Source organism: Chryseobacterium edaphi (assembly GCF_025628985.1).
In the GTDB taxonomy this organism is placed as follows: domain Bacteria; phylum Bacteroidota; class Bacteroidia; order Flavobacteriales; family Weeksellaceae; genus Chryseobacterium; species Chryseobacterium edaphi.
The window spans coordinates 288,358-346,028 of the sequence record NZ_JAOTEM010000004.1 but is presented as its reverse complement, the minus strand read 5'-3'; the positions used below and the strand labels follow the sequence as shown (position 1 = coordinate 346,028).

The following is a 57,671-nucleotide window of genomic DNA, read 5'->3' as shown; positions in this document are numbered from 1 at the left end:
TGGACACCTTGTGGATAAACTAAATTTTAATGTAAAAATCGAAATTTCAGAAATCCTTTCACAACCACTTTCATTTACACAAGCCGATTTATTCAAAAATCATATTCCTACATTATCTGCCGTATTCCGAAATAAATTTAATAAAATTCCGGAAGAATTGTCGATATCTCCCTCTGGTGATTTTATTATATGGTCTTTCTTAGGACAATTCGGTGATTTCTATTTGATGAACGAAAAAATGGCAGTTTATAGAGAGCATCAAGGTGGTACATGGTCAGGGGTTAGTTTAGTGAAAAAAATTAAAAATAGTGTCATTACCAGACAATTAGCATTAAGTTTTGTAAAAGATAATAGAGAAACAATCATTTTCAATGCTAAACTTAGCAAATCAGGTGCTTACCAAAGCCTTAAAAATTATGATATTGTAAATTTCTTATTTTTTACTAAACAATATCTTAAAAATGTCTTTCAAATCAAAACTATTATATGATCTTAAGCATAGTTGTTCCTGTATACAATGTTTGTCAATATATAGAGAAATGTTTGGATAGTATTTTATTACAAAATGCAGAAGTTTCTAAATTTGAGATAGTAATTGTCAATGATGGTTCTACAGATAATTCATTAGAATTATGCAAAAGGTATGAGCGGTTATATACCAATGTATTTGTTATTGATCAAAAAAATAAAGGTTTATCTGAAGCCAGAAATATTGGGCTTGAAGCATCGAAAGGTCAATATGTATGGTTTGTAGATTCAGATGATTATATAGCAATTGGTAGTCTAAATTTAATCTTACAGTCGATTGAGAAATCAAAAAAGGATGTTATTGTTATAGGATTGGGAGAATTTAAGGAAGAAAAATTAATCAAAAGCTTTATTCCTTCAAAAATTGAAAATGGAATTGAACTTTTAAAAGATTCTAATTTTTTTGTAGGAGCCGTAGTGTATATCATGAATATTGAATTCTTATCTATTAATCATTTGAGATTTTACAAAGGTATTTTTCATGAAGATGAAGAATTTGTAAATAGAATGTTATATTTAGCGAAAAATATTGTAAGTTTAAGTGAGTTGATTTATTGTGTGAATTTTAGGGAGGGATCCATCACCAGATCAAGTAATCCTAAAAAAAGTTTTGATATGCTAATCGTGATTGGAGAACTTTATGATTTTTCGCAATCAAAAGAAGATAAAACTATTTTCTTTAATAGAATTGGGTTGCTGTTTAATAATGCTCTGTACAATCTTAGAAATTCTGAAGAAATAGATAAAAAAACATTTAACCTCGAATATTCGAAAAGATTTCCTTTCATAAAAAAGTGCTTATTAAAGAGTGATCGGTTGGTTTACAAAGTTGAAGGTCTTTTGCTTTACGTTCCTACCCTAAAACCTACATTTATTTACAATTTCTTATCTATTTTCAAGTGAGATTATTTTTAATTTTTTTTCTATTTTTAATTACTTTAATTTCATATAATGATTTATTGTTATCTGCAAATATATTACTATGGCTATTTATTATTTTTTTAGCGTATAACATTATAAAAGATAAATATGTTTCATTAGCATCCATATTTATTTTCGGGTTTGTTTACATTTATTTCAAAGAAATTCTAAACAATACAGACGACTTAATAATAGATTGGGGAAGAGAGAATGTAGAAACGGCATTTCATACAGTGCTTTTTTCAACAATTACTTTTTTGGCGGGATATTACACTCACGAAGTTATTTTTTGTAAGGGACATGTTAAAGAATCTGAGAATCAAGAATTTCTATTCATAAAAAAGAGGAAGTCATTTTTCGCTTTTAATATTTTTTTAACTTATCTAATATTTTTTGGAAATATTGTTTTAATTATAAAAGGTTTTACTCAAGGACGACAGAATGCCTTTGAATATGGTCTATTTTCATCTTTCAGTTATTCTGTTGGAGTAATTTGTATTATTAATTATAAATATTATTTTAGGCAGTTTTATGGGAAAGATAATTACCCAAAAGTTATATTGTATTCGTTACCTATCTTCATCTTATATCTAGGTAGTGGTACAAGGTTTTTGCTATTGTTTGGATTAATTGCATTAATAAATTCGTCACTTTTTAATCTGAAACTAAAAAAAATTGTAAGTTTAGGAATTGTTTTGCTTTTAATAGGGGTAATAGGAAATTTCTTCTTACAGTACCGTAATGTTGGTATAGCATCCGGTACAAAAACCGAGTCTACTTCGTCTGATGAAGATTCTTCATTTAACCAAAAAGTAGTAAGCAACTTTACCGAAGAAGGCGTATTTAGAAATGCTGCAATGATTACTGACTATACTCAAAAAAATGATTACACCTATGGAAAAAGTTTTTCATTCATATTCTATTTTTGGGTTCCAAGAGTAATTTGGCAATCAAAGCCAACTCAAATCGATTATTGGCTGATAAGAGAATATACTGATGAGTATGATGACAGTGGGCATTCTACTGCATCAGGTTTTTTAGGGGAAATATACATGGATTTTGGAACGTATATGACTATTATGATATTTTTTTTTATTGGAATTTTGCTATCGAAACTCAATGAAAAACTTCTCACTACAAAGATAAAATCTTATTTTATACTAATTGTTTCAAGTTCTGTGATTGCTTGGCTATTTTTTGCGATAAGATCTGTGCTAACATCTTCTATGATGATGATCTCTACGATTTTGTTCGCTTTTATTTTCTCAAAATTATTTAAGAAATGGAAATTAATAAAATAATTATAACAAATCTTCCCGCTTTCTATAAAATTAATCTCTTCAATAAAATTTCTGAATGCGAAAAAATATTTGTAGTGTTTACAGGAAAAACAGCGGAAGTGAGAAATGAAGATTTTTTTAAAAAAGATTTGATAAAATTTGATTATATTGATCTAAGTGGAAGATCATCAAGTATTAAATATCTATTACTTTTAAAATTACTCATTACAGCAAATTATAAAGAATTAGTAATAGGAGGTTGGGATGAACCACTGTTGTATATTGCCGCATTTTTTAGCCCTAAAAAGAAAAATTCTGTAATTGTGGAATCTAGTATCTATGAATCCCAAACCCAAGGTTTGAAAGCGGAAATCAAGAAATTTTTTTTAAAGAGACAAAATTGCGCCTATGCATCTGGGAAATCACAGATACAGTTGTTAAAAGCATTAGGATTTAACGGTGCAATAAAGAAAACAAAAGGGGTGGGTATCTTTAATTATGTTAATCAGCCTGTATATGAGGGTAGAAAAAATGTTAAAGACTTTTTATATGTTGGCAGGCTATCTGAGGAAAAAAACCTGTCTTTATTAATGCGGGTTTTTTCGCAACTTGCAGATTTTAATTTACATATTATAGGATTTGGTCCGCTAGAAAAACATTTGAAGTCCACAGCACCTAAAAATGTTAAATTTTATGGATCTATTGATAATAATAAACTCCATATATACTATACAAATTTTGACGTTTTACTATTACCATCTAAATCGGAACCTTGGGGTTTAGTTGTTGAAGAGGCGCTAAATAATGGAATGCCTGTAATAGCAAGTAATAAAGTAGGATGCGTAGATGAGGTTTTAGTAGACGGATATAATGGATTAGTGTTTACTCTAGATGATAATAGTGATGATAACCTCCGGAATACTATTTTACAAATTGCTGATATAATTACATATAATAAATTCAGACACAATATTTCTGATATGGATTTTTCAAAAATTTCGGATGAGCAGGTAAAAATTTATACTAGATGATACTCATTATAGACAATTCTAATCTATTTGCGGGAGGTGGTTTACAGGTTGCAGCCTCATTTCTGAGAGATTTAAAAAACATGAATCTCACAGATGATTTTCATGTCATACAATCTGTGAATTGTGCAGGTATGATTGGAAAAGAAGTTTTTCCGAATAATTTTACATTTTACAATTTGGAAAAATCAGAAGAAAAATCAAAGGCAAAAAGGATTAAAAGCGTTAAAAAAGTAGAAGATACTGTAAAACCAGATTGTATTTTCACTCTTTTTGGACCTTCCTACCATAAAAGCAAATTTCCGAAATTGGTAGGTTTTGCGATTCCTTTTATCATCTATCCTGAATCACCATTTTTTAAGAAAATTTCCTTTAAAGAGAAACTATATTATAAATTACTGACAGTGATCAAAACCTACAGTTTTAAAAAATATTCCGACGGATTGATCTTTGAAACTGAAAATGCCAGAAAAATATTTACAGAAAGGGAACATTTCGAGAAAGATAGTTTTACAGTAGGGAATACACTTAATGAAATTTTCTTAAAACCGGATCAGTGGGCTGACTTTGAAAATATATCCTTAAGTTCGTTAAATATTTTATTTTTAACGGCAAACTATCCGCACAAGAATATGATGATACTTCCCGAAGTTATCAGAATTCTAAAAGATAAATTTGGTCTCAAAGATTTTAAATTTTTGATTACGCTAAATAAAGAAGATCTAAATTTCCCGGAATTGTGCAATGGAAATATAGAATACTTAGGAAAGGTAGGTTTAGAAAAAATACCATCATTATATAAACAGTCAGATATTGTTTTTATACCAACATTATTAGAGGTTTTTTCAGCGACGTATTTAGAAGCTATGTTGATGAAAAAACCAGTAATTGCGTCAGATTTAGGATTTTCTCGTGATATTTGCAGAGATTCTGCTTATTTTTGTGAACCTATAAATCCGGAGTCTTACGCGGCAGGTATTTTTAAGTTAATTAATGACGAAAGTCTTAGAAATGATTTGGTAAATAAAGGAATCGAAAATTTAAAACGTTTCGGTACAAGTATGGACAGAACAAATAGTTACCTCAATATTATTAAAAAACTGATTAAAGATCATGAAAATTAAAAATAAAACACTCTTAATAACAGGCGGTACCGGTTCTTTCGGAACAGCAGTTCTAAACAGATTTTTACACACAGACCACTTCAAAGAAATCCGTATTTTTTCTCGTGATGAGAAAAAGCAGGATGACATGCGTAATCTTTATAAAAACGATAAAATTAAATATTATATTGGTGATGTAAGAGATTTTTCAAGTGTTGAGCCGGCTACAAGAGGAGTAGATTATATCTTTCATGCAGCAGCGTTAAAACAGGTTCCTTCTTGTGAATTTTTCCCGATGCAGGCTGTGAAAACCAATGTTGAAGGAACACAGAATGTCATTCGTGCTGCTACTGCAAATAAAGTACAAAAAGTTATTTGTCTGTCAACCGATAAAGCTGCATATCCGATTAATGCAATGGGAATATCCAAGGCAATGATGGAAAAAGTAGCTGTTGCAGAATCCAGAAATACTACTGATACAGTGGTTTGTCTTACCCGTTATGGAAATGTAATGGCTTCAAGAGGCTCAGTGATTCCATTGTTTTTAAATCAGATTCAAAAAGGTGAGCCTATTACGATTACCGATCCGAATATGTCACGTTTCTTTATGTCTTTAGAAGATGCAGTTGATTTGGTGTTATTTGCATTCGAACATGCAAACCCTGGAGATTTATTTGTAAACAAAGCTCCGGCAGGAAGTATTGGTGATTTGGCAAAAGCATTAATTGAACTTACAGGTAAAGAAGTTCCTGTAAAAGTAATCGGAACCCGTCACGGAGAGAAATTATACGAAACGCTTTGTACCCGTGAAGAAATGGCAAAAGCCGAAGATATGGGAGATTTCTACAGAGTACCTGCAGACAACCGAGATTTGAACTATGCACAGTATTTCTCTGAAGGAGAGGAAGAAGTTGCCCAAATTGAAGATTATCATTCTCACAATACAAAGCAAGAAGGTGTTGAAGGTCTGAAAAAGTTGATTTCTACATTGCCGCTGATTCGAAAGGAAGTTTTTGGAGAAGATGTGATGCAATATCCATATTAATAATTTTTGTAATTGTCATTTCTTGCTATGATTTTTGAAGGAAAACGTCACGAAGATGAAAGAGGGATCATTACTTATAATAATGATTTTGATGCTTCGAAGATCAAAAGAATCTACACTATTGAAAATCATTCAACAGATTTTATTCGTGGTTGGCAAGGTCATAAAGTAGAGCAGCGATGGTTTGCGTGTTTGAAAGGAAGCTTTGAAATTTCTGTTATTGTAGTAGATAATTTTACAAATCCTTCCAAAGAATTAACACAGAAGAAATATCTTTTAAAAGATGATGTACTAACTTACCTTCACATTCCGTCTGGCTGTATTACTGCAATTCAGGCGAAACAGGAGGGAAGTAAATTGCTGGTTTTAGCTGATTATGATTTGGGAGAAATCAATGATGAATACAGATACAGTTTAGATTATTTTAATAATATATAAGCAGAATCTTTTTAACTAATTGGTGTTTTCCATTAGTTCTAGGTTTGCTAAAAGCATTTTAAAAAATGAAAAAAATCGGAATTACCGGTCAGAATGGTTTTGTCGGAAGACATTTATACAATACTTTGGGCTTGTTTCCTGAAGAATTTGAACGTATTGATTTTAAAAAAGAATATTTTGAAGATCAAAACGAGTTAGATCAATTTGTAAAGCAATGCGATGTAATTGTGCATCTTGCAGCAATGAACCGTCACGAAAGCGAACAATTTATCTACGAAACCAATGTTGGTTTAGCTCAGAAGCTTGTAGATTCTTTAAAAAGAACCGATTCAAAAGCTCACGTAATGATTTCTTCTTCCACTCAGGAAGAAAGAGATAATCTTTATGGAAAATCAAAAAAAGAAGGTAGAGAAGCTTTGGCAAATTGGGCTACCGAAAACGGTGGGAAAATAACAGGTTTGATCATTCCAAATGTTTTTGGAGCTTTTGGAAAACCATTTTACAATTCTTTCGTTGCTACATTTTGCTATCAGTTAACACACGGAGAAACGCCGACAATTGCTATAGACGGTGATGTAAAATTAATATATGTTCAGGAATTGGTTGATATTATCATTTCTGAAATTAGAGAAGAAAATAGCAAACCGGAATTTTATATTGACGCCACCTCAACTAATAAAGTTTCTGAGGTTTTAGCATTATTAAATGATTATAAAACGAAATATTTTGACGGCGGAGAAATTCCTCTGATCAATAATTCTTTTGAGCATAATTTATTTAACACATATCGATCATATATTGATCATAAAACACATTATCCGGTAAAATTTACGCAACATACAGATCCTCGCGGAGCTTTTGTTGAAGTGATCAGACTTGGAATTGGCGGACAATGCTCTTTTTCAACTACAGTTCCTAATATCACAAGAGGAAATCATTATCACACAAGAAAAATTGAGCGCTTTGCTGTAATTAAAGGAAAAGCTTTGATTCAATTAAGAAAAATTGATACAGATGAGGTTTTAGATTTTTATCTTGACGGAAACGAGCCTGCTTATGTAGATATGCCGATTTGGTACACTCACAACATCAAAAACATTGGAGAAGAAGAATTATATACGATTTTCTGGATCAATGAAGCATTTAATCCTGAGAATTCGGATACCTATTTTCTTGAAGTGTAATTGATAATTAAAATTTAACTATAAAAAGCTGAAAGCAAGTGTTAAAAAACAAATGCAAACAGCAAAAGCTATATAATGAAAAAACTAAAAGTAATGACGGTTGTGGGAACACGACCTGAAATCATAAGATTATCAAGAGTATTAGATGCATTGGATGCCTCTGAAGCAGTTGAACACATCATAGTGCATACAGGACAAAACTACGATTACGAACTAAATCAGATTTTCTTTGAAGATTTGGGACTTCGTAAACCTGATTATTTTTTAGAAGCTGCAGGAAAAACAGCTACAGAAACAGTAGGGAATATTTTAATTAAAATTGATCCGCTGTTGGAAGAATTAAAGCCTGATGCATTTTTGGTTTTAGGAGATACAAACTCATGTTTATGTGCTATTCCTGCTAAGAAAAGACATATTCCTATTTTCCATATGGAAGCAGGAAACAGATGTTTTGACCAAAGAGTTCCTGAAGAAACGAACCGTAAGATTGTAGATCATACTTCAGATATTAATTTAACGTATTCTGATATTGCAAGAGAATATCTTTTAAGAGAAGGGCTTCCTGCAGATCGTATTATTAAGACAGGTTCTCCGATGTTTGAGGTCTTAAATCATTATTTACCTCAAATCGATACTTCAAACGTTCTCGAAAAGCTGAATCTTGAAGATGGAAAATTCTTTGTGGTTTCATCTCACCGTGAAGAAAACATTAATTCTGAGAAAAATTTCAGAGGTTTGATGGATTCTTTGAATGCAATCGCAGAAAAATATCAATATCCAATTATTGTTTCTACTCATCCGCGTACGAAAAATATGATTGATAAAATGCAGATGGAAATGCGTCCTGAAATTCAGTTTTTGAAACCTTTAGGCTTTCATGATTACAACGCTTTGCAAAAAAGAGCATACGCGGTTTTATCAGATTCCGGAACAATTTCTGAAGAATCTTCTATACTGAATTTCAGAGCTTTAAATATTCGTCAGGCACACGAAAGACCGGAAGCTATGGAAGAAGCAAGCGTAATGATGGTTGGCTTGTCTCCGGAAAGAATTTTGCAGGGTTTGACGCAGGTTTTACAGCAAAAAGTAGGAACTGAAAGAAATTTTAGACCTGTTTCAGATTATTCAATGCCGAATGTTTCTGAAAAAGTGGTGAGAATTATTATTTCTTATACAGATTATATTAAAAGGACTGTTTGGTCAGAGGAAATTTAAGATAGAATGAATATTATTTTTTTGACCTTAGTTGAAATTAACTCCATAGAAGATCGTGGAATTTATCAGGACTTATTACGAAAATTTCGTAATGAAGGACATGATGTTACCATTGTAACGCCAATGGAAAGGAGGAGAGGAGTTTCTACCAATTTCAAAGAAAAAGAAGGAGTGTCAATTCTTCAGGTAAAAACATTCAATATTCAGAAAACAAATATCATTGAGAAAGGAATTGGTACTCTTGCTATAGAATACCAGTATCTTTCGGCGATTAAAAAATACACCTCCGATAAAAAGTTTGATTTGGTATTATATTCTACACCTCCGATTACATTTGCAAAGGTAATTGAGTTTGTAAAAAAAAGAGATCATGCAAAATCTTATCTTTTACTGAAAGATATTTTTCCGCAAAATGCTGTGGATATGAATATGCTTAAAGATGGTGGTTTTTTACATAAACAGTTTGTAAGAAAAGAAAAGAAATTATATCAGATTTCAGATACAATTGGCTGCATGTCAGAAGCTAATGTTGATTTTGTATTAAAACATAATCCTGAAATCAATAAGAGCAAAGTTGAAGTAAATCCGAATACGATTGAACCCGTTATTTTTAATTATTCTGACGGACAAAAAAAATCTATTAGGAAAAAATATCAGATTCCAACAGACAAAAAAGTTTTTGTTTACGGAGGGAATTTAGGAAAACCGCAAGGTCTAGATTTTTTATTGGAAACCATTCAGACAACAAAATTTGATAATATATTTTTCCTGATCGTAGGTGACGGAACTGAATTTCCTAAAATTCAGGAATGGTTTAATAATAAGAAACCCGGTAATGCAAAACTTCTTCAACGTTTACCGAAAGAAGATTATGACAAATTGTTAGCAGCGTGTGACGTAGGTTTAATATTTTTGGATAAAAATTTTCTAATCCCTAATTTCCCATCTAGATTATTATCATATTTAGAAATGAAAATACCCGTACTTGCCGCCACTGATTCAAATACAGATATTGGAGATATTATAGAAAAAGCAAATTGCGGATATAAAGTTATTGCAGGAAATCAAAATGAAATGCAAATGAAATTGGATGCGTTGCTTAAAAGTGATTTACGGATATTAGGAGATAATGCAGAAAAATTGTTGCAGAATGAGTATTTGGTAGATAGATCTTATAATCTGATTATTGAAAAAATATAAAGATGTATAAAAATTATATAAAAAGACTACTTGATTTCACTGTTGCATTTTTTGCACTATTGATCTTAAGTCCGGTTTTTATTATTGCAACAATCGGTTTGTATTTTGCAAACGATGGTAAGCCTTTCTTTTTTCAGGCACGTCCGGGATTAAAAGAGAAAATCTTTAAAATCATCAAATTTAAAACAATGAATGATAAAAAAGATTCCAATGGAGATCTTCTTCCTGATTCTGAAAGACTCACATCAATAGGAGCTTTTGTAAGAAAAACATCTTTGGATGAATTACCACAATTGATAAATGTACTAAAAGGTGATATGTCCTTGATTGGACCGCGACCTTTATTGCCACAATATTTATCATTATACAGCGAAGAGCAGAAGCGTCGCCATAATGTTCGTCCGGGAATTACAGGTTGGGCACAGGTAAACGGTAGAAATGCAATTTCCTGGTCTAGGAAGTTTGAGTTAGATGTTTGGTACGTCAATCATTTATCATTAACTTTGGACTTGGAAATTTTCTTTAAAACAATAAAAAAAGTATTTGTGAGAGAGGGAATTTCTGCCGATGGTCAGGCTACAACAGAAGCATTTAATGGCTATAATTAAACTTAATGGGAGCATTACTAAAACATATAGAATATATCTTTCCTGACACAGGTTATACAAATGATGACCTTTCAAAACAATTTCCTGATTATGACTTTAGTAAATTTGATACTAAGGTAGGAATCAAAAAAAGATATTGGGTAGATGACAATGAGACAGCTTTAGATTTGGCTGAAAAGGCATGCTTAAAACTTTTTCAGAACTTTGATAGAGATAATGTAGATTTTATAATTTATTGTACTCAAAGTCCTGAATATATATTACCAACTACAGCTTGCATTTTGCAACAGAGACTTGCTATAGATACCTCAGTTGGGGCCTTTGATTTTAATTTAGGATGTAGCGGTTATATTTATGGTCTGAGTATGGCGAAGGGTTTGGTGGAGACAAAACAGGCAAAAAATGTTTTGCTGGTGACTGCGGAAACTTATTCAAAGTATCTTAATTCAGATGACAAATCAAATAGAGGAATTTTTGGTGATGCAGCCACAGCTACGATAGTATCCTTTGATGAAGAGAATAATAATATTCAAAATTTTTTGTTTGGAACAGATGGTCAGGGATTTGATAAACTGATTATTAAAAACGGAGCAAGTAAAAATAAAATTGAACCCATTTCACAATTAAAAGAATATGGGTCAGGTAATCAATATACAGATAATGAATTGTACATGGATGGCCCAGAAATTTTTAACTTTACAAGTGCTGTTATACCGAAATTCACTTTAAATTTGTTGCAAAAGAATGGTTTAGAAATTGATGACTGCAATTTGTTTGTCTTCCATCAGGCAAATCATTTTATGCTCGATTTTTTGAGGAAGAAAATAAAAGCATCAAAAGAAAGATTTTACATTGATCTGGAAGATGGAGGAAATACAGTATCATGTACCATACCGATTGCTCTAAAAAGATGGAGTGAGAAATATTCGGGTGAATTTCCAGTGAAAAATATAGCTTTAGTTGGATTTGGTGTGGGATTGTCATGGGGAGGTACAGTTATTAGTGTTGATAGAAAATTGTAATGAAAGATTTATATTTAATTGGAGCAGGAGGTTTTTCTACAGAAATTTTGCATTTGGTAGAAATTATTCAAAAAGAAAAAAAACAGTGGAATCAAGTTTTTTTCATCGACGATAATCCTCGATTTCAAAATACCGAACTTCGTGGGGTGAAAATTCTTGCAGGATTAGATTTTCTTATCAATATTAATTCTGAAATAGATATTGTAATTACTATTAATAATGTTAAAACGAGAGAACTTATAATTAATAAATTGAAAGAAAATAGTAAGATGTCTTTTCCAAATTTATTTTCTCCTTACGCTATAGTTGATTCTGAGTACCTGAAGATAGGAGAAGGTAATATCATCATGCACTATGTAATTCTTTCCACCCACTTAGAAATTGGTAATTTTAATATATTTAATTCTTACACAGGAATCGGTCATGATTGTAAAATTGGTGATGTAAATAGTTTTGGTCCCAGAGTTGCGATTTCAGGAGCTGTAACAATCGGTCGTATGAATGATTTTGGAGTCAATTCCACTGTTTTACAAAACAAAAATATTGGAAACAATAATAATATATGGATGAATACAAGTATTATGCGAAATTTAAAAGACGGCAATACATACTTCGGAATCCCGGCTAAAAAAATCAACTTATGATTAAAAATATCAATTATACAGATGAAAATGTGCTTCAACAAGAACAAGACACCATTTTTCATAAAAGTTGGTTTTTTGTTGGACTTTCAGATAAACTGCAGAATAAGAATGATTATATCACATACAGATGTGGCTCTGTTTCCTTATTTGTTCAGAATTTTGGAGAGGAGCTAAAATGCTTTTCTAATATTTGTCTTCACAGATTTAATAATATTCATACTGGAAATGAAGGGAATGGTCATTTAATTTGTTCGTATCACAATTGGGTCTACGACGATAGTGGAAGTCCTATGGTTAGATCCGCATGTTTAAAGGAAGAATTAGCATCTTGTAGCAGACCTAAATTAGAACAATATGAAGTAGCAATTTGTGGGAAGTTTATTTTTGTGAAAGTAAATAAAGAAGATCTTACTTCTTTAGATAAACATTTGGGATCTTTTTATGATAAATTGATCGAATTATCATCATTTTTTGATGACATTATCAATAATGAAACATTAGTTCTTGATCACAAGGCCAATTGGAAATTATTGGTAGAAAATGTGTTAGAATGTTATCATTGCAGTAGCGTTCATAAAGAAACATTAGTTCCCATTGGAATCGGAGGCAAAAAACCTGAAAATCATTACTGCGAGAGTGGTCACGATAAAGTTGATTATCCTATCAGAACTACTGCTCTACAGACAGAGAGAGAGGCGAAACTGTCTTTTTTAACTAAAACGCAGTACTCACATAAATCTTTGCAACATTGGTATATATTTCCAAATTTATTCATTTCAAGCACAGCTGGGAATTTATTTTATATTGGAAAGCTATCTCCCGAAAGATCGGATTACACAAAATTATATGCGGAATTTGTAAAACCCAAATATACAGAGCTTACCAAAAAGGAAGGAATGCTACTTAATGCTTACGCGCAGGCTTCCTTAGATTCTTCAACAAGAGTTATTTTTGAAGATAGAGCAATTTTGGAAGATATCCAGAAAAATTTAAGTATTATTCCCGAGCAAAAACAAATATTCGGTGAAGAGGAATTCAGAATTGAATCTTTTCACAAAAATATAAACAATATTATTAACTATAAATAAAATACAATGGAACAGTTTTTAGAAAACTTCTACGAATTATTAGAAGAAACGGATAGAGCAGCAATTACTCCTGATACAGAATTTAAAAATCTGGATGAATGGAATTCAATGACAGCTTTAATGCTAATCGCAATGTTTGACGAACAATATGAGGCTAAATTGAATGGAGATAGCATTAATAATGCTAATACTCTTTCAGATTTATTTCAATTGACCCAAAAATAGGATTATGGCATTATTCTCAATTGAAAATGTTCGAATCGCCGGAGTTGTCTCCGCAGTCCCTACCCAAATTTTTAACAATCTGGAGAACGACTTGTTTTCAACACGAGAGGAAGCAGAAAAGTTTATTTCTGTTACAGGAATTGCTGAGAAAAGACATGTTGACAGTGATACTTGTACTTCAGATCTATGCATAAAAGCTGCAAATAATCTTTTACGAAAGTTAAATTGGCAGAAAGAGGATATTGATGTTTTGATTATGGTGACTCAAACTCCTGATTTCCCTGTACCAAATACATCAATTATCGTTCAAGATAAATTAGGACTTCCAAAAAGTACAATTTGTTTCGATGTGCCTCTTGGATGTAGTGGCTATGTTTACGGGTTATCTATCTTATCAAATTTTATTCAGAATGGGCAACTCAAAAAAGGACTTCTTCTGGTGGGAGATACTTTGAGTAAGCAATGCTCTCCATTAGATAAAGCTACTTATCCATTATTTGGCGATGCAGGATCTGCTACAGCTTTAGAATATTCTGTAGGTGGTAAAATGGACTTTAACCTGTGGTCAGACGGAAGTGGCTTCGGAGATATTATTGTGCCGGAAGGAGGCTATAGAAAACCTTTTACTGAAGAGTCTTTAGTTTTAAAAGAAGATAAGGAAGGAAATAAGCGTTCGGGCATTAATACTTATATGAATGGAACTAATGTTTTTTCTTTCGGAATTGGAACAGTAACTCAGGAATTGAAAAAATTTATTGAACATTTTCAAGTTGATAAAGAGCAAGTAAAATATTTTTATTTCCATCAGGCAAACCGTTTCATGAACGATATGATCCGAAAAAAAATAAAGCTTACAACAGAACAAGTGCCTTATTCTTTGGATAAATATGGTAATACAAGTTCTGCAACAATTCCTATGACAATGACAACACAAAATACAAATCTTGAAAAAACCGAAGTTGTAATGTGTGGTTTTGGTGTTGGGTTAAGTATCGGTATAGTAAGAATGAACTTTGATAAAGGAATAATAAACGATTTAATTGAATATTAATGAATGCATTTTCACTCGAAAATAAGACCGTATTAGTTACTGGTGCTACTTCTGGAATAGGCTTTGAAGTTTGTAAACAAATCTTTAATGCAGGAGGGAACTTTATCGGTTTAGGAAGAAAAACAGATCAATTAGATCAGTTTATTAATGAAAATGATATTAAGGATTCGTCTTCAAAATTTCTGGATGTTACTCAACTTGAGACAATTCCGCAGCTTGTAGAATCTTTAGATGTAAAAATTGATGGTTTTGTACATTCTGCAGGAATTGTAGAAAATAATCCTATTCAGTTTTTCAATGAAGAATTATACAACAAAATCAGAACGGTAAATCTAGATTCTGCTTTGGTTTTTATTTCTCATTTACTAAAAAAGAAAAAATTCAATAAACCAGCATCTATTGTTTTTGTTAGTTCAATATCAGGACTTTACGGAATGAAAGGGAATGGTTTGTACGGAATTACAAAAGCAGCATTAGGAATTATGGCAAAAACATATGCTAATGAATTGGCTTTCAAGAAGATAAGAGTGAATACAGTTGCTCCGGGAATGGTAAATACTCAGATTACTTTGGATGCAAGCAGCTTTTTATCTGAGGAAGTAATTAACGAAGACAAGAAAAAATATCCTCTAGGTTATGGCGAGCCGGAAGATGTTGCCTTGCCAATTGTTTTCCTTTTATCGGAAGCTAGTAAATGGATTACAGGTCAGGATCTTATCCTCGATGGAGGTAGAACTGCAATTATATAATTTAAAAAGCCTTACAATTTTAATTTTGTAAGGCTTTTTATTTTTAAATATTTGTTTATTAATTAAATAATATCATAATTAAGCTCGATTACATCTGAGACAGGATAAGATTGGCAAACGACAATTTTACCTTCTTCAATTTCAGCATCCGAAAGAACTTCGTTTTTTACAATATTTACCTCTCCTTTTGTCAGCACACACAAGCAAGTACTGCAAATTGCATTTTGGCAAGAATAAGGAATATCAAAACCTGCATCTACAATAGAATCCAACAGCAATGTATTTTTGTCTACTATAACGGTTTTTTCTTCACCATCTAAAATGAGTTTAACGATAGTTTTACCTGCGTTTTCAGAAGAAACGGCTTTATTTTGTAGTAATGTCTGTGGTGAAAAGAAAAGCTCGTGTAAAATATTTTCTTTCTTAATACTTTGAGATAAAAAAGTTTCTGTTGTGTTTTTTATTAAATCTTCAGGACCACAGACGTAAAACTTTTCAATCGTTGAGAAATCATAATTTTGAAGCGTTTCAAGAATAACTTTTTGATTTATTCTCCCAAAATGAGAACCCTTGATATCTTCTTGAGTGAAAAATTTAATAACTTTAAATCTATCTCCAAAATCTTCCGTTAATTTTGCAATTTCTTTATTAAATATCGTCTGTTCTTCATTTTTATTCCCATAAAATAGTAAGATTTGATCATTACTGAAGGAAAGAACCGATTGAATAATTGAAAAGATAGGGGTTATTCCACTTCCGGCAGCGATTGCAACAAATGTTTTTAATTTTTCATTTGTCGGTTCATAGCAAAAATTACCTTCCGGTTCAGAAACCTCCAATACATCTCCTGCTTTTAAATTTTCCTCAACATATTTCGAGAAAATTCCGTTTGGAACAGATTTAACAATGATTTGAAATGTTCCATTATTTATTGGAGCAGAAGAGATCGAATAGCACCTTCGTATTTCTTTACCATCAATATTGCACCTAATTGTAATGAATTGACCCGCCTTAAAAGTAAATAGATTTCCTAAGTTTGATGGAATATCAAATGATAATGAATAAGCTTTGGAAGTCTCTTTAGAAATTTCTTTTACAATTAAAGAATAGAATTTCTGCATTTTTGGATGTAAATAAATAATTATGTACAAATTTACAAAAATCCTTATAACTTTATTCGAGATATATTAAATTTGCGAAATAATTGAAATAATGAATACAAAAATATGGCTTTCTTCACCGCACATGGGTGGAACTGAACTTAAATATGTAAACGAAGCATTCGATGCAAACTGGGTGGCTCCATTAGGACCGAATGTAGACGGTTTCGAAAAAGATTTGGAAACATTTTTAAATGCTGATGTAAAAGTGGGAGCGCTTTCTGCAGGTACAGCAGCTTTACATTTGGCTCTTATTCAATGTGGAGTAGAACATGGTGATGAGGTAATCTGCCAATCGATGACATTCTCTGCATCTGCAAATCCAATTGCTTATTGTGGAGCAATCCCGGTTTTCATAGACTCGGAAAAAGATACCTGGAATATGTGTCCGGTTGCTTTAGAAGAAGCAATCCTGGATAGAACTTCAAAAGGTAAAAAGCCAAAAGCAATTATCGTTGTTCATTTATACGGAATGCCTGCTAAAATGGATGAAATTACTGCTGTCGCAGAAAAACATGAAATTCCTGTTATCGAAGATGCAGCAGAAGCCTTAGGCTCAACTTATAAAAACAAAGCTTGCGGAACATTCGGACGTTTCGGGATTTTATCATTTAACGGAAATAAAATTATCACAACTTCAGGTGGTGGTGCGTTAGTTTGCCATAATCAGGAAGATAAAGATAAAGCCGTGTTTTTGTCTACACAAGCGAGAGATAATGCTCCTCATTATCAGCATTCTCATATTGGTTACAATTATCGTATGAGTAATATTGTTGCAGGAATTGGTCGTGGACAGATGGAAGTTTTAAATGAAAGAGTTGAAGCCCGTAGAAAAATGCATGATTTTTACATGGAAATTTTCAGAGATGTTGACGGAGTTGAAGTGTTTTCAGAACCAACAGAGGATTATTATTCTAATCATTGGTTATCTGCAATTGTAATTGATGAAAATAAAACAGGCAAATCAAGAGAAGATTTACGTTTAGCCTTTCTTGAAGACAACATAGAGTCACGCCCTTTATGGAAGCCAATGCATTTGCAACCAGTATTTTCTGAAGCTCCATATTACGGGACAAAAGTGGCGGAGAAATTATTTGATGATGGTTTGTGTTTACCTTCAGGATCTAATCTTTCAGATGAAGACAGATCTAGAATTGAAATAGTCATTAAAACGTTTTTTCAAAGTAATAATTTGTTTTAATTAAATTTAATATACATTTATAACTGCTTGCTTATCATTAAGTAAACAGTTATTTATTTCAATCGCAACCTTTATATACATAAACTTCAAATTGACAATCAGCAACTTTCCTTATCTTTGCAGCTCAATAATTCATAAGTGAAAAAATATCCTTGGTGGAAAGCATTGATGGACTACGGATTAAGTTTCGTAGCCGTTATTTTTTTACTCCCAGTTTTTTTTATTTTAATGATAGTTTCTTCTTTTGACACGGGTTTTCCTGGTATTTTCAGACAGGAAAGAATAGGAATAGGTGGTCGTATTTTTATCATTTATAAATTCAGGACATATCATCCGGAAAATTCAACAAAATCAAAAATAGGATGTTGGATGAGAAAATCTAAACTTGATGAGCTTCCACAGCTTTTTAATGTTTTGAAAGGTGATATGTCATTGGTAGGACCAAGACCAGATATTTCCGGATACTATGATGAGTTGAAAGGTGAAGACCGTTTGGTTTTGCAACTGAAGCCTGGACTAACGAGCGAAGCAGGAATCAAATTCAGAAATGAAGAAGAACTTTTAAGTAAGCAAGAAAACACACTACAATATAATGATGAAATTCTCTTTCCGGAGAAAGTAAAAATGAATCTTAATTATTATCATCAGCTTTCTTTTATAAAAGATGCACAGATTTTGCTTAAGACATTTTCGGTTTTAATAAAATAGGACCGTTCTAAATATATGAAATATAAAATGCAGTTGTTTTCTAAAATGACGTTTTTCACGGCTACCGCTATTTTTATGAAAATGAATGCCCAATCAGAGATAAAAGTCAATGCAGCTTTTCTCCCTTTGGGAATGATTAATATCGCAGCAGAAAAATCTTTAAGTAATAATTTTTCTTTACAAGCCGAAGGTTTTATATCACCTTGGAAGTCCTTTGTTGGCAAAAATCTTCAAATATACATGGGAACATTAGAAGGAAGATATTATTTTAAAGAAGTAATGAAGGGTTGGTATGTCGGTGCTTATGGAAGTATTGCAGCTTATAATCTACAAAAATGGAATTATTTAAAAGCTGAAACAGTGTTAAATGAAGATGGAACTCCTCAATTTTCTTCTGACGGAAGCGTACGCGTGACAGAAAGGTATCAAAAAGGATTAGCAATTGTAATTGGAGTAAGTGGAGGTTACCATTTTACAATCAATGAGAAGATCGGTTTAGATGTTTATGCAGGTATAGGGACCAGTCAGTCTATATATAGAGGGTATTTTAAAGATAATAATGAACGCTACGACGCTGCAGCAAAGTGGAACAAAAGTGGTGAAATTATTCCTACGAGAGGAGGAGTAATGCTAACTTATACGATAAATTAGTCATTATTAACTTTCTTTCTCAAAATCGTATTCCTGACAATGAATTTTCAGTGATTACTAAAAAACCAAGAAATATTAAGAATAACATTAGCAGTTTATAAATAATAGATATATTTGCAAAGTTTAAATAAATATTAAAAATAAATCATAATTTTCAAAATATAGTCCAACAAATGGATAAAAAAAATAATAAAGAAATTGATATTAAAGAGATTATAACACCCTATTTGAAAAAATGGAAATATTTTGTGGGAATGGTTTTCCTAATGCTGATTTTAGCGGTTTATTATATCAAATCTACTCCTCAAATTTTTAAAGCTCAAACTTCTGTTTTAATTAAAGATGCAAAAAAGATTTCTCCTGGTGGTGGGGATGTGGGTATGCTTCAGAGTTTAGGTGGCTTGAGTGGAATGGGAACCAATAGCATTGAAAATGAAATAGGCGTTTTTGAATCTAAATCTATTGTAGAAGATGTTGTCAGAGAACATAATTTTCAAACTCCGATATATGCTAAACAGACATTAAAGAGTTTAGAACTTTATGGAACAACAAGTCCTTATATAATTAATGTTATTCAGGAGAAAAACGTTGATGATTTACCTAAAAAACCAATTTTTATCAAATCAAAGAATAATCAAGTTACATTATCCTCTGAAGAATGGAATAAAGAAATTTCAACTGCTTTTGATAAAACGATAAATTTACCTTTTGCGATGATAATGATTCGTAAAAACCCCGAATTTAAAGCTCCGAAAAAAACTGAGATATCAGAAATATATTTTAATTTTAGTGATTTTGAAAGTGCTGTGAATCAATTTCAAGATGCGTTGAAAGTTGATTTGCTGGATAAAGATGGTACGATAATCAGCCTTTCTGTAGATTTTCAAAATAAAGCCAAAGCAAAAGATTTTCTTAACAGTTTGGTAAGGCAGTATAATGTTTATGCTATCAATGATAAAAATATTGAATCTAAAAGAACTAAGGATTTTGTAGATAATAGAATTACTTTGATCTCTAAAGAGTTAGGGGATGTTGAAACTCAGAAAGAGGGATTCAAATCAAGTAATAGCATCGTAGATTTACGTACGGAAGCAGGTATGAATCTTCAGTTGAAAGAACAAAGTAAAGCTGCAATACTAGAAATAGGAACTCAGTTGGAAATTACAAAGATGTTACAAAATACACTGAGCCGAAAAGGAACTGGTGATGTTTTACCCCTAAATATTGGTTTGGAAAACGAGGCAGCTGGAAATGCAATCCAACAATATAATGCACTTGTTTTACAGCGAAATAAGTATTTGCAGGATGCAACTCCAGATAACCCGCTTGTAAGAACTGCCAATAATCAGATCGAAGAAATAAAATCTTCGCTCACACAATCTTTACAGAGAAATGTAACTTCTCTAGAACTGGCAAAAAGAAAAGTTGAAAGCCAGTTGGGAAGTTCTCAACAAATGATTGGTAAGATACCTGCACAGGAGAAACTTTTTAGAAGTATTGAAAGACAGCAGCAAATAAAGGAAAACCTTTATTTATTACTTCTACAGAAAAGAGAAGAAGCGGCTATCAGCATGGAAATTGTTTCTGAAAAAGCAAGAGTGATAGATAAAGCATTTGTATTTAAAAAACCGGTTGCTCCACAGAAACTCCTTGTTTTACTTATTGCTATTGTAATAGGTATACTTATACCATTTGTATATTTTTACTTAAAAACGATTCTAAACAGCAAATTAATTGATAAGCAAGATCTCGAAAAGCTAACATCTGTTCCTTTATTGGCAGAAATCCCCCGAATATCAAGTAAAGAAAGCGATTTGGTAAGATTGAATGATGTTACTCCATTAGCAGAATCGTTCAGGATTTTGGTTACTAATATGAATTTCATGATATCCAAAAAGGATAAAGCTAATGTGATTTTTATAACTTCTACTGTAAAAGGAGAAGGGAAAACATTTGTTTCTGTGAATCTCGCTTTGGCTTTAGCATCATTACAGAAAAAAGTTTTGGTTATAGGATCAGATATTAGAAATCCACAATTGCAAAGATATAATCCTTCAATGAAAGACTCAAAAGGTCTTACTGAATATCTATATGGGGATATAGAGAATATAAATGAGATAATCCACCCAAGTGAAATTAATCCAAATTGTGATTTTATATATTCGGGTAGCATTCCTCCAAATCCAGCAGATCTTTTACAAAACGGTAAATATGCAGTATTATTAGAATCATTAAAAAATAAATACCAATACATCATATTGGATACAGCACCATTAATGTTAGTGACTGATTCATTCCTGATTTCAGGATTTGCAGATGCAACGATTTATGTAACCAGATCTGAAGTAACAGAAAAAGATTTTATTGCATTTGCGAATAAGAACGTAGAATCTCAAAAAATCAAAAATGTAGGATTTATACTTAATGATGTTCACAAAACAAATTTTGGATATGGAAATAAATATGGTTACGGTTATAAGGTTGAGGAAAAAAGATGGTTTGATAAAGTAAAAAGGTGGCATTAAGCTGATAATATGTCAAAATATTATCTTTTAATAAAGAGCACAAATCATTAATGAAAAACAAAAAGACAATTACAAATGTTCTGACTTCTGGAGGGCAAGTTGCGCTGATAGGAATAATGTACTATTTTCTATATAGATTTTTACTAGAAAAATTAGGAGTAAAATTATTAGGAGTTTGGTCAGTTGTTATGTCGGCTTCTTCCATTGCAAATATTGCAGATCTAGGTATTGCTACCTCAATGGTACGGTTTGTGAGTTTGTATGAGCATAAAAATAATCTGAAAAGAATTCCTCAGTTAATTTTTACTGGTGTAGTATTAAACATGTTAATATTTATTCCTATTTGTTTAATTATATGGCCAATTGCATATTTGATTTTGGGAAATATTGTAGAAGAAAACTATGTGACTACTGCTCGCCAATTATTGCCGTTTTCTCTCCTTTGTGTTTTACTAAATTCATTAGCGGGTGTATATGGTTCACTCTTGGACGGATTTAGAAAAAACTATATTCGGAATTCCATTTTTTCATTCTCATCATTATTATTTCTCTTTTTTACAATATTGAGTGTTAAAAAGTATGGTATCATTGGAGTAATATGGTCACAAGTATTTCAATCTTCACTCACTCTTATATTATGCATTATATTTGCAACAAGATTAGTGAAATTTAATCCTTTTAAATGGAATTGGAACAAAGTCATATTTAAAGAAATATTCAGCTATGGAATTCAATTTCAATTAACATCTATCACAGGAATTTTAAATGAACCTGTAACCAAAATGCTAATGTCAAAATTTGGAGGTTTAGCATTTACCGGATACTATGAAATGGCCAGCAAATTAGTGATGCAGATTCGTGGTGTAATTGTAAGTGCCAATCAAAGTTTAATGCCACTTATGGTAAAAGAAAGTGTTGCAACAGAAAATAAGAAAAAGTTTTCGGTTTTGAGTTTAAGTTTTGCAAGTGTTTTTTTTATCTCGCTCCTATCTCTATCATTTTTAAACATTTTGTCGCCGATAGTTTCAAAAGTTTGGATCGGACATGATGAGCCAATTTTTATCAACGTATTGTTAGTGGTATCTGTCTGCATGTTTATAAATTTGCTGTCCGCACCAACTTATTTTGCTTTACTTTCATTTAATAAACTGAATCCTATTATTATCTCTCAATTAATTATGGCTATTATCAATATTGCTTTGGGATATTTTTTAGGAAGTATTTTAGGAGGATACGGAATTGTCTTTACATGGATGATTGTGGTGATAGTTGGGTCTTGGTATTTAATTAAATCTTTAGATTTCAGAAATACAGCGCAGTTATTTTTTAAAATCAAGATAGAAACATTATCCTTTGTAGTATTGAATATTTTGTTCGTCTTATTGTGTAGAATTTTTCCAGATTATATATATGTTTTCTTGTTTTTGAATATGTTATCTTCAGGATTAATATTTTTTCTCATCCTGACAAAAAATAAGTATCTACAATAATAATTTAACTCTGATTGCTATGAGACTCTGCACAATTATTATTTTATATCATCCAGATAAAGAGACTTTATTAAAATCTTTACCTGTATTTAATACAGATACTGAAGCAATTATTGTTTGGCGAAATTCATTTATTTCAGATGAATGTCAAAAAATCATAAACAACTTTAATAAAATAATTATTGCAGGAGACTGCAAAAACGTAGGTATAGCAACTGCTATAAACCAGTCAATTATCATTGCTGAAAAAAATGGTTACAGTCATATATTAACGATGGATCAGGACAGTTATTTTGATGAAGGAATGCTTCAAAAATATAAAACTAAAATTGTTGAAAATGAATCAGATAATATAGGTGTCTATGGAATAAATCCCTTGCAGTCAGGTAAATCTCTTTATCCTGTCAGTTCAGAGATATTAGATGTTTCAGACACCATTACATCAGGATCAGTTTTTAAAATTTCAAATTTTTCTAAAACAAATTGTTTTAGAGATGATTTGTTTATTGATGCGGTAGATTATGAATACTGCTACAGAATAAAAAAATTAAATAACTTAAAAACAATTGTTTTTTCGGATGTTTTGCTAAATCATGTAGTTGGATATATTCAAAAGACAAAATTTGGCTTCTCAATTAATAATTATTCACCATTCAGAACATATTTTATTATTCGCAATCAATTGAAGATTTGGAAAATGTATCCTACTCTATTCTCTACACAGTATAAAATTACATTTTTAAAAGACCATTTGATTTTTAGGATCATAAAAATAATTATAGCTGAAAATGAAAAAGCAATCAAATTAAAAGCAATATTTATAGGGTTCTTTCATTTTTTAGTTGGGAGATCAGGTTTTTATGATGTTAATTCTAAAAGTAAGTAATCAATGAGTACGAAATCAATTTTTACAATTTGTGCCAAAAATTATCTTGCACAGGCGCTTACACTTAAAGCATCTGTTTTAAAACACAATCCAGATGTCGAGATATTTATATTTCTTGCTGACGAAAAATCAGACGAAATATCTGATCTGAATATTGTAACGTTAGATGACAGCTGGATACAAGATTGGCGTAATATGGCTTTTAAATACAATGTTATAGAGTTCTCAACATCTATAAAACCATTTTGTTTCAACAAATTATTTAACGAAGGGTATGAGAAGATTATTTATCTTGATCCGGATATTTTTGTCACAGACAGTCTCTCCAGTATCTTTGATTCTTTAGATAAACATTCAATGGTGATTACTCCCCATTACAATCATATCGAAAAAAAATACACAGGTGCGGTTACAGAGGAAGAACTGTTATTTGTAGGAATTTACAATTTAGGATTTGGAGCTCTAAAAAATAACCATATTGGGAGACAAATTGTAGATTGGTGGCAAAACAGACTTTTTGATAAGTGTTTTGCTGACAAAGAAGATGCACTTCACGTTGACCAAAGATGGATTGATTTTTTACCAGGTTTTTTCCCAAATGATATACTTATTTCTCATCATCCGGGAATCAATATCGCAATCTGGAATTTACATGAAAGAGAGCTTAAGATAGAAAATAATAATTACATTATTGAAGACCTTCGAACTAAAGAACTTTATCCGCTTTTATTTTTTCATTTTTCTGGTTTTGATCCTTATAATAGAATTGTAATCAATAGAAGACACCCAAAATTTAATATAGATGTTTTCCCGTCTTTTATCCCGATTATCAATTCATATTCTGATTTGGTAAATGGTAACAACTACGATTTTTTTTCAAAACTAAAATATTCCTTTAATAATTTTGACAACGGAGATGTTGTTATACCACTTCACAGGAGATTGTTTAGAGTATATATTGAGAATAATGTAGCCGATTTTAATCCATTTGTAACAGAAAATTTATTTTATCAAATTCTTAAAACAAAAAAGCTAGTTTTAAAAAATAATAAAGCAGATTATAATCTTGGAATTGTTAAAGATAAAAAGGTAAATGTATCTGTAATCGATAAAATATTTAATGGATTAGTAAAGATTTTTATATTCATATTTGGTATAGAACGTTACTTTTTCATCATAAAATACGTAAGAATGAAAACTAGATTAGAAAGTCATGATTTCCTAATTAATAAATAATTTAATTAGAATAAATTTTTTGTTTCAAAATTGGAATATAAATTTTAAAGCGTATAATATGAGAATAGGTTTTGATGCTTTTCCACTGCAAGTAAGACCAAGTGGAATCGGAAAATATGTAATTAATGTCCTTGAGGAGATTTTAAAAAATATTCCGGATGCTGAATTGTACGCCTACTCAAATCAAAAAATCGGATTATCCGAGAAACTGGTTCTGAAAATACATAGGAGAGAATTTTACGATCATTTTCAACATAAAATGCCGGGTAAGGTTTGGCTGAAATTTTTGGCAGGAAAATACATTAAAAAAGATAATATCGATGTCTTTATTTCAACAACGGGATTTTTTCCCAGTTTAGAAGATCGAGTGAGAAAAATTGCGATAGTACATGATCTCAATGCTAAATTAGTGCCAAAGACAATGGGTAAAATGCATTATTTAACTCATTTGCTTTATTTTAGAAAAGATATTTTGAGCGCAGATTTTATAATTTCAAATAGTATAGGAACATCAGATAAACTTTTCTATTATTTTAAAAAAGAATCAGATGAAATTATAAATCCACCTGTTTCAGATAATTATAAATTAAGATCTTCTGCTGAAATAAATCAGTTATTGCAGAAATATGATATTAAAAATGACTATATTCTGTTTGTAGGCAATCTTGAACCGAGAAAAAATTTAGTTTTTGTATTAAAAAACTTTATAGAATTAGTAGAGCAGAAAAAGATAAATAATGTAAAACTGATCATCGTAGGGATGAAGGGATGGAAGGACAGCGAAATTCAAAATTTTATAAACAAACATTCTGATAGTATAAATGCGTTAGGCTATGTTAGCGAAACAGATCTTCCTTTGTTATATGCAGGTGCAAAGGTATTTGTTTTTCCATCTATTTATGAAGGTTTTGGAATTCCTGTAAGGGAAGCATTACTTTCAGGTACGCCTGTTATAACATCTGATATAGTGGAACTCAAAGAAGCAGGAGATATTGCAGGAGATACTGATATGGTATCTTATATAAATCCTTATAACGCAGAAGATTTCAAAAATAATGTATTGAAATATTTAAATAATATAATTTTGAAAAAGGAAATTAAAAATCCTCAGATTATGATGCCGAAGCTTATAAATTTTATTAAACGATTTTGATTTTAAAGAAATAATAAGGCGAGTTTTGATAATACATTTTTCCAAAAAAAAAAATATGAATTCGATATCACTAGAAAATGAAGAAGTAGACGTCTCTGTACAAGAGCATTACTGTAATGGTGTGTATCTTTTTATGTTACGTTTTTATTTCATCTTCTTTCCGATGTATCCGCTGATTTCAAAGTTTATCGGAACTTCTCTATGGAAAGATGCTCTTTACATATTTTTTACATTAATTGGGATTAACGTTTTTATTAAGAATAGATTTTTTGTTTGGTATTTTGTTTCAATACTTCTGATAATATTGTTTCAAATCTCGCAGGGGTACAATTACATGGAATTTTTGACATGGTTTTTAATGGGTCCTCCGATATATTTGTATTTTAGATACATTACCGTTGAAAAATTTAAGACTGATCTTCGGATTCTAATGTTTATCATGATAATAGGATTTTTATTTGTTTTTTTATACGAAATTCCTAAAAAAGATTCTATGTTCTTTGAAATTAGATCAGAAGAAGGTACTGGAGGTTTTTTTCTTAGAGATGATTCGGTTCGTGCCCGATTTGGTTTTGTAAGTCCCATGGCTTTCAGTCAATATTCGTGGTTTATTGCAATATTTATTTTGATCAATAACAACTTTAAAAAAATTACCAGGATTATCTTTTCGATCTTAATGCTCATTTCTATCTTCTACTGCAATTCAAGAGCAGGTATATTCTTAACGGTTGTTACCGTCGGAGTATATTTTTATGTGAAATTTGGACTTCATAAATTTAAGCTTAATAATTTTTTTGCCATCATTGTTATATCTGCAATTGTTATTTTAAGGAATTTTGTTTCTGGTCAGAATACAAATCATAATAATGAAACATTGTCAGATGAATTAAGAATCTTATTATTATTGGATGGCATCAACAAGGCAAAAGAACATTTTTTAATAGGTATTTCGGGTAGATATTTTTCTCCTCGAGCCGAAGATTGGTATGATTTTGAAAACTCATGGCTATCTCTTATTGTCTGCTTTGGATTAGTAGGAATCTTTATGATTATTCTACTGTTTAAAAAAATTATTTTTAGTACAGATAATAAATATCTTATGTTTTTTATAATTCCTTGGATGGGATATTCTGCTATTTTTCCTATTTTGCAAGAGCCAACGGCTGTTTTTATTACATGGGTTATTTTAGCAGCAATCCTTGATATTGATAAATGGGAATTATTAAACACAAAAATAGAAATGGACGAAGACGAGTAATAAATAAATGATGAAATGAAAATTTTTATAAATGCCCGTTTTTTGACTCAATCGATTACTGGGGTTCAACGTTTTGCCATAGAATTATCAAAACGTCTTAGAACCCAGTCAAGTATTGATGTTGAATTTCTATCGCCAAAAGATATTATTCATGAGGACTTAGCCGAAGAATTAGGTGCTAAGAGGATAGGTCATTTTAAAGGACATCTTTGGGAGCAAATAGATTTGCCATTGTACCTGAAACAAAATAAGAACCCTCTACTATTAAGTCTTTGCAGTACAGCACCTGTATTTTACAAAAATCAAATTGTTACGCACCATGATATTACTTATATAAGATATCCGGAAAGTTTTTCAAAAAAATTTGTAGGACTTTATAAGATAATTATACCGTTAATGCTTAAAAATTCTAAAAAAATTATTACTGTAAGTGAATTTTCGAAATCTGAAATTTCAAATTATTTTAAAATTCCGAAAGAGAAATTTGTTGTAATTTATAACGGTGTAGATCAAGAAAAGTTCAAGTTTTCAGCTCTTAAAGATTCTTTAGCCACTGATTACATCTTAGCCGTATCTTCGAGGAATTTTCATAAAAACTTTCAGGGTTTAATTGACTCATTTAACAAAATAAAGGATAATATAAAAAATGTAAATTTATATATTGTAGGAGGATCAGAAATTAAATCATTCAATAATATAGAATTGGACATTGAAAGTCTGAAACAAAAGAACAGAGTTGATTTTTTAGGAAGGGTTGATGATGATGAATTAGTAAAGTTGTACCAAAATGCTGCATTATTTGTATTCCCATCTTTTTATGAAGGCTTTGGTATTCCTCCATTAGAGGCACAAGCTTGCGGATGTCCTGTCATTGCCTCAGAAAAAGCAAGTATGCCTGAAGTTTTAGGTGATTCTGTATTGTACTTTGACCCTTTTTCAGAGACACAATTATCTGAGAAAATACTATTTTTCTTTGATAATCTTGATGTAAAAAATCAATTAGTGGAAAAAGGATTAGAGAACATTAAAAAATTTAATTGGGACAATTCTGTAAAAATATTGGTCGAAAACATTAGATTTAATATTTCTTAAAATAGATATAAAACGGACTATTATGCAAAAGATAAAATGGATTTATTTAATTTTTATAATCATATGTTATAGCAATACTAATTGTCAAAATCTGTCTACAAATACAATTACTGTCGATCTATCTGTAAAAAGCAAAAAAAAACAATCTGTAGCAGGTTTTTTACATTTTAATGAATTGGAACAGTTGCAAAATAACATTTCAATATTAAAACCAAAATATTGGAGATTTGGAGCAAAACTCAAAGAACATACACCTAAAAGAAAAATACAAGTCGATTTACTTTTAAAAAAAAATATTGTTCCAATTATTGTATTGAGTGATATCTATGATGAAGAACATTGGTACAAAGAAAAAGGAGGTTGGATTCGTCCGTCTGATAATGGAAAACCATTTACACAACTTGTAAGCAGTTTATATAAGGAATTGGGAAATAAGGTAGTTTTTGATGTTTGGAACGAACCCAATAGTAAAGAAGTTTGGGGTGGAACAAGAGAAGAATTTTTTAAAACATTCAAAGTTGCCCACGATGCGCTCAGAAATTCAGTAGACGGTAAAAATGCCAAGATTACGGGACCTTCTATCAGTGCATATGATAAAGAATATTTGTTAGCTTTTTTAGATTACTGCAATAAGAATAACATCCAACTAGATATTTTAAATTGGCATGACTTAGGAAATCAACAAGATGCGATAAGGCTTAAAGAAAATATAAAGGAAGCAAGAGAATTGCTGAAAAAGTATCCGAAGTTGGGAGTAAAACAAATTTATATTCCTGAAATAGTTGGTTTAGACGAGCAGTTTAATCCTCTGACAGCATTTGCATATTTAAACTCGTTGGAAGAAAGCAATGCTTTTGGCGGTTGCAAAGCTTGCTGGGATAATCCCGCAAATAAAGGAGAAAATAGTTGCTGGAACAATTCTATGGATGGAATACTGAATGCAGATGGGAAGCCAAGGGCTTCTTGGTGGCTATATAAATATTATGCAGAAAGTCTCGAAAAGAGACTTGTTTCAAAAACAGATAGCAAAGAATTTATTTCAAATTCCTATATTAATAAGGATAATAATTTTTGTTTATTAATGGGCAATCTATCAGATAAAAATTATGGAACTTTTAAGGTTTTTCTAAAAAACATTGACGATGCAAAACAATTTCAAAATAAGTCATTTAAATTATATGAAATAACCAATAAAGAATCGGCAGCACTTGAAAAGCCTTATTTAATATCTCAAGGCAAGATATTACTAAAAAATAAAAGTATATCTTTAGTTTTGAAAAACTTAAAAGCTAAAAATTTATATTATTTAGTAATATCAAAAAACTAATTTTTTTAGATTGGAAAAGAAAAAATATATTATTGTTCAGTTGGTTGAAGCTTTTGGCGGTGGTGTATACACTTATGTAAAAGATTTGAGCAATTTTCTTGTTACCCATCAGTCAGAGATCAATTGCGAAATACACTTGATCTATAGCCCCAATCGAGTTGAACTTGATAAAGAAATATTTCAGAAAGAAATTCATCCTGATGTTTTTCTTTACGAATTGGATATGCAACGACAAATCAATCTAAAGAAAGATCAGGTTGTAGTTAAAGAAACACGAAAAATTCTTAAAAAAATAAAGCCTGACATTATTCATCTTCATTCTGCTAAAGCAGGAGTTATAGGTAGATTAGCGTCTTTAGGAATCGTTAAAAAAGCAAATGTGTATTATTCTCCTCACGGATTTTCATTCGTCCAGCAAAATATCTCGAAAGCAAAAGTTTCTCTATATAAAATGATTGAAAGTATAATGCCTTTTTTACACGGTGGTACTATCATTGCATCTGGAAAAACGGAATTTGAGATTGCAAAGAAAATTGGGAAAACCAAGCTTATTGAAAATGGGATTGATTTTGAGATGCCAGATAAAATACACAATTATACCGAGAACAAACGCTTTAAAATTGGTACTGTAGGAAGATTAACTCCTCAGAAAAATCCAAAAGCTTTCAATGAAATTGCCTCAAAATTACCTAATATTGATTTTGTCTGGATTGGTAATGGCGAACTGATTAATGAAATAACTTCAAAAAATATAAAGGTTACTGGTTGGATAAGAACTAGGGAGGAATTATTGCAGAAAATTAATTCATTAGATTTATATATACAAGTTTCTTTATGGGAAGGTCTTCCAATTGCAATTCTTGAAGCTATGGCAATGCAAAAGCCACTCTTGGTAAGCAATGTTATTGGTAATAAAGATACTGTAGAAGATGGTTACAACGGATTTGTTTATAATACGACAGATGAGGCAATAGAAAAGATAAAATATTTTCTTGAGCACACAAATTTAAGAGAGATGGGTGAGCATTCTTATAAAAAAGCATTCAAAGAATACAATAAAACTAATAATTTTCTGAAGCTCATTGATATTTATAAAAAAGTACCAAAGTGAAAGTTTGTTTGTGCAATACTAATCTTTATATTTGCAGCAAATTCAAATATTTTTAAAAGCTGATTCAGCGTTAAAATAAGGTCTAGAACTTATGATGATAAAAGAAACTCCTCTAAAGGATTGTTATATTATTGAGCCTAACGTCTTTGAAGACGGTAGAGGATATTTTTACGAAAAATTCAACGAACAGAAATTTGAACAGTTGACGGGAATGAACGGTCATTTCGTACAGGACAATATATCGAAATCATCTTATGGTGTATTAAGAGGTTTGCATTTGCAAAAAGGAAATTATGCTCAAGCAAAACTTGTTTCTTGTATTGAAGGAAAAGTTCTTGATGTTGCTGTTGATCTGAGGGAAGACTCACCAACTTTTGGTAAATCATTTACTATAGAGCTTACTGGAGAAAATAAGTTACAATTGTATGTTCCTAGAGGTTTTGGTCACGGCTTTTCTGTGCTCAGTAAAACTGCTGTATTTTCGTATAAATGTGATAATTTCTATAATAAAGATTCGGAAGGAGGTGTTTTGTGGAATGATACGGAGCTAAATATAGATTGGCAAATTCCCTTGGAAGATATTATACTTTCCGATAAAGACAGTATACAGCCGGCTTTTTCTTTGAAAAATTTTTAATACTTTAGAAATTTAAAAGTCTTGATTCAATAAATACTGATCAACAGTATTTTAGGGTTAAAACTATAACTGCTGGATGTATGTTAGTTTATTTTTTAAAACATTTACCCAAAATCTTTTTGATAAGTGATTATATCATTATCAATATTTTTTTTATTGTCGGTAAATTATATTTTTTCGAATTTAATGGTAGCGATTTTGCGCAGGATTACAGGGCTCATTTTATTTTGCTCAATATTTCTTGGTTGGTTATAACAATTATAACAAAGCCATATAAAAGTTTAAAGATCAAAGAGTCATCACTACATTTTAATGCGTTGACAAAATCTTTTGTTCTGCTAATTCTTACTTCTCTGATTTACCTAAATCTGATATTTTCTGTAAAAATCGACTATAGAAATATGATATGGTACTTTCTTTTAGTTGGTTTTGCAATGACTTTCGCACGATTTCTTCTATTTTTGTATCGCAAAAAAAATAGAGTTAAGTTGGGACGAAAATCTATTATTCCCAGTACAGTACTCATTGGTGAAAACGACATCTCCACCTCATTGTTATCCAATGATAATCTGAGAAGATCTATTGGTATCAAAGGTACGTATACACCTAACTGCAAAGAAATAAAAAATAAATATTTAGGTAATATTGATAAACTATTTGAAGATTTAGAAAAAACTAAAATTAGCAGCATCATCTTTTGCGATGATAATATAGATGTTGGATTATATAAACAAATTGTTGATGTTGCAGAACATAAAATGATTAGGATTTATATGGTTCCTAATTTCAAATATATAAATCTTGGACCAAATTATTTAGACGTTATCCATGAAATTCCTTTTCTTAAGCTATTAAGAGAACCGTTATCAAATCCTAAAAAACAAATTTTGAAGCGTGCATTCGATATTTGTTTTTCACTTTTTGTTATGATATTTATTTTATCATGGCTCATTCCAGTTGTAGCACTTATAATTAAGTTAGAAAGTGGCACATCGGTATTTTTTTTGCAAAAGAGATCGGGACTTAATAATGAAACATTTCACTGTATTAAATTCAGAAGTATGGCTGTCAATAAAAACGCTGATCTGAAAATTACAACGAAAAACGATCCAAGAGTAACAAAATTTGGTGCATTCATGAGAAAAACAAGTATCGATGAATTACCTCAGTTTATTAATGTTTTTCTTGGAGATATGTCAATTGTTGGTCCTAGACCACATATGATTTCCCAAACAGAGATGTACTCTAAAATCACTAAAAAATACATGACAAGACACATTGTCAAACCCGGAATTACAGGATGGGCTCAAGTGATGGGCTCTAGAGGAGAAATATTTACTCATACTGATATGGAAAAAAGAGTGGAAAAAGATATTTGGTACATCCAGAATTGGTCTTTTTTCCTAGATCTTAAAATCATATTTCTTACTCTTTATAATATAGTAAAAGGTGACGAACAGGCTTATTGAAAATTTAGATTGAGTCAATACACTTAGTTTTATTTATTCAATTTTTAAAAATTAAACTCATAACCACTTATTTTTAAGTGGTTTTTATATGTTTATGATACAGAGTTATATTTTGTATCTTTGCACACTCAAAATAGAAAGATGCGTACAAAATCTGTAGGAAAGAAAAAAATAAATATTGTAACGCTTGGTTGTTCCAAGAACGTTTACGATTCAGAAGTTTTGATGAGCCAGCTTAAAGCCAACGGCAAAGAGGTGGTGCATGAAGACAGAGGAGATATTGTGGTAATCAATACCTGCGGATTTATTGATAACGCAAAAGAGGAGTCCATCAATACCATTCTTGAATATGTTGATGCGAAAAATAGAGGAGAAGTTGAGAAAGTTTTCGTTACAGGATGTCTTTCTGAGAGATACAAGCCGGATTTAATTAAGGAAATTCCAGATGTTGATCAGTATTTCGGAACGAGGGATCTGCCTATTTTGCTAAAACATTTAGGTGCAGATTATAAACATGAATTGGTTGGGGAGCGATTGACAACCACACCGAAACATTATGCTTATTTGAAAATTTCAGAAGGTTGTGACAGACCTTGTTCGTTTTGTGCAATTCCTTTGATGAGAGGCGGTCACGTTTCTACACCGATTGAAAAATTAGTGAAAGAAGCTCAAAAATTGGCAAAAGTTGGGGTTAAAGAATTAATCTTAATTGCTCAGGATTTGACTTACTATGGTTTAGATATATATAAGAAGAGAGCATTGGCTGAACTTCTACAAGAACTGGTGAAAGTAGAAGGAATCGAATGGATTCGTCTTCATTATGCTTTCCCAAGCGGCTTCCCGGAAGATGTTTTAGACATAATCAGAGAAGAGCCGAAAGTTTGTAACTATATAGATATACCACTTCAGCATATCAATTCAGATTTATTGAAATCGATGAAACGTGGGACAACACACGAAAAAACTAACGCTCTATTAGATAAGTTCAGAGAAAAAGTTCCGGATATGGCCATCAGAACCACTTTAATTGTCGGTTATCCGGGAGAAACTGAAGAGAGATTTCAGGAGCTTAAAGAATGGGTAAAAGAACAGAAATTTGACAGATTGGGGTGCTTTACCTATTCTCATGAAGAAAATACAGGAGCTTACGTTTTAGAGGACGATATTCCTCAGGAAGTGAAAGAAGCCAGAGTAGAGGAGATTATGGAACTTCAATCTCAGATTTCGTGGGAGAAAAATCAAACGAAAATTGGTGAAGTTTACAAATGCATTTTCGACAGAAAAGAAGGGAATTACTTTATAGGAAGAACAGAATATGATTCTCCTGATGTAGACAATACGGTTTTGGTTGCCGCAGACAATACTTATATTTCAATTGGCGAATTTTCCAACGTAAAAATCACCTCCGCAGAGGAATTTGATTTGTACGGCGAACTTGTTTAAGATAAAACTAAATGAAAACCAATGATTCAGTCATTGGTTTTTTTGATTTAATTAGTTACAATTAAATAACATAGAAATTTGTTCATGTTAAACAGATACTTCCAAAGTTGCTTTGGAGATGTGAAGTTTAAGATTAGAAGATTAATTATCTAACTATGCTTTTATTTAAATACTGTAATCCTATTTTACTAAATATAATTGAAGGATTTCAGAGAAAATAAAGTAAGATTTTAGTAAAATTTGGCATTTTCAATAATTTGATAATCAATACTTTAAAAATAAAATCGTCGTTTAATTGACCTTAAAGCAGTTAATTCCGTTAACTTTTTGTTATTTTTTTTAACGTTTTTTAACATAGTCACTTAAATCCCCTGATAATAGGAAGTTACGGAATCGTTTAAGATAAATTTAACTTTTAATTAAGATTTGTTAACATTTAAAATAGGTGAGTAAAAAGTTTCAGTATACTTTTGCCCTGTCAAACAATAAAATAATTCAAAATGATGAAAAGATTCATTCTCGTAATCATAATGATGATTTCAACACTAGGTGTTTATTCTTTCAAGAATAATGCCGAAGATGCGAAGAAAACAAGTTATGCGTCGTATTACCACGACAAGTTTAATGGTAAAAAAACAGCAAGCGGAGAAGTTTTTAATAATTCTAAACTAACCGCAGCGCACAGAACGCTTCCTTTTGGAACCGAAATTAAGGTAACCAATCTGAACAATGGAGAAGAGGTGATTGTAACGATTAATGATAGAGGGCCTTTTCATTCATCAAGAGCATTAGATATGTCTAAAGCTGCGTTCGATGAAATCGGGGGAACACAAAAAGGTATTATCCCTGTAGAGTACGAAATTGTCGATTAAATTTAATACGATTCTTAAAATTAAATAAAGCCAGCTGATTCAGCTGGCTTTAATGTTTTTAGATGTTTACTTCAATCAATGCAGGACAATGATCAGAATGCACTGCTTCCTTCAATATAACCGCTCGTGAGAGTTTATCTTTCAAAGAATACGAAGCAAAATTATAATCCAGTCTCCATCCTTTATTATTGGCTCTTGCATTTTGTCTGTAGCTCCACCAAGTGTAATTATTCGGTTGATCATTAAAGAATCTAAAACTGTCAATCAATTCGCATTCGTTGATGAAGTTGGTCATCCATTCTCTTTCCATCGGTAAAAAGCCTGAAGTGTTTTTTAAACCAACCGGATTATGAATGTCGATAGCCTCATGACAAATATTAAAATCCCCCGAAATAATAAGATTTGGAATTTCTTTCTTTAAATTTTTAATATATTCTAAAAAGTCATGACAAAACTGCATTTTAAAATCTAACCTTTCAATATTGGAAGCGGACGGAACGTAAACAGAAATAACAGAATAGTCATCAAAATCTGCACGAATGATTCTTCCTTCATTATCATAGCTTTCAATTCCGCAACCGTATTCTACATGATGAGGTTTTATTTTGGAAGCGATTCCGACACCACTATAGCCTTTCTTCACAGCTGAGTGCCAATAACTATGATAACCTATTTTTTTAAGACTCTCGATGTCTATCTGATCGTTTCCCGCTTTACTTTCCTGTATACAGATAATGTCCGGATCGGCAGTTTTCAGCCAGCCGAGAAAATCTTTTGTAAAGGCAGCTCTGATTCCGTTGACGTTGTATGTGATTAATTTCATGATTCAAAAATATAAAAAATCGGCCGGAATAAATCTTAGATTTTTTCCGGCCGATCCCAAATAATAAACTATGAAAAAACTATTTTGGTTCTAAAATACTGATTGGAATAATACATTCCTCAAGAGAAATTCCACCATGTTGGTAAGTCTCTTTATAATAATTGACAAAATGATTATAATTTTTAGGATATGCTAGAAAAGTATTGTTTTTTGCGAAAATATATTTCGAACTTAAATTTCCTTTAGGCAAAAATATTTTTTCAGGGTTTGTAACTGCCCAAACATCTTTTTCGTCATACGTCAAACTTTTTCCGGTTTTATAACGAATGTTTGTTGAGGTTTCTCTGTCTCCCACAACACGGCTTGGTTTTTTGACATAAACAGTTCCGTGATCGGTTGTGATGACTAATTTATAACCACTTTCTGCCGCCAATTTAATAATCTTAATTAAAGATGAATTCTCAAACCAATTCGACGTCAACGAACGGAAAGTTTTATCATCTCTGATTAATTGGTCAACAATGTGGTTATCCGTTTTTGCGTGAGATAAAATATCTATGAAATTATAAACGATCACCAAAAGGTCATTATTCTTATGTTGATTAAAATCTTCGTAAATCTTCTTCTCAAAATCGGCATTCAGAACTTTCAGATATTTCATTGATTTAGAGTTTAAACCGATTCTTTTCATCTGATCTTCTAAGAAATCACGTTCGTATTCATTTTTATTTCCATCTTCATTATCATTAAACCATTTATCAGGAAAACGTTTTTCAATTTCTGAAGGAAGCATTCCTGCGAAAAACGAATTTCTTGCATACTGAGTCGCAGTTGGAAGGATACTGTAATAGTAATCTTCTGAAACTTTATTATAATATTTAGTAAATAAAGGTTCAATTACTTTCCACTGGTCGTATCTTAAATTATCAACCATCAGCAAAAGAACTTTGTCTTTTTCAACTTCAGGTTTTACTTTGTCTCTGAACAAAGTGTGGCTCATCAAAGGTTTATCACCTCCATTCAACCATTCTTCGTAATTGTTTTCTATAAATTTTGCAAACTGAATATTGGCTTCTTCTTTTTGAGATTGTAGTAAATCTGCAAATTCGTTATCAGCAACTTTATCAAATTTCAATTCCCAATTGACGATTTTTTTATAATATTCTGCCCAATCTTGGTACGTTCTCAAATAAGAAAGTTCCATAGAAAGGTTCCTGAATTCCTGCTGATATTGAAGAATTGTCTTTTGCTCTACAAGGTTATCCTGCTGAAGATTTTTCTTTAATGATAATAAAATTTGATTAGGATTTACCGGCTTTAGAATGTAATCTGCGATCTGCGAGCCGATAGCCTCTTCCATAATATGTTCTTCTTCACTTTTTGTCACCATCACGATTTTCAGAGAACTGTCTTTTTCTTTAATCATCGGTATTGCTTCAAGTCCAGAGATTCCGGGCATGTTTTCATCAATAAGCGTTAACGCAAATTTTTCTGAATCTATCAGTTCTAAAGCTTCATTCACATTATTTACGGGAGTTACATGGTAACCCTTTTTTTCTAAAAATACGATATGAGGTTTAAGTAAATCTATTTCATCATCGATCCATAATATCTTTTCTGACATAAAAGTTTAATTTTTTTCTATAGTTATTGTATCAAAACTGTAACCAAAATCCTTTTATAAAAGCCAAATTACCGCCTTTAAAAGTTAAATCTTAGTTAAACAATTCTCACTGTTTGATTTCATTAAATGTGGTATGAAGATAGGCTAAAATCTTAAGGTTTTAAAGCATTATTAATAAAAATTCATTAGATTAAATTTTGCAATTTTCTTTGAATTGAGTTTAATACCTTAATTTTGCATCTGTCACAGTATATTTCTATGCAAAACAAGCTTAAAATTATCAACGATCCAGTTCACGGTTTTATTAAAATTCCTCACGAGATTTTATTTGATATTATTGAACATCCTTATTTCCAAAGATTAAGAAGAATCTCACAGACCGGACTTTTAAATTTAATTTTTCCTGGAGCAACACATACAAGATTTCATCATGCTTTAGGTGCGATGCATCTGATGTTTACCGCTTTGGAAACTTTAAAGCAAAAAGGAATTGATATTTCTGTCGAAGAAGAAAAAGGAGCAATGTTGGCAATTTTGATGCACGACATCGGTCACGGTCCGTTTTCTCATGCGCTGGAAAATATGTTGATGGATGATTGGCATCACGAAAATCTTTCTTTATTATTAATGAACAGATTAAATGATGAATTTGACGGACAGCTTTCAACAGCAATCGAAATGTTTCAGGGGAAATATCACAGAAAGTTTTTCAATCAGTTGATCAGCTCACAATTGGATGTTGACCGTTTGGATTATTTAAAAAGAGACAGTTTTTTCACAGGAGTTTCTGAAGGGAACGTAAATACCCAAAGAATTATTTCAATGATGAATGTCTGCGAAGACGAATTGGTAATTGATGCTAAAGGTGTCTATTCTATTGAAAATTTCCTCACCGCAAGAATGTTCATGTATTGGCAGGTGTATTATCATAAAACATCAGCTTTGGCAGAATTTATTCTGGTGAAAATTTTACAAAGAGCGAAATATTTGGCATCGCAGGGAGTAGATTTACCGGCAACTGAGAATTTAAAGTACTTTCTGAATCGCGGAAAAAGTGAAGAAACCGACGAGGATGTGCAAAGATTCACCCAAATGGATGATAATGATATTATTCATGCGATGAAATTGTGGCAGACTTCAGATGACTTTATTCTTTCATATTGGTGTCAATGTGTAATTCAAAGAAATCTACCTAAAACGATTATTTCGTCCCAACCTTTCGATCCGAAATTTGTTGAGGAGAAAATAAATAGCACCAATGAATTTTTGGGGATAGACAACGCTCACGAACTTGTACACGAGATTGAAAGAACACTTTTACCTTATAATACAGACAAACAGCCTATATTTTTATTACAGAAAAGCGGAAAAATTCTTAGACTTGACGAGTCGGAAGATCAGCTTTTGTCTGGTTTGATCACCAATAAAACGACAAGATACATTCTTACTTTTCCAAGATATTGATGCATACAAATTCTTAAAGAATATTAAAATCTATATTCCATAAACTAAAAAATGTTGGTGAATAATAGAATTTGTTATCTTTGCAGAATATGGAATTCACAGCTTCGCAAATTGCGAGTTTTATTGACGGAAAAATTATAGGTGATGAAAATGCGCTTATAACAGGAGTTTCGCCTATTGAAGGTGGGGAAGCAGGGCATCTTTCTTTTATTGCCCAGGAACGTTTTTCTCATTATTTAGATACTTCAAATTGTTCCGTTCTTATAGTATCGGAAGATATTTTAACCAAAGACAGCTACGACCAGACAATCATTTCTGTAAAAGATGCCTATCTTTCTTTTCAGGTTCTGATGAATTTATATCAGGAAATGCAGGGAAGAAAAGAAGGTATTGAGGACGGCGCTTCTATTCATGACACTGCTGTTGTCGGTGATAAAGCGTATGTTGGAGCATTTACTTATGTTTCTGAAAAAGCTAAAATCGGAGAAGGATCACAGATTTATCCGCAAGTTTACATCGGAAAAGGTGTAAAGATTGGTAAGAACTGCAAAATTGATAGTGGGGCAAGAATCTACGATTACTGTATCATTGGTGATAATTGTGTCATTCATTCCAACACTGTGATTGGTGGTGATGGTTTTGGTTTTCAGCCAACTCCAGAAGGTTTCAAAAAAATTCCTCAATTAGGAAACGTTATCATTGAAGATGATGTTGAAATCGGCTCAAACTGTAGTATTGACAGAGCAACAATTGGTTCGACAGTAATAGGTAAAGGAACTAAGATCGATAATCTGATTCAAATTGCACACAATGTAAAAATCGGTCAGAATAATGTCATAGCTTCACAAACCGGAATTGCAGGATCTACAATCGTGGGTGACTGGAATCAAATCGGCGGACAGGTTGGAATTGTAGGTCACATCAAAATCGGAAGTCAGGTGAAAATTCAGGCTCAAAGTGGTGTGAATTCTCACGTGAACGATAAAGAAACGGTTTACGGTTCGCCGGCAATCAGCTACAATAATTATCTTAAAAGCTACGTGCATTTCAGGAATCTTCCTGAACTTGTAAAAAGAATAAATAATCTTGAGAATAACTCAAAAGATCAGACTAATGAGTGATATGCAAAAAACACTTCAGGAAGAGGTTACTCTTTCCGGAATTGGCCTTCATACTGGTAAAGAAGTAAAACTGACCATCAAACCTGCTAAAGAAAATACAGGTTTCATCTTCGTAAGAACAGATCTAGAGGGTCATCCTCAGGTTGAAGCTGATGTAAACTACGTTGTAGCAACAGAAAGAGGAACAACTCTGGAGAAACTTGGCGTAAAAATCAACACTTGCGAGCATCTTTTAGCGGCATTGGTAGGTTGTGATATCGATAATGCTTACTTAGAGATGGATGCTTCAGAACCACCAATTTTAGATGGTTCTTCTAAATTTTTCGTGGAGGCAATCGAAAGTGTTGGAATTGTAGAGCAAAAAACTGCCAGAGAATATTTGGTAGTAAAAGAAGTTTTGAGCTACAGCGATCCTGCAACCGGTTCTGAGATTACAATTATCCCTTCAGATAATTACGAAATTACGACAATGGTAGATTTTGGGACCAAAGTTTTAGGAACTCAGAATGCTACTTTAAAAAATATTTCAGAGTTTAAAGAAGAAATTTCTTCTGCAAGAACATTCAGCTTTTTACATGAATTGGAAATGCTTCTTGATCACGGTTTGATCAAAGGTGGAGATATTTCTAATGCAATTGTTTACGTTGACAAGGATCTTACTGCTGAAACAACAGAAAAATTAAAGAAAGCTTTTGGTAAAGATCATGTTGCGATCAGACCCAACGGTATTCTAGATAATTTAACTTTAAACTATCCGAACGAAGCTGCAAGACACAAATTGCTCGATGTAATCGGTGATTTAGCTTTGGCCGGAGTTAAGATTAAAGGTAAAATTATTGCCAACAAACCAGGGCATTTTGTAAATACTCAGTTTGCTAAAAAACTGAACCGTCAGTGGAAATTACAGAAGAAGAAAAACGTTCCCGATTTTGATTTAAATAAAGAACCGGTTTTCGATATCAACGGAATTATGAGATTAATGCCTCACAGACCACCGTTTTTATTGATCGACAAAATTCTTGAATTATCAGATTCACACGTTGTTGGTCTAAAGAATGTGACGATGAACGAGCCTTTCTTCGTAGGACACTTTCCGAAAGAGCCGGTAATGCCGGGAGTTTTACAGGTCGAAGCTTTAGCGCAGACTGGTGGTATTTTGGTATTGGCAAGCGTTCCTGATCCGGAAAACTATTCTACTTATTTCATTAAAATGGATAAAGTAAAATTCAAAAGAAAAGTGGTTCCCGGTGATACGATGATTTTCAAAATTGAATTGATTGAACCGATCAGAAGAGGAATCGTGCACATGCAGGGTTACGGATACGTTGGTGATACAATAGCTGTAGAAGCTGAGCTTATGGCTCAGGTTGCAAAAAATAAAGTTGACTAAATGATTCATCAATTAGCCGCCGTTGATAAACGAGCAAAAATCAGTAAAAATGTAATTGTAGAACCATTTACTACTATTGCAGGTGATGTGGAAATAGGTGAAGGAACCTGGATCGGTTCAAACGTGACCATTATGGATGGTGCAAGAATCGGAAAAAACTGCAGGATTTTCCCCGGAACCGTAATTTCTGCTATCCCACAGGATTTGAAATTTGACGGTGAAGATACACAGACAATCATTGGTGATGACACTACGATCAGAGAATGTGTTACCGTAAACAGAGGTACAAAAGCTTTAGGATATACTAAAATTGGTGACAATTGTTTGATTATGGCAACTTCCCACATTGCTCATGACTGCATAATCGGTGACCATGTAATTATTGTAAACGGTTGCGGAATCGCCGGTCACGTAGAAATTGGAGATTTCACAGTGATGGGTGGCTTAAGTGCTGTTCACCAATTTGGAAAAATCGGAAAACACGTAATGATTTCAGGAGGAACTTTGGTAAGAAAAGATATTCCGCCATATGTAAAAGTAGCGCGTGAGCCAATGTCTTATGCCGGAATCAATTCTGTAGGTTTGAGAAGAAGAGGATTTACCAACGATAAAATTTTTGAAATTCAAAAAATTTACAGAGCAATTTTCCAGATGAAAATGAATGTTTCTCAGGCAGTCTCTCACATCGAAAAAGAAATGCTTCCAACGGCTGAACGAGATGAAATCCTTCAGTTTATCCAAAACTCTCCAAGAGGTATCGTTAAAGGATACGGAACGGGTAAAGAATAATTTAAATATAAATGATGAAAGCTTTAGTTTTATTTCTCCTCGGATTTTCATCTGTTGTTATTGCACAGATGAATAAAACATCAGAATTATCTGTTGTCGACAGAAAATTTAATGAAAAAAGAAATGATTCTATTGCAGTAACGAATGTAAACAGTATCATTCAGCAAACGAAAAATACGTATTCAACTACAATCATCGGTAGCGCAAACGATTCTGATCTTCAGAAAAACAAAATTCAGCTTTTGCAAAACGATATCAATTTTAATATGGGAGTCAACAGAAGATTTGTTTCTCAGGAAAATGGTGAAGTTTTCAGCAGTCCTAGAGCAGCGAGCATTAATGGTTTGGGCAAGATGTTGAGTGTACCAATTTATAAATCAAAATAGACTAAATATAATATAATTCAATGGCAACAAGTAACGATATAAAAAAAGGTCTTTGCATCGAGTACAGCAATGATATTTTTAAAGTAATCGAATTTATGCACGTAAAACCAGGGAAAGGTCCTGCTTTCGTGAGAACAAAACTAAAATCGGTAACCAACGGTAAAGTAATTGATAATACTTTTTCTGCAGGTCATAAAATTGACGAAGTAAAAGTAATTACAAGAAAATTCCAGTATCTTTATGATGATGAGAATGGTTTCCACTTTATGAATAATGAAGATTTCTCTCAACTATACTTAGGCAAAGAAATGATTGAAAACTCAAACCTGATGAAAGCAGGCGAAGAAGTAACTATCATTTTGAAAGAAGCTGACGAAACTCCACTTTCTGCAGAACTTCCTCAGTCGGTTTACTTAGAAGTTGTTGAAGCTGATCCGGGTGTAAAAGGAAACACAGCAACCAACGCTCTGAAAAACGCAATCGTTGAAACAGGAGCACGAGTAATGGTTCCTTTGTTCATTGAAGCGGGAGACAAAATCAAAGTAAGTACTGAAGATGGTTCTTACTTGGAGAGAGTAAAAGAATAATCTAAGATTCAAAATATTGTGTTTTTGAAATTACTTTAATTTACAACACAAAATAAAAACACTTGCAAGCGCAAGTGTTTTTATTTTATCACTAAACCATTTATTTGATATTTATAATTTTTTTAAGATTTGAGAACGATTTTCTTGAATACAAAAATATTTTTACATTTGATTTAGAAATTAAAAAATCACTTTTAAACTTTTAAATCCTCTAACACAAATGTCAGATCAAACAGAACAACCCAATTATGAAGTATTGCAAAAACAATGGGAAGAAGAAGTGAAAAACAATCCCATAACGCATGCTTTTTTAGAATCATATAAAAAATCCGACTGGGACTCATTGTACAAACAATATGCTTTTAATAAAATGTTGGCCTTTAAGCATGCTGAATATTACAGAAAGCATAATAAGGGACAGAAAAATCAATGGATGAATGCTGCAAAAAAACATTTAGCTATCATTCAGCAAAAGAAGCTATTTGATGCTCAATGTAAATGGAGAGCAGGTCAGGAAATATTTGAAGGAGTAGAGATTTGTTATGATTTTCATGTTTTAGAGCATGATATTATGAATTGCCATTTTTTAGAACAGCCCTCATCATATGATATAGATTTATATTGTGAATATCTTACCAGTAACAATGTAGAAATTGAATTGGACGGTTTTCATGAATGGCAGAATTATGAAGAATTAAAAGAAGCGTATAATACCAATGAAGAAAACATGAGCTTTCCTTCATGGTATGAATTTCATAATAGCAGAACAGGAAATGGGATATTACTAACTTTCCCTGATGTCAAAGGAAAACTCGAGCGAATGTATATTAATTTAGGTGTAAAAGAAAAACAGAAAAATCAACCACCAGCTCCACCATATATTCCACCTCCCGATGCTGATAAACCATATCTAAATTATTATGATAAATATGTACACTTAGATCTAGCAAAACAAATTGAAAATAGAGAGATGATCAATATTTTTAAAGAATATGTAGAAGCTACTGAGCATCAAGATACTTGGGAAAATGAAAGAGCACAGGAAACCTTTAATTATTTGAGCGGAATAAAAGATGAATTAGTTTCAATTGATGCACATCAAGACTTTAGAGTCGCTTTAGAAAGAGCCTGTCAGAAATACAGATGTCAAAAAATAGCAGAACATTTACCTTTAGCTCTGGAACATTATCAAACCAACCAGCAACTTAAACAAATAGGTATTGATTCATATGAAGAAAAAGAAGATTATCAATTTTATTTAAGTATACGAAAAATGTATGCTGAAAATATATTACTAGGCAGAAAAGCAAATAACGAACCCCTCGATTTCAATTTTTAATCTTAAAACTTTATATCTTTGCAACTCATTAATTTAAACATATGACGTTTCATCAGCCACAAAAACTAAAAACAATTGCTGATTTGATCGGAGCAAAATTTGTAGGTTCCGAAGATTTTCAGGTTTTTGGTACCAACGAAATTCACAGAGTAAAATCTGGCGAAATTGTATTCGTCAATCATCCAAAATATTACGATAAAGCTTTAAACTCTGCGGCAACCATTATCTTAATTGATAAAGAAGTAGAATGTCCGGAAGGAAAAGCGCTTTTAATTTCGGACGATCCGTTTGGAGATTTCAATAAGATCAATACCCACTTTACCAAAATCTATAACTTCACAGAAACACTTCATGATGTGGAGATAGGTGAGGGTACGAAAATTCACCCGTCCGCAGTTCTTGGAAATAACATCACGATAGGAAAAAACACAATCATTTTCCCCAATGTTGTTATCGGAGACCGAACTGTGATTGGTGATAACGTTATCATTCAATCCAATACCGTTTTGGGGGGCGACGCTTTTTATTACAGAAAATTAGACGGGAATTTTGACCGCTTGATTTCTGTAGGAAACGTAATCATCGAAAACAATGTAGAAATCGGAAACAGTTGCACGATTGATCGAGGAGTTACAGATTCTACAATCATTGGTGAAGGTTCTGTTTTAGATAATCAGATTCAGATCGGTCATGATACTGTAATCGGTAAAAAATGTTTAATTGCTTCCCAGGTCGGAATTGCTGGATGTTGTATCATCGGTGATGAGGTCACTTTATGGGGACAGGTCGGCATTGCATCTGGTAATAATATCGAATCAGGTTCAGTACTTCTAGGTAAAACCGGAGTTAATAGAGATCTGAAAAAGGGAACTTATATCGGGATGTTTGCAGAAGATTTTAAAACTTACCTGAAAAAAGAGGTGAAGTTGAGAAATCTCGAGTAACAATTTACATTGGTTTTAACTAAAATCAAAGAAAAATAAGTAAATTTGTGAGCGTTATTAAATAAAGCCATGAAGAAATTTTTCACTTTTTTTTTAATTTTTGTAATATCGTTAGTTTTTAGTCAAAAGACTCTTGATGCAAAAATTTTAACAAGTGAAAATGATAGTCTTACGGTTAAAATAAAAGTTAGGACAAATGCAATTGATCCAAATTTACTTTACGTTACTAGTTTCAATACAAAAATAACAACAGTAGATGAAAATGGTAAAAAAGTAAAAATTGAAATTCCAAAAGTCAAAGAGCTTTCATTAATAGATTTTAATGGAAAAAAACGTTTTTTTATAAACAAATCGGGTGATCAGAAAATTCTTCTTGAGAGGATGTATGATAGTGAAAATGTGGAATGGTATCGTAATTATTCATCAACTATGGGAGGAGAAAATGCCAATGATTTTTTATTTAATAAAAAAACAAATAAAGGAGTTGGTCTTATATATTTCACTGGATTACCAAAAAAAAGGTTGAAAGAGTTTTTTGCAGATGAACCCAAAATGTTAACTATAGTAGACGAAATCCGAAAAGACGGAGGTTTCTCTCAAACTTCTGATTACGACAGTGTGATGATTGAGATACTTGAAAGTTTTGATAACATAAAAAATAATAAATAAATTTAAAAAACAATAAAATGTCAATTTTAGTAAACAAAGATTCTAAAGTAATTGTACAAGGTTTTACAGGTAACGAAGGTACTTTCCACGCAGGTCAGATGATCGAGTACGGAACCAACGTAGTAGGTGGTGTTACTCCGGGAAAAGGAGGAAGCGAGCACTTAGGAAAGCCGGTATTTAATACTGTTGCTGACGCTGTTGCAAAAGCCGGAGCTAACGTAAGTATCATTTTTGTACCACCTGCATTTGCTGCAGATGCTATCATGGAAGCTGCTGAAGCAGGTATCAAAGTAATCGTTTGTATTACAGAAGGTATTCCTGTTGCAGATATGGTAAAAGTGAAATCTTATATCGCTGACAAAGAATGCAGATTGATCGGACCAAACTGTCCTGGAATCATTACTTCTGACGAAGCTAAAATTGGTATTATGCCAGGTTTTGTTTTCAAAAAAGGTAAAGTAGGAATCGTTTCAAAATCTGGAACTCTTACTTACGAAGCTGCTGATCAGGTTGTGAAAGCCGGTTACGGTGTTTCTACAGCGATCGGAATCGGTGGAGATCCAATCATTGGAACTACAACGAGAGAAGCTTTAGAATTGTTTATCAATGACCCTGAAACTGAAGCGGTTGTAATGATCGGTGAAATCGGTGGTGGTCTTGAAGCTGAAGCTGCAAGATGGTATAAAGCTAGCGGTTCTACAAAACCGGTTGTTGGTTTTATCGCTGGACAAACTGCTCCTAAAGGCAGAACAATGGGTCACGCAGGTGCTATTGTTGGAGGTGATGAAGACACGGCTCAGGCTAAAATGGAAATCATGAGAGAAAACGGTATCAATGTAGTAGATTCCCCTGCTGATATTGGTGTTACTGTTGCTAAAGTTTTAGGATAATTAAGATACAAAATGATATGAAATCGCTCTGACTAATTTTTAAAGTTTAGACTCGAAGGTAGGCGATACCATATGATTTTAAAAAACAATAAAAACTACATATGAAAAAAATTTTATTGACATCAGCTTTAGCACTTTCTACTTTATCTTTCGCACAGATTGATTTTAGTAGTACAAGATTCGGTGTTACTGCTGGTGGAAACTATTCGAGAGTGAAGAATGCACATAATCCTTCAGGAGCAAGATTTGCTTTTCAGGGCGGTGTTTTAGCATTGATCCCAATGGGAGGAGCCAATCAGTTTTATCTTCAGCCGGAGGTTACATATTACGGCGCCGGAGAATCTGGGAAAGATAAAGATGCTAAAAATGCTGATGGTTATAATGCAATGTACGCTAATAATTATCTGAGTGTACCAATTTATTTCAAAGGATATTTTTCTGAAGCAGAATCAGAATTTTTTGGAATGATCGGTCCGAGATTTAATTTTTTATTAAGTCAGAATGTTAAGAACGTACCCGCAAGCAGACCTTACTACGACCCGGATGTGACTGTTCCAAATTATCCACAGATCAGCGGAAAAGCAAACAGCTTTAACTTCGCAGTAGGTGTGGGAGTTGGGTATAGCTACAAAAGGCAACTCGAATTAGCTTTAAAATATGATTTTGGAGTTTCCAATACTTATCCGAAACTTATTGAAGATTTTACTAAAGACCCAAATACGGGAAAAAAGAAATCTGAACAGGTTCTTAGTTTAAGCCTAAGTTATATTTTCGAATAAAAATTTTTCATTAAAAAACATAAAAAATCCCGGGATGTAGATCTCGGGATTTTTTTATTAATTAAGAAATCAACTTCTGATCCATTTCCAAAGTTCCTTCAACGTCGCTTTATTTCCATACATTAAAATTCCTACTCTATAAATCTTGCCAGCTAAGAATATCATAAAAATAGTTGTGGCTAAAAGTAAAAAGATAGACAAAGCAATCTGCCAAGCCGGAACGCCATAAGGTATTCTTGCAATCATCGCAACGGGCGATGTGAATGGTATAATTGATAACCAAAAACCTAAAGGTCCATCAGGATTATTCATCAAAGAAAAACTTCCGTACATCCCTAAAGTTAAAGGTAAAATGGCAAATAAAGTGAATTGTTGTGTTTCTGTTTCGTTATCAACTGCAGAACCGATGGCTGCGTAAATTGAACTGTAAAATATATATCCTAAAAGGAAAAACACAATAAATACAAAGATGATTAAAGGAAAATTTAGCTCCAATAAGTTATGGGAAATCTGTGTAAAGATCTGTAGAATATCCAATTTGCTTAAAATACTTTGATCACCTCCCGGTATGTTTTTCTGCATAGACGAAAAACCGGTGTTTAAAACTAATGCACCAATTACAGACATCGTAATCCAGACGATAAATTGAGTCAAAGCAACCATTGTAACTCCAAAAATCTTTCCCATCATTAATTCAAAAGGCTTTACAGAAGAGATGATAATTTCAACCACTCGATTGTTTTTCTCTTCCAAAACGCTTCGCATCACACGAACTCCATAAATGATGATGAACATAAAAGTAACATACATTAAACCTAAACTTAAAGCAGTTTTCACCCCAAAAGTAAGGTCAGAATCTTCTTTATTGTCTTCTGAAACATTGATAGTTTTCAGTTCAAAACTTTTATCAAGATTATCAAGTTGTGATTCTGCGATACCCAACTGTTTTATTTTCTCTTTCTTGATTACATTTCCAATATCAGAAATAATTTGCTGTTTAGTATCAAGACCGATTTTAGTATTGACAACCAATCTTGTATTTTTCTCTAAATCATCAAAATTCTGACCCGAAATCTGAGGTAAAATCAGAATTCCATCTAAAGATTCATTCCCTTTGAGGTTTTTGATTTTAGATTTTTCATCCACAATAGGAACGAAAACATATTCCAGTTTATCATTAGATTTAAGCTGTCCTTTAAATAGACCACTATTGTCAACTACTTCAATGATGTTATGTGATTCATTGGCTTTAAACATCAATCCGATCACTGCGCCAAATCCGATGATCATTAATGGAGCTAATAAAGTCAGTAAAATGAAAGATTTTTTCTTAACCTGTGTAAGAAATTCTCTTTTTGTAATTAAAATAATATTTTTCATAACATTTAAGAATGATTACCTACGGCATTAATAAACACTTCATTCATACTTGGAATTTTTTCGTCAAATGATCTTACTTTTCCGGCTTGTACCAAATCAAGTAAAATATCATTTTGATTCACTGTGTTTTTCAGGTCAAACGAAATCAGATTATTCTGTTCAGATAAATTGAAAATTCCATATTTATTTTTGAAATTTTGAAGTTGCTCATTGTTCACATCAGAAAGCGTAATTCCAAAAATATTTTTCTTGAATTTTTCTCTTACGTCAAAAACTCTTCCGTCAATAATTTTCTTAGAATTATCAATTAATGCAACATAATCACACATTTCTTCCACACTTTCCATTCTGTGAGTAGAAAGAATAATTGTGGTTCCATTATTTTTAAGTTCAATTATTTGATCTTTAATTAAATTGGCATTAACAGGATCAAAACCGGAAAATGGTTCGTCAAGAATCAATAAATTTGGTCTGTGAAGTACAGTAACTACAAACTGTATTTTCTGCGCCATACCTTTCGAAAGTTCAGAAAGTTTCTTCTTCCACCATTGGTCGATGTGCAGTTTTTCAAACCATTTTTTGGCTTCATTCAGCGCATCGTTTTTTTTCATCCCTTTCAGTTCCCCGAAGTAGAGAATCTGATCTCCCACGCTCATATTTTTGTATAAACCGCGTTCTTCAGGCATGTAGCCAATGTCTCTAATGTGATTTGGATTCAGCTTTTCTCCGTTGATCATCACCTCTCCGGAATCTGCCTGTGTAATTTGATTGATAATACGGATGAAAGAGGTTTTTCCTGCTCCGTTGGGTCCCAGAAGACCGTAGATACTTCCTTTCGGCACATGTATGCTAAAATCGTCCAATGCTGTTTTTTTTCCTGCATTGTAAGTTTTAGTAATATGTTCAGCTTTTAGCATTCAGTTGTTTTTTATAATGAGTATAAAAATAATCCGAAAGTTACGGAATTAAAAGAATTTTGCTAAAAGAAAAAATCCTGATGTTGATCAGGATTTAATATTATTGTTTTACTATTTGAGTAACCTTTTGCGTATTGTCGCTGAGAATATAGCGGATCAAATACTTTCCGGGTTTTAATTTTTCAATATTGATCTCAGCTTTATTGGCATTCACATTATAGTTGGCAACTTGCGTTCCCAATATAGAATAGAAGATAACTGATTTAATTTTTAAAGAAGCATCTTTGGCTTTTACAACCAAAAAGTCTTTTGCAGGATTTGGGTACGCAGTAAGAACACCATCATCAGACTTTTGTGATGTGGAAGATGGTTCCTTTATCTGTGCTTTTAAATTGTCGGAAAATCCAACAAAAGCGACCATAAATATAAATAAAAGTAAAAGTTTTTTCATCTAACGTATTATTTGCATAATTATTACTAACAAAAGTAATAAATTCTATAATCATCCGCAATAGTTTTTTATAGAACTTATATTAAATTTGCAATAAATTATTCAAAAAGTATTCCAAAATGATATATTCAAGAAACAGAAGATTGCGAGTAAATGAATCTATGAGAGGATTGGTGAGAGAATGCAGCCTTTCTACAGATGATTTTGTAATGCCGATTTTCGTGATGGAAGGTGAAAATAAAGAAGAGGCAATTTCCTCTATGCCCGGAATTTTCAGAAGAAGCATCGATTTAACCATAAAAGAATGTAAAGAATTATTTTCTTTAGGCGTGAAAGCAGTTAATCTTTACATGAAAGTTTCAGAACATTTAAAGGACAACACAGGAAAAGAAGCCTGGAACAAAGACGGGTTGATGCAAAATACCATCAAAGCAATTAAAGATGCGATTCCTGAAATGGTGATTATGCCTGATGTTGCTTTAGATCCTTATTCAATTTACGGACATGACGGAATTATAGAAAACGGAAAAATTCTTAATGATGCTACCAACGAAGCTTTGGCAAGAATGTCAGTTTCACATGCAGAAGCCGGAGCAGATATTGTGGCACCAAGTGACATGATGGATGGAAGAGTTTTGGCTATTCGTGAAGCTTTGGAAGAAAGCGGTTTCCATGATGTTGGAATTTTAAGCTATGCTGCAAAATACGCCAGTTCATTCTACGGACCTTTCAGAAGTGCTCTCGACAGCGCTCCAAAAGATAATATGGAAATTCCGAAAGATAAAAAGACTTATCAGATGGATTTTCACAATTCTCGTGAAGCATTAAATGAAGTTTTCAAAGATGTGGAAGAAGGTGCAGATATTATTATGATCAAACCAGGACTTCCTTATTTGGATATCGTTTCAAAAGTGCGTGAAGCCATCGATTTGCCAATCGCAGTTTACAATGTAAGCGGAGAATATGCAATGTTAAAAGCAGCTGCAAAAAATGGTTGGCTAGACAATGATAAAGCAATTATTGAAAGTTTAACATGCTTCAAAAGAGCAGGAGCAGACATGATTTTCACTTATGCTGCGAAAGAAGCTGCGATGATTTTAAACGGGTAATTAGTTTTAAGTTATTAGTTATGAATTATAAGTTAATGAAAATATTCTTGACTCATAATTCATAACTATTCACTTATAACTTTCAAAAAATCATTTGAAGTCAAAATCTTTTCCTTTGGTAAATTTCGCTGCAAAAGGAGCTTGATTTCCTGAATATTTTAAAACAAAATGTTTTTTAGTATCTGTATCAACTTTGGCCTCAACTTCTACATCCTGAGTCTGAAAACTTACATCCAAACCGACACCCGATTCTTTCTCTAAGAAAATTTCTACACTTTCGGCATAAAAAAGAGATGTGCTTAAATAATTGAATTTAATATTTTTCCGATACGTTTTCGATTGTGAATCTGTAAACTCAGAATAGTTTTTCAAAATTTCAATCCCTGGAGAATCAATATTGGTAATTCTCGATTTTGTCACTCCGTTTACACGGACAGAAAAACTTTTAGCACTGTTGATGTTTCCGTTAATTCCAATATTAAATAGAGAAGGCAAAGACAAACCGTATTCAACCATACTTTCTTTGGTAAACTCAAAATCAGGGATCAAAGCTGGGTGTTTAGGAACATTTGCTAATTGGTCTTTTACCGTTTTCAATTTATCTTCAGAGAATAAAAATCCGATCAGATTATTGTTGGTCGTTCTCCAGTTTCTGCCGTTCCATTCGTAAATTTCACAAAGTAATGTGTCTGCAGAAGAATGGGGTAAAAGATCGATATCCTGCCATTTAAAAACTTCTTTTGCATAAGGTCTGCGGTTAATCAGGTTTACTCCAAGGTCCAATGCGAGTAAATCGGTCAGTTGTTGGTTATTTTCCATGGTTAATTTAAATGTTGATTGGTTTTATAAAATTATGATTTTTAGTTTAAAAAAGATAAATAAATTCAGTTTTTATATTGCAATTGAATTGTGTTCCCTTTATCCTCGATGTTTGTCATTCCGCAGGAATTCAGACATCGTAAATAAAATTCAGCTAGGACTCCTCCGGAATGACAAACTTTATATTAAGTTAAATTCATATTAACCTTAAATTTTCATAAAACTACCTCAACCAATTTTTAATCTGAATTTTAAATTCAAAAAAACTTTATCTTTGCTGCTATGATTTTACGAGGAGAAAACTTAATCAAAGAATACGGTCCCAAAAAAGTTGTAAAAGGCGTTTCTGTAGAAGTTCAGCAGGGGGAAATTGTAGGTTTGCTGGGTCCAAACGGAGCCGGAAAAACCACATCGTTTTATATGATCGTTGGTTTGGTGAAGCCGACTTCAGGAAAGATTTTCCTCGACAAACAGGAAATCACCACCGATGCAATGTACCGAAGAGCCCAAAAAGGAATCGGTTATCTTGCGCAGGAAGCTTCCGTTTTCAGAAAATTGTCTGTAGAAGATAATATCATGGGAGTTCTGCAGTTGACGAAACTTTCAAAACGTGAACAGCAGATCAAATGTGATGAGCTAATTGAAGAGTTTTCGTTACAACACGTTCGTAAAAACCGTGGAGATTTACTTTCAGGTGGTGAAAGACGTAGAACCGAGATCGCACGTTGTTTAGCAACCAGTCCGAGTTTTATTCTTTTGGATGAGCCTTTTGCCGGAGTCGACCCGATAGCGGTAGAAGATATTCAAAAGATTGTGAGAAGTCTTACCGATAAAAATATTGGAATCCTGATTACCGATCACAACGTACAGCAGACTTTGGCAATTACCAACAAAACTTACATTATGTTTGAAGGTAAAATCTTAAAAGAAGGTTTACCGGAAGAGCTTGCAAATGATCCACAAGTAAGAGAAGCATATTTGGGAGAAAACTTTGTGTACCAAAGTATTTTCGACAAGCCAAGCAAGAAAAAACATGCGTACAATATTTGGGCAGGAAATTTTGATTCTAAATCTCAGTTTCAAAGTTTTGTCGATGAAAATTTTTCTCAGTTTGACGATTTGAGATTGATGTACGGATTTGAAGATATTAGTTTTTCATCATTAGGGAATTCAGAAATTCAGCATATTTTCAATGATATTGTAGATAAAAATGCCAACAATGCTTTTGTTTTCCAGAAGAAGGAAATCAATATGCAATATTCTCTTGAACAGGCAGAAGCGGAATCAAAAGCTGCGAGCAAGTCTGAACTGCATTATCTTACAACATATATGTTTGAAGGATAAATACCTCTTTATAATTTAATGAAAAATTTTACCATTAAGAAAATTCAGCAAGTAAGAATGGTTAAGAATCAATAAATTGATTTAAGCGAAAAGCTTAATAATTTACGAAAGTGAATCTTTAAAAATTATGAACTATTTTGTCCTTAAAAATTTAATTATCTGAATGTTTAGAAAAAAGATAAATTAAAATATTTGCCCTAAAAAATAATAAGACGTACCTTTTCTCTGAGAAACGGTACGTTTTTCTCTTAACACCAATTAATGGCAAAACCCTTCAATAGAACAGTCACCTTATTCGGAATTTACAAACAGTTGATTCCTTTTATTAAACCTTACCGTTTAATGATTTACGGAACACTGTTTCTTACTTTTCTTGGAGCTTTAGCAGCGCAGGTCAATCCTTTAGTTTTAAAATATACAGTTGATGAAGTAACAAAACTGACTCATTTGCCTGATCCGATGAACGAAGGAATTCATATTTTGATTATCATCTCAATCATTTTATTGGGTAAAGAATTATTGAATATTTTCATCAATTTCGGGCAGAAATTTTATGGCGAAAAAATAAGAATCAACGTAAGTTCGGTTTTGGCTCAATCAGCAATTGATAAAATTCTGACGTATAAAGTTGCCTATTTCAACGACGAAAACCACGAATCGGGAAAACTGCAAATCAGAATCGATAGAGGAATTGAAAGCCTGACAAAACTGGTGCAGAACTTTTTTATTGATATGTTGCCATTGTTTTCAAATGCATTTATTGCTTTGATCATCATGTATATGCAGAACGTATATGTCGGAATTGTTTCTACGATCATCGTTCCGATCTACTTTTATATCAGTTCGTTACAGGCTAAAAAGCTGGGCGGGGTTCGCCGTCAGTTGAGAAATCAGCGTGAACAAAAAACTTCGGGACTTTTAAATTTAATCAATTCAATTATGGTGATTAAAAGTTTTGTCCGTGAAAAATTTGAAGGGAAGAAACAGTATGACCTTCAGATGCAGTTGATGGACAGCCAGATGTTTACCCGAAAAACCAATTTTATTTATGATGGTTTAAAGACTTTTATTGAACAGTTTGGGGTAGTTTTGATTATACTTTTGACGGTTTATCTGGTTTTGGATCAGCAGATGACGATTGGCGCAATTATGCTTCATATTATGTTGTTTAATAATGTTTCGGCTCCAATTCGGCAGTTACATAGGATTTATGATGATATGAATGATGCCATGATTTATGCTGAAGGATATTTTGATATTTTACACGCTGAAAACGAAGCAGAACCCAACGGAACTTTCATCGAAAGTAAAATCACAGGAAATTTTGAATTAAAAAATGTCAATTTCACTTATCCAAATGGTACAAAGGCGTTGAATGATGTTTCTATGATGATCGAAAATGGTAAAACAACAGCTTTGGTTGGACTAAGCGGTGCAGGAAAATCAACAATCATTAATCTTTTATGTAAATTTTATCTTCCTGATTCTGGAGAAATTTTGCTGGATAAAGTTGATTTAAATGATTTTGAAAATTCATATTTAAGAAACGATCTTGGTTTGGTTTTACAGAAAAATCACATTTTTCAGGGAAGTATTGAAGACAACATCCGTTATGGAAATATGAATGCAAGTTTTGAAGAAATTCAGGAAGCTGCCAAAAAAGCATATCTCCACGATCAGATCATCGATCTTCCGGAAAAGTATCATCACGATGCAACCCAACTTTCCGGTGGACAACAACAAAGAATTGCGATTGCAAGATTATTTTTGAAAAATCCGCCAATTATTTTCCTTGACGAACCGACTGCAAGTCTCGATGCGATTGCAACCGAACAGATCAAAAATTCTTTAGATGCGATCAAAGCCGGAAGAACGGTTGTCATTATTTCGCACTCGCTTTCTCAGATTTTAGATTCAGATAAAATTTATGTGATGAAAAAAGGTCACGTTGTAGAAAGCGGAACTCATGACGAACTTTTCGAGAAAGACGGAACGTACAGAGAAATTTTTGATGCTTCTGCGAGAAGTTTAAATTTGGATAAATTGTTCAATACGTTCAAAAATTAATCTAACAATAACTTAAACCATTAAGATCTTTTAGCTGATAAGGTTTTTTAAGGTTCAGATCAATCTGAATTTAAAAGTTTGCTTAATGAATATCTTTAGATATTTCCTTAATCAAACTAAATAACTTATTAAATCTTAATGGTTTAAAAAAAACATTCAATATTTTAAAAGTTTAAATTTAATTAAGATTGAAGTAAATTTGGATCGTCTGATTAATACCTACAAATAAATGCAGGATCATTACTTAAAAAAACTCGACCGTGTTACCGCTATTCTCACTCAATTACAATCAAAACCTATTGTAAGAGCGCAGGATTTGGCGGAAAAATTCGAAGTGAGCGTAAGAACAATTTATCGTGACATTAAGACATTAGAAAACGCCGGAATTCCTATTGTTGGCGAGGCGGGAAGTGGTTATTCTCTGATGGAAGGCTATAAACTTCCGCCTGTAATGTTTACCAAAGAAGAAGTTTTGAGTTTTATCACTGCAGAAAAACTGATGCAAAAATTTTCGCATGAAAGTTTGGGAAACCACTATAAAACTGCAATGGAAAAACTGCGTTCGGTCTTGAGAAATTCAGATAAAAATTTAATTCAGAATATCGAAAATCAGATTGATATTTTTGATTACAGTCCGAAATCAGATGATTCTATAAAAAATGTGATTCCGATTATTCTTGAAAGTATTGCCGAAAAAAAGCAGCTTTCTATCGAATACCAAAGCGTTGACGGACAGGTTTCAAACCGAACCATTGAAGCGGTTGGGATTTTTTACGAATTTACCTATTGGTACATTATGGCTTTTTGTACGCTGAGAAAAGATTTCAGACAGTTCAGAGTCGATAGGATTTTGAAAATCTCCAAGACTGAGATATCTTTTTCACAGGAATATGGAAAAATCAATGACCACAGGAGAATTGCCTCAAAAACAATCACAACAGTAAAATTGCTGGTCGATAAAAAAATCATGGGATATTTGATTAATTCTAAAAGCTATTACGGATTGATTTCAGAGAAAGAAACTGAGCAAGGCATTGAAATGACTTTCGAAACAGAATGGATTGACGAAGGATTTCCACGCTGGTTGATTACTTTCGCAGACTACGCCACAATTTTAGAACCGGAACTTTTAAAAATCAAAATGAAAAATTTGGTTCAGAAGATATCTGAAACTTATGATATTGAATAAAACCTCCTACAGATTACACAGATCATCACAGATTTTTTGAAT

The 57,671-nt window shown here is 32.1% G+C and carries 54 protein-coding genes and 1 pseudogene (1 of these 55 running past the window's edge); 48 read left to right on the top strand and 7 right to left on the bottom strand.

Annotation, left to right across the window (positions count from 1 at the left end; translation table 11 throughout):
- The 17 genes from NZ698_RS16045 to NZ698_RS15965 form a co-directional block, all read left to right on the top strand.
- Positions 1-490: the 3' portion of a glycosyltransferase family 2 protein gene (locus NZ698_RS16045; protein WP_263004212.1), read on the top strand. 392 nt of this gene lie to the left of the window's left edge; the window shows 490 of its 882 coding nt (coding positions 393-882); the start codon falls outside the window, past its left edge; the stop codon is at positions 488-490.
- A complete protein-coding gene (locus tag NZ698_RS16040) occupies positions 487-1,431 on the top strand; it encodes a glycosyltransferase family 2 protein (protein ID WP_263004211.1) in 945 nt (314 codons plus the stop codon). Before NZ698_RS16045 ends, NZ698_RS16040 begins: the two co-directional genes overlap by 4 nt.
- The gene (locus NZ698_RS16035; protein WP_263004210.1) at positions 1,428-2,750 is read left to right on the top strand and encodes an O-antigen polymerase; all 1,323 of its coding nucleotides are present in this window, start codon (positions 1,428-1,430) and stop codon (positions 2,748-2,750) included. Before NZ698_RS16040 ends, NZ698_RS16035 begins: the two co-directional genes overlap by 4 nt.
- Positions 2,732-3,760 carry a glycosyltransferase gene (locus NZ698_RS16030; protein WP_263004209.1) on the top strand — a complete coding sequence of 343 codons (1,029 nt, stop codon included), beginning with the start codon at positions 2,732-2,734 and terminating at the stop codon, positions 3,758-3,760. Before NZ698_RS16035 ends, NZ698_RS16030 begins: the two co-directional genes overlap by 19 nt.
- The gene (locus tag NZ698_RS16025; RefSeq protein ID WP_263004208.1) at positions 3,757-4,881 is read left to right on the top strand and encodes a glycosyltransferase family 4 protein; all 1,125 of its coding nucleotides are present in this window, start codon (positions 3,757-3,759) and stop codon (positions 4,879-4,881) included. Before NZ698_RS16030 ends, NZ698_RS16025 begins: the two co-directional genes overlap by 4 nt.
- Positions 4,871-5,905, top strand: a complete 1,035-nt coding sequence (locus NZ698_RS16020; RefSeq protein ID WP_263004207.1) for a polysaccharide biosynthesis protein — start codon at positions 4,871-4,873, stop codon at positions 5,903-5,905. The genes NZ698_RS16025 and NZ698_RS16020 overlap by 11 nt, the downstream gene beginning before the upstream one ends.
- A 27-nt stretch (positions 5,906-5,932) precedes the next feature.
- On the top strand, positions 5,933-6,343 hold the full coding sequence (locus NZ698_RS16015; RefSeq protein ID WP_263004206.1) for a WxcM-like domain-containing protein: 411 nt from the start codon (positions 5,933-5,935) through the stop codon (positions 6,341-6,343).
- A gap of 65 nt (positions 6,344-6,408) precedes the next feature.
- A complete protein-coding gene (locus tag NZ698_RS16010; protein WP_263004205.1) occupies positions 6,409-7,527 on the top strand; it encodes a polysaccharide biosynthesis C-terminal domain-containing protein in 1,119 nt (372 codons plus the stop codon).
- Positions 7,528-7,602: 75 nt separating this feature from the next.
- Complete coding sequence (wecB, locus tag NZ698_RS16005; RefSeq protein ID WP_263004204.1) at positions 7,603-8,742, top strand: non-hydrolyzing UDP-N-acetylglucosamine 2-epimerase; 1,140 nt, start codon at positions 7,603-7,605, stop codon at positions 8,740-8,742.
- A 6-nt stretch (positions 8,743-8,748) separates the two neighbouring features.
- A complete protein-coding gene (locus NZ698_RS16000) occupies positions 8,749-9,942 on the top strand; it encodes a glycosyltransferase family 4 protein (RefSeq protein WP_263004203.1) in 1,194 nt (397 codons plus the stop codon).
- A 2-nt stretch (positions 9,943-9,944) separates the two neighbouring features.
- Complete coding sequence (locus NZ698_RS15995; protein ID WP_263004202.1) at positions 9,945-10,550, top strand: sugar transferase; 606 nt, start codon at positions 9,945-9,947, stop codon at positions 10,548-10,550.
- Between the two features lie 5 nt (positions 10,551-10,555).
- Entirely contained in the window at positions 10,556-11,572 is a 1,017-nt protein-coding gene (locus NZ698_RS15990) for a ketoacyl-ACP synthase III (RefSeq protein WP_263004201.1), read from the top strand.
- On the top strand, positions 11,572-12,216 hold the full coding sequence (locus NZ698_RS15985; protein WP_263004200.1) for a PglD-related sugar-binding protein: 645 nt from the start codon (positions 11,572-11,574) through the stop codon (positions 12,214-12,216). The genes NZ698_RS15990 and NZ698_RS15985 overlap by 1 nt, the downstream gene beginning before the upstream one ends.
- A complete protein-coding gene (locus NZ698_RS15980) occupies positions 12,213-13,304 on the top strand; it encodes an aromatic ring-hydroxylating oxygenase subunit alpha (RefSeq protein ID WP_263004199.1) in 1,092 nt (363 codons plus the stop codon). Before NZ698_RS15985 ends, NZ698_RS15980 begins: the two co-directional genes overlap by 4 nt.
- A 6-nt stretch (positions 13,305-13,310) precedes the next feature.
- Positions 13,311-13,529, top strand: coding sequence for an acyl carrier protein (locus NZ698_RS15975; protein WP_263004198.1), 219 nt, complete (start codon positions 13,311-13,313; stop codon positions 13,527-13,529).
- Positions 13,530-13,533: 4 nt separating this feature from the next.
- Positions 13,534-14,580: a ketoacyl-ACP synthase III gene (locus NZ698_RS15970; protein ID WP_263004197.1), complete on the top strand. Its 1,047-nt coding sequence runs from the start codon at positions 13,534-13,536 to the stop codon at positions 14,578-14,580.
- Positions 14,580-15,329, top strand: a complete 750-nt coding sequence (locus tag NZ698_RS15965; protein ID WP_263004196.1) for an SDR family NAD(P)-dependent oxidoreductase — start codon at positions 14,580-14,582, stop codon at positions 15,327-15,329. The genes NZ698_RS15970 and NZ698_RS15965 overlap by 1 nt, the downstream gene beginning before the upstream one ends.
- A 62-nt stretch (positions 15,330-15,391) precedes the next feature.
- On the opposite strand, the gene NZ698_RS15960 is transcribed toward NZ698_RS15965, so the two are convergent.
- On the bottom strand, positions 15,392-16,450 hold the full coding sequence (locus NZ698_RS15960) for a ferredoxin--NADP reductase (RefSeq protein ID WP_263004195.1): 1,059 nt from the start codon (positions 16,448-16,450) through the stop codon (positions 15,392-15,394).
- Positions 16,451-16,541: 91 nt separating this feature from the next.
- Here NZ698_RS15960 and NZ698_RS15955 point away from each other — a divergent pair, with 91 nt between their 5' ends.
- From NZ698_RS15955 to NZ698_RS15880, 16 genes are all read left to right on the top strand, one after another.
- Positions 16,542-17,690 carry an aminotransferase class I/II-fold pyridoxal phosphate-dependent enzyme gene (locus NZ698_RS15955; RefSeq protein WP_263004194.1) on the top strand — a complete coding sequence of 383 codons (1,149 nt, stop codon included), beginning with the start codon at positions 16,542-16,544 and terminating at the stop codon, positions 17,688-17,690.
- A gap of 138 nt (positions 17,691-17,828) precedes the next feature.
- Positions 17,829-18,398 carry a sugar transferase gene (locus NZ698_RS15950; protein WP_368407663.1) on the top strand — a complete coding sequence of 190 codons (570 nt, stop codon included), beginning with the start codon at positions 17,829-17,831 and terminating at the stop codon, positions 18,396-18,398.
- 15 nt (positions 18,399-18,413) lie between these two features.
- Entirely contained in the window at positions 18,414-19,049 is a 636-nt protein-coding gene (locus tag NZ698_RS15945) for a DUF3575 domain-containing protein (protein ID WP_263004193.1), read from the top strand.
- 173 nt (positions 19,050-19,222) lie between these two features.
- Positions 19,223-21,574: a GumC family protein gene (locus NZ698_RS15940; protein WP_263004192.1), complete on the top strand. Its 2,352-nt coding sequence runs from the start codon at positions 19,223-19,225 to the stop codon at positions 21,572-21,574.
- Positions 21,575-21,624: 50 nt separating this feature from the next.
- Complete coding sequence (locus NZ698_RS15935; RefSeq protein WP_263004191.1) at positions 21,625-23,064, top strand: lipopolysaccharide biosynthesis protein; 1,440 nt, start codon at positions 21,625-21,627, stop codon at positions 23,062-23,064.
- A gap of 19 nt (positions 23,065-23,083) precedes the next feature.
- On the top strand, positions 23,084-23,950 hold the full coding sequence (locus NZ698_RS15930) for a glycosyltransferase family protein (protein ID WP_263004190.1): 867 nt from the start codon (positions 23,084-23,086) through the stop codon (positions 23,948-23,950).
- A gap of 3 nt (positions 23,951-23,953) precedes the next feature.
- Positions 23,954-25,186 carry a glycosyltransferase gene (locus NZ698_RS15925; protein WP_263004189.1) on the top strand — a complete coding sequence of 411 codons (1,233 nt, stop codon included), beginning with the start codon at positions 23,954-23,956 and terminating at the stop codon, positions 25,184-25,186.
- Between the two features lie 58 nt (positions 25,187-25,244).
- On the top strand, positions 25,245-26,339 hold the full coding sequence (locus NZ698_RS15920; RefSeq protein WP_263004188.1) for a glycosyltransferase family 4 protein: 1,095 nt from the start codon (positions 25,245-25,247) through the stop codon (positions 26,337-26,339).
- A 439-nt stretch (positions 26,340-26,778) separates the two neighbouring features.
- On the top strand, positions 26,779-27,597 hold the full coding sequence (locus NZ698_RS15915; protein WP_263004187.1) for an O-antigen ligase family protein: 819 nt from the start codon (positions 26,779-26,781) through the stop codon (positions 27,595-27,597).
- Positions 27,598-27,612: 15 nt separating this feature from the next.
- Entirely contained in the window at positions 27,613-28,689 is a 1,077-nt protein-coding gene (locus NZ698_RS15910; RefSeq protein ID WP_263004186.1) for a glycosyltransferase family 4 protein, read from the top strand.
- Between the two features lie 22 nt (positions 28,690-28,711).
- Positions 28,712-30,016, top strand: a complete 1,305-nt coding sequence (locus NZ698_RS15905) for a GH39 family glycosyl hydrolase (protein WP_263004185.1) — start codon at positions 28,712-28,714, stop codon at positions 30,014-30,016.
- 10 nt (positions 30,017-30,026) lie between these two features.
- The gene (locus NZ698_RS15900; protein ID WP_263004184.1) at positions 30,027-31,127 is read left to right on the top strand and encodes a glycosyltransferase; all 1,101 of its coding nucleotides are present in this window, start codon (positions 30,027-30,029) and stop codon (positions 31,125-31,127) included.
- 91 nt (positions 31,128-31,218) lie between these two features.
- Positions 31,219-31,764: a dTDP-4-dehydrorhamnose 3,5-epimerase gene (gene rfbC, locus NZ698_RS15895; protein WP_263004183.1), complete on the top strand. Its 546-nt coding sequence runs from the start codon at positions 31,219-31,221 to the stop codon at positions 31,762-31,764.
- Positions 31,765-31,844: 80 nt separating this feature from the next.
- A complete protein-coding gene (locus NZ698_RS15890; RefSeq protein ID WP_263004182.1) occupies positions 31,845-33,233 on the top strand; it encodes an exopolysaccharide biosynthesis polyprenyl glycosylphosphotransferase in 1,389 nt (462 codons plus the stop codon).
- Positions 33,234-33,374: 141 nt separating this feature from the next.
- The gene (gene rimO, locus NZ698_RS15885; RefSeq protein WP_263004181.1) at positions 33,375-34,676 is read left to right on the top strand and encodes a 30S ribosomal protein S12 methylthiotransferase RimO; all 1,302 of its coding nucleotides are present in this window, start codon (positions 33,375-33,377) and stop codon (positions 34,674-34,676) included.
- Positions 34,677-35,176: 500 nt separating this feature from the next.
- The gene (locus NZ698_RS15880; protein WP_263004180.1) at positions 35,177-35,548 is read left to right on the top strand and encodes a septal ring lytic transglycosylase RlpA family protein; all 372 of its coding nucleotides are present in this window, start codon (positions 35,177-35,179) and stop codon (positions 35,546-35,548) included.
- A 58-nt stretch (positions 35,549-35,606) separates the two neighbouring features.
- Here NZ698_RS15880 and NZ698_RS15875 read toward each other — a convergent pair whose 3' ends face one another.
- Both NZ698_RS15875 and porX read right to left on the bottom strand, forming a co-directional pair.
- Positions 35,607-36,371: an exodeoxyribonuclease III gene (locus NZ698_RS15875; protein ID WP_263004179.1), complete on the bottom strand. Its 765-nt coding sequence runs from the start codon at positions 36,369-36,371 to the stop codon at positions 35,607-35,609.
- A gap of 79 nt (positions 36,372-36,450) precedes the next feature.
- Positions 36,451-37,995, bottom strand: coding sequence for a T9SS response regulator signal transducer PorX (porX, locus tag NZ698_RS15870; protein WP_263004178.1), 1,545 nt, complete (start codon positions 37,993-37,995; stop codon positions 36,451-36,453).
- 258 nt (positions 37,996-38,253) lie between these two features.
- Between porX and NZ698_RS15865 the strand changes: the two genes are divergently transcribed.
- The 11 genes from NZ698_RS15865 to NZ698_RS15815 all read left to right on the top strand — a co-directional run bounded on the left by NZ698_RS15865 (position 38,254) and on the right by NZ698_RS15815 (position 48,353).
- On the top strand, positions 38,254-39,459 hold the full coding sequence (locus tag NZ698_RS15865; protein ID WP_263004177.1) for an HD domain-containing protein: 1,206 nt from the start codon (positions 38,254-38,256) through the stop codon (positions 39,457-39,459).
- Positions 39,460-39,548: 89 nt separating this feature from the next.
- Positions 39,549-40,580, top strand: a complete 1,032-nt coding sequence (gene lpxD / locus NZ698_RS15860; protein ID WP_263004176.1) for a UDP-3-O-(3-hydroxymyristoyl)glucosamine N-acyltransferase — start codon at positions 39,549-39,551, stop codon at positions 40,578-40,580.
- Entirely contained in the window at positions 40,573-41,970 is a 1,398-nt protein-coding gene (locus NZ698_RS15855) for a bifunctional UDP-3-O-[3-hydroxymyristoyl] N-acetylglucosamine deacetylase/3-hydroxyacyl-ACP dehydratase (protein WP_263004175.1), read from the top strand. The genes lpxD and NZ698_RS15855 overlap by 8 nt, the downstream gene beginning before the upstream one ends.
- Positions 41,971-42,759, top strand: a complete 789-nt coding sequence (lpxA, locus tag NZ698_RS15850) for an acyl-ACP--UDP-N-acetylglucosamine O-acyltransferase (RefSeq protein ID WP_263004174.1) — start codon at positions 41,971-41,973, stop codon at positions 42,757-42,759.
- A 14-nt stretch (positions 42,760-42,773) separates the two neighbouring features.
- A complete protein-coding gene (locus NZ698_RS15845; protein ID WP_263004173.1) occupies positions 42,774-43,145 on the top strand; it encodes a hypothetical protein in 372 nt (123 codons plus the stop codon).
- Positions 43,146-43,165: 20 nt separating this feature from the next.
- Positions 43,166-43,732 (top strand): elongation factor P, encoded by a 567-nt coding sequence (gene efp, locus NZ698_RS15840; RefSeq protein ID WP_263004172.1) that lies wholly within the window; start codon positions 43,166-43,168, stop codon positions 43,730-43,732.
- Between the two features lie 220 nt (positions 43,733-43,952).
- Positions 43,953-45,071, top strand: coding sequence for a hypothetical protein (locus tag NZ698_RS15835; protein WP_263004171.1), 1,119 nt, complete (start codon positions 43,953-43,955; stop codon positions 45,069-45,071).
- Positions 45,072-45,112: 41 nt separating this feature from the next.
- Positions 45,113-46,015 (top strand): UDP-3-O-(3-hydroxymyristoyl)glucosamine N-acyltransferase, encoded by a 903-nt coding sequence (locus NZ698_RS15830; RefSeq protein WP_263004170.1) that lies wholly within the window; start codon positions 45,113-45,115, stop codon positions 46,013-46,015.
- A gap of 69 nt (positions 46,016-46,084) precedes the next feature.
- The gene (locus NZ698_RS15825; protein ID WP_263004169.1) at positions 46,085-46,684 is read left to right on the top strand and encodes a hypothetical protein; all 600 of its coding nucleotides are present in this window, start codon (positions 46,085-46,087) and stop codon (positions 46,682-46,684) included.
- A 17-nt stretch (positions 46,685-46,701) separates the two neighbouring features.
- Positions 46,702-47,574, top strand: a complete 873-nt coding sequence (gene sucD / locus NZ698_RS15820; RefSeq protein WP_129534654.1) for a succinate--CoA ligase subunit alpha — start codon at positions 46,702-46,704, stop codon at positions 47,572-47,574.
- A gap of 101 nt (positions 47,575-47,675) precedes the next feature.
- Positions 47,676-48,353 carry a porin family protein gene (locus tag NZ698_RS15815; protein WP_263004168.1) on the top strand — a complete coding sequence of 226 codons (678 nt, stop codon included), beginning with the start codon at positions 47,676-47,678 and terminating at the stop codon, positions 48,351-48,353.
- A 69-nt stretch (positions 48,354-48,422) separates the two neighbouring features.
- Here the strand turns inward: NZ698_RS15815 and NZ698_RS15810 are convergent, their stop codons facing one another.
- The 3 genes from NZ698_RS15810 to NZ698_RS15800 all read right to left on the bottom strand — a co-directional run bounded on the left by NZ698_RS15810 (position 48,423) and on the right by NZ698_RS15800 (position 51,101).
- Positions 48,423-49,733: an ABC transporter permease gene (locus NZ698_RS15810; RefSeq protein WP_263004167.1), complete on the bottom strand. Its 1,311-nt coding sequence runs from the start codon at positions 49,731-49,733 to the stop codon at positions 48,423-48,425.
- A 5-nt stretch (positions 49,734-49,738) separates the two neighbouring features.
- On the bottom strand, positions 49,739-50,650 hold the full coding sequence (locus NZ698_RS15805; protein WP_263004166.1) for an ABC transporter ATP-binding protein: 912 nt from the start codon (positions 50,648-50,650) through the stop codon (positions 49,739-49,741).
- Positions 50,651-50,750: 100 nt separating this feature from the next.
- Positions 50,751-51,101 carry a T9SS type A sorting domain-containing protein gene (locus tag NZ698_RS15800; protein WP_263004165.1) on the bottom strand — a complete coding sequence of 117 codons (351 nt, stop codon included), beginning with the start codon at positions 51,099-51,101 and terminating at the stop codon, positions 50,751-50,753.
- Between the two features lie 119 nt (positions 51,102-51,220).
- Here NZ698_RS15800 and hemB point away from each other — a divergent pair, with 119 nt between their 5' ends.
- Positions 51,221-52,210: a porphobilinogen synthase gene (gene hemB / locus NZ698_RS15795; RefSeq protein WP_263004164.1), complete on the top strand. Its 990-nt coding sequence runs from the start codon at positions 51,221-51,223 to the stop codon at positions 52,208-52,210.
- Between the two features lie 90 nt (positions 52,211-52,300).
- Here hemB and NZ698_RS15790 read toward each other — a convergent pair whose 3' ends face one another.
- Positions 52,301-53,029 (bottom strand): hypothetical protein, encoded by a 729-nt coding sequence (locus tag NZ698_RS15790; protein ID WP_263004163.1) that lies wholly within the window; start codon positions 53,027-53,029, stop codon positions 52,301-52,303.
- A gap of 282 nt (positions 53,030-53,311) precedes the next feature.
- Between NZ698_RS15790 and lptB the strand changes: the two are divergent.
- From lptB to NZ698_RS15775, 3 genes and pseudogenes are all read left to right on the top strand, one after another.
- Positions 53,312-54,037: pseudogene (gene lptB / locus NZ698_RS15785) on the top strand (LPS export ABC transporter ATP-binding protein); the annotation flags it as partial.
- Between the two features lie 678 nt (positions 54,038-54,715).
- Complete coding sequence (locus NZ698_RS15780; protein WP_263004263.1) at positions 54,716-56,440, top strand: ABC transporter ATP-binding protein; 1,725 nt, start codon at positions 54,716-54,718, stop codon at positions 56,438-56,440.
- A gap of 229 nt (positions 56,441-56,669) precedes the next feature.
- On the top strand, positions 56,670-57,629 hold the full coding sequence (locus NZ698_RS15775) for a helix-turn-helix transcriptional regulator (protein ID WP_263004161.1): 960 nt from the start codon (positions 56,670-56,672) through the stop codon (positions 57,627-57,629).
- The last annotated feature ends 42 nt before the right edge of the window (positions 57,630-57,671 follow it).

Coding starts and splice junctions, on each gene's coding strand:
- NZ698_RS15970 (WP_263004197.1), top strand. CDS start 13,534: ATGGCATTATTCTCAATTGAAAATGTTCGAATCGCCGGAGTTGTCTCC.
- NZ698_RS15905 (WP_263004185.1), top strand. CDS start 28,712: ATGCAAAAGATAAAATGGATTTATTTAATTTTTATAATCATATGTTAT.
- sucD (WP_129534654.1), top strand. CDS start 46,702: ATGTCAATTTTAGTAAACAAAGATTCTAAAGTAATTGTACAAGGTTTT.
- wecB (WP_263004204.1), top strand. CDS start 7,603: ATGAAAAAACTAAAAGTAATGACGGTTGTGGGAACACGACCTGAAATC.
- hemB (WP_263004164.1), top strand. CDS start 51,221: ATGATATATTCAAGAAACAGAAGATTGCGAGTAAATGAATCTATGAGA.
- NZ698_RS15855 (WP_263004175.1), top strand. CDS start 40,573: ATGAGTGATATGCAAAAAACACTTCAGGAAGAGGTTACTCTTTCCGGA.
- NZ698_RS15915 (WP_263004187.1), top strand. CDS start 26,779: ATGATAATAGGATTTTTATTTGTTTTTTTATACGAAATTCCTAAAAAA.
- NZ698_RS16020 (WP_263004207.1), top strand. CDS start 4,871: ATGAAAATTAAAAATAAAACACTCTTAATAACAGGCGGTACCGGTTCT.
- NZ698_RS15925 (WP_263004189.1), top strand. CDS start 23,954: ATGAGTACGAAATCAATTTTTACAATTTGTGCCAAAAATTATCTTGCA.
- NZ698_RS15775 (WP_263004161.1), top strand. CDS start 56,670: ATGCAGGATCATTACTTAAAAAAACTCGACCGTGTTACCGCTATTCTC.
- NZ698_RS15920 (WP_263004188.1), top strand. CDS start 25,245: ATGAGAATAGGTTTTGATGCTTTTCCACTGCAAGTAAGACCAAGTGGA.
- NZ698_RS15875 (WP_263004179.1), bottom strand. CDS start 36,371: ATGAAATTAATCACATACAACGTCAACGGAATCAGAGCTGCCTTTACA.
- NZ698_RS15930 (WP_263004190.1), top strand. CDS start 23,084: ATGAGACTCTGCACAATTATTATTTTATATCATCCAGATAAAGAGACT.
- NZ698_RS15910 (WP_263004186.1), top strand. CDS start 27,613: ATGAAAATTTTTATAAATGCCCGTTTTTTGACTCAATCGATTACTGGG.
- NZ698_RS16015 (WP_263004206.1), top strand. CDS start 5,933: ATGATTTTTGAAGGAAAACGTCACGAAGATGAAAGAGGGATCATTACT.
- NZ698_RS15990 (WP_263004201.1), top strand. CDS start 10,556: ATGGGAGCATTACTAAAACATATAGAATATATCTTTCCTGACACAGGT.
- porX (WP_263004178.1), bottom strand. CDS start 37,995: ATGTCAGAAAAGATATTATGGATCGATGATGAAATAGATTTACTTAAA.
- NZ698_RS15935 (WP_263004191.1), top strand. CDS start 21,625: ATGAAAAACAAAAAGACAATTACAAATGTTCTGACTTCTGGAGGGCAA.
- NZ698_RS16025 (WP_263004208.1), top strand. CDS start 3,757: ATGATACTCATTATAGACAATTCTAATCTATTTGCGGGAGGTGGTTTA.
- NZ698_RS15980 (WP_263004199.1), top strand. CDS start 12,213: ATGATTAAAAATATCAATTATACAGATGAAAATGTGCTTCAACAAGAA.
- rimO (WP_263004181.1), top strand. CDS start 33,375: ATGCGTACAAAATCTGTAGGAAAGAAAAAAATAAATATTGTAACGCTT.
- NZ698_RS15955 (WP_263004194.1), top strand. CDS start 16,542: ATGAATACAAAAATATGGCTTTCTTCACCGCACATGGGTGGAACTGAA.
- NZ698_RS15845 (WP_263004173.1), top strand. CDS start 42,774: ATGAAAGCTTTAGTTTTATTTCTCCTCGGATTTTCATCTGTTGTTATT.
- NZ698_RS15830 (WP_263004170.1), top strand. CDS start 45,113: ATGACGTTTCATCAGCCACAAAAACTAAAAACAATTGCTGATTTGATC.
- NZ698_RS15940 (WP_263004192.1), top strand. CDS start 19,223: ATGGATAAAAAAAATAATAAAGAAATTGATATTAAAGAGATTATAACA.
- NZ698_RS15810 (WP_263004167.1), bottom strand. CDS start 49,733: ATGAAAAATATTATTTTAATTACAAAAAGAGAATTTCTTACACAGGTT.
- NZ698_RS16000 (WP_263004203.1), top strand. CDS start 8,749: ATGAATATTATTTTTTTGACCTTAGTTGAAATTAACTCCATAGAAGAT.
- NZ698_RS15805 (WP_263004166.1), bottom strand. CDS start 50,650: ATGCTAAAAGCTGAACATATTACTAAAACTTACAATGCAGGAAAAAAA.
- NZ698_RS15965 (WP_263004196.1), top strand. CDS start 14,580: ATGAATGCATTTTCACTCGAAAATAAGACCGTATTAGTTACTGGTGCT.
- efp (WP_263004172.1), top strand. CDS start 43,166: ATGGCAACAAGTAACGATATAAAAAAAGGTCTTTGCATCGAGTACAGC.
- NZ698_RS15880 (WP_263004180.1), top strand. CDS start 35,177: ATGATGAAAAGATTCATTCTCGTAATCATAATGATGATTTCAACACTA.
- NZ698_RS15790 (WP_263004163.1), bottom strand. CDS start 53,029: ATGGAAAATAACCAACAACTGACCGATTTACTCGCATTGGACCTTGGA.
- NZ698_RS15800 (WP_263004165.1), bottom strand. CDS start 51,101: ATGAAAAAACTTTTACTTTTATTTATATTTATGGTCGCTTTTGTTGGA.
- NZ698_RS15825 (WP_263004169.1), top strand. CDS start 46,085: ATGAAGAAATTTTTCACTTTTTTTTTAATTTTTGTAATATCGTTAGTT.
- NZ698_RS15995 (WP_263004202.1), top strand. CDS start 9,945: ATGTATAAAAATTATATAAAAAGACTACTTGATTTCACTGTTGCATTT.
- NZ698_RS15960 (WP_263004195.1), bottom strand. CDS start 16,450: ATGCAGAAATTCTATTCTTTAATTGTAAAAGAAATTTCTAAAGAGACT.
- NZ698_RS16030 (WP_263004209.1), top strand. CDS start 2,732: ATGGAAATTAATAAAATAATTATAACAAATCTTCCCGCTTTCTATAAA.
- NZ698_RS15815 (WP_263004168.1), top strand. CDS start 47,676: ATGAAAAAAATTTTATTGACATCAGCTTTAGCACTTTCTACTTTATCT.
- NZ698_RS15985 (WP_263004200.1), top strand. CDS start 11,572: ATGAAAGATTTATATTTAATTGGAGCAGGAGGTTTTTCTACAGAAATT.
- NZ698_RS16040 (WP_263004211.1), top strand. CDS start 487: ATGATCTTAAGCATAGTTGTTCCTGTATACAATGTTTGTCAATATATA.
- NZ698_RS15975 (WP_263004198.1), top strand. CDS start 13,311: ATGGAACAGTTTTTAGAAAACTTCTACGAATTATTAGAAGAAACGGAT.
- NZ698_RS15865 (WP_263004177.1), top strand. CDS start 38,254: ATGCAAAACAAGCTTAAAATTATCAACGATCCAGTTCACGGTTTTATT.
- NZ698_RS15945 (WP_263004193.1), top strand. CDS start 18,414: ATGAAATATAAAATGCAGTTGTTTTCTAAAATGACGTTTTTCACGGCT.
- NZ698_RS15780 (WP_263004263.1), top strand. CDS start 54,716: ATGATTTACGGAACACTGTTTCTTACTTTTCTTGGAGCTTTAGCAGCG.
- lpxD (WP_263004176.1), top strand. CDS start 39,549: ATGGAATTCACAGCTTCGCAAATTGCGAGTTTTATTGACGGAAAAATT.
- NZ698_RS15835 (WP_263004171.1), top strand. CDS start 43,953: ATGTCAGATCAAACAGAACAACCCAATTATGAAGTATTGCAAAAACAA.
- NZ698_RS15890 (WP_263004182.1), top strand. CDS start 31,845: ATGTTAGTTTATTTTTTAAAACATTTACCCAAAATCTTTTTGATAAGT.
- rfbC (WP_263004183.1), top strand. CDS start 31,219: ATGATGATAAAAGAAACTCCTCTAAAGGATTGTTATATTATTGAGCCT.
- lpxA (WP_263004174.1), top strand. CDS start 41,971: ATGATTCATCAATTAGCCGCCGTTGATAAACGAGCAAAAATCAGTAAA.
- NZ698_RS16010 (WP_263004205.1), top strand. CDS start 6,409: ATGAAAAAAATCGGAATTACCGGTCAGAATGGTTTTGTCGGAAGACAT.